Source organism: Deltaproteobacteria bacterium (genome assembly GCA_019912665.1).
GTDB lineage: Bacteria > Desulfobacterota > GWC2-55-46 > GWC2-55-46 > GWC2-55-46 > UBA5799.
Window position 1 is genome coordinate 401768 of sequence record JAIOIE010000018.1, and the last position, 56841, is coordinate 458608.

General features: G+C 56.6%; 56 protein-coding genes and 1 pseudogene (2 of these 57 only partly in view). 39 read left to right on the top strand and 18 right to left on the bottom strand.

The window, feature by feature from the left end:
* From pabA to K8I01_06400, 9 genes are all read left to right on the top strand, one after another.
* Positions 1 to 274: the 3' end of an aminodeoxychorismate/anthranilate synthase component II gene (gene pabA, locus K8I01_06360; GenBank protein ID MBZ0220037.1), read on the top strand. 314 nt of this gene lie to the left of the window's left edge; the window shows 274 of its 588 coding nt (coding positions 315-588); its start codon lies off the left edge, out of view; it ends in the stop codon at positions 272 to 274.
* Positions 274 to 1281, top strand: coding sequence for an anthranilate phosphoribosyltransferase (gene trpD, locus K8I01_06365; GenBank protein MBZ0220038.1), 1008 nt, complete (start codon positions 274 to 276; stop codon positions 1279 to 1281). Before pabA ends, trpD begins: the two co-directional genes overlap by 1 nt.
* Positions 1278 to 2102 carry an indole-3-glycerol phosphate synthase TrpC gene (gene trpC / locus K8I01_06370; protein ID MBZ0220039.1) on the top strand — a complete coding sequence of 275 codons (825 nt, stop codon included), beginning with the start codon at positions 1278 to 1280 and terminating at the stop codon, positions 2100 to 2102. Before trpD ends, trpC begins: the two co-directional genes overlap by 4 nt.
* On the top strand, positions 2068 to 2679 hold the full coding sequence (locus K8I01_06375; protein ID MBZ0220040.1) for a phosphoribosylanthranilate isomerase: 612 nt from the start codon (positions 2068 to 2070) through the stop codon (positions 2677 to 2679). The genes trpC and K8I01_06375 overlap by 35 nt, the downstream gene beginning before the upstream one ends.
* A complete protein-coding gene (gene trpB, locus K8I01_06380; GenBank protein ID MBZ0220041.1) occupies positions 2676 to 3920 on the top strand; it encodes a tryptophan synthase subunit beta in 1245 nt (414 codons plus the stop codon). The genes K8I01_06375 and trpB overlap by 4 nt, the downstream gene beginning before the upstream one ends.
* A 31-nt stretch (positions 3921 to 3951) precedes the next feature.
* The gene (trpA, locus tag K8I01_06385; protein ID MBZ0220042.1) at positions 3952 to 4770 is read left to right on the top strand and encodes a tryptophan synthase subunit alpha; all 819 of its coding nucleotides are present in this window, start codon (positions 3952 to 3954) and stop codon (positions 4768 to 4770) included.
* Between the two features lie 32 nt (positions 4771 to 4802).
* Positions 4803 to 5645, top strand: coding sequence for an acetyl-CoA carboxylase, carboxyltransferase subunit beta (gene accD, locus K8I01_06390; protein MBZ0220043.1), 843 nt, complete (start codon positions 4803 to 4805; stop codon positions 5643 to 5645).
* 11 nt (positions 5646 to 5656) lie between these two features.
* Complete coding sequence (locus K8I01_06395) at positions 5657 to 6967, top strand: bifunctional folylpolyglutamate synthase/dihydrofolate synthase (GenBank protein ID MBZ0220044.1); 1311 nt, start codon at positions 5657 to 5659, stop codon at positions 6965 to 6967.
* 287 nt (positions 6968 to 7254) lie between these two features.
* A complete protein-coding gene (locus tag K8I01_06400; protein ID MBZ0220045.1) occupies positions 7255 to 7677 on the top strand; it encodes a type II toxin-antitoxin system PemK/MazF family toxin in 423 nt (140 codons plus the stop codon).
* A 158-nt stretch (positions 7678 to 7835) separates the two neighbouring features.
* On the opposite strand, the pseudogene K8I01_06405 reads toward K8I01_06400, so the two are convergent.
* A pseudogene (locus tag K8I01_06405) lies at positions 7836 to 8659 on the bottom strand (IS1 family transposase).
* Positions 8660 to 8827: 168 nt separating this feature from the next.
* On the opposite strand from K8I01_06405, the gene K8I01_06410 reads away from it, so the two are divergent.
* The 3 genes from K8I01_06410 to K8I01_06420 are packed head-to-tail and all read left to right on the top strand — an operon-like array spanning position 8828 to position 10107.
* Positions 8828 to 9211, top strand: coding sequence for a type II toxin-antitoxin system RelE/ParE family toxin (locus K8I01_06410; GenBank protein ID MBZ0220046.1), 384 nt, complete (start codon positions 8828 to 8830; stop codon positions 9209 to 9211).
* A 16-nt stretch (positions 9212 to 9227) separates the two neighbouring features.
* Positions 9228 to 9773 (top strand): helix-turn-helix domain-containing protein, encoded by a 546-nt coding sequence (locus K8I01_06415; protein ID MBZ0220047.1) that lies wholly within the window; start codon positions 9228 to 9230, stop codon positions 9771 to 9773.
* Between the two features lie 13 nt (positions 9774 to 9786).
* Entirely contained in the window at positions 9787 to 10107 is a 321-nt protein-coding gene (locus K8I01_06420; protein MBZ0220048.1) for a hypothetical protein, read from the top strand.
* A gap of 4 nt (positions 10108 to 10111) precedes the next feature.
* On the opposite strand, the gene K8I01_06425 is transcribed toward K8I01_06420, so the two are convergent.
* Complete coding sequence (locus K8I01_06425; GenBank protein ID MBZ0220049.1) at positions 10112 to 10354, bottom strand: hypothetical protein; 243 nt, start codon at positions 10352 to 10354, stop codon at positions 10112 to 10114.
* A 146-nt stretch (positions 10355 to 10500) separates the two neighbouring features.
* On the opposite strand from K8I01_06425, the gene lptD reads away from it, so the two are divergent.
* On the top strand, positions 10501 to 12666 hold the full coding sequence (lptD, locus tag K8I01_06430) for an LPS assembly protein LptD (protein MBZ0220050.1): 2166 nt from the start codon (positions 10501 to 10503) through the stop codon (positions 12664 to 12666).
* A gap of 145 nt (positions 12667 to 12811) precedes the next feature.
* A complete protein-coding gene (locus K8I01_06435; GenBank protein ID MBZ0220051.1) occupies positions 12812 to 13501 on the top strand; it encodes a response regulator in 690 nt (229 codons plus the stop codon).
* Between the two features lie 205 nt (positions 13502 to 13706).
* Here K8I01_06435 and folE2 read toward each other — a convergent pair whose 3' ends face one another.
* Together folE2 and queD are read right to left on the bottom strand one after the other, a co-directional pair.
* The gene (folE2, locus tag K8I01_06440) at positions 13707 to 14489 is read right to left on the bottom strand and encodes a GTP cyclohydrolase FolE2 (GenBank protein ID MBZ0220052.1); all 783 of its coding nucleotides are present in this window, start codon (positions 14487 to 14489) and stop codon (positions 13707 to 13709) included.
* Between the two features lie 11 nt (positions 14490 to 14500).
* Positions 14501 to 14878, bottom strand: a complete 378-nt coding sequence (queD, locus tag K8I01_06445; protein MBZ0220053.1) for a 6-carboxytetrahydropterin synthase QueD — start codon at positions 14876 to 14878, stop codon at positions 14501 to 14503.
* Positions 14879 to 15020: 142 nt separating this feature from the next.
* On the opposite strand from queD, the gene K8I01_06450 reads away from it, so the two are divergent.
* The 5 genes from K8I01_06450 (at position 15021) to K8I01_06470 (ending at position 19637) form a co-directional block, all read left to right on the top strand.
* Complete coding sequence (locus K8I01_06450; protein ID MBZ0220054.1) at positions 15021 to 15863, top strand: DUF4350 domain-containing protein; 843 nt, start codon at positions 15021 to 15023, stop codon at positions 15861 to 15863.
* A 1-nt stretch (position 15864) separates the two neighbouring features.
* Complete coding sequence (locus tag K8I01_06455) at positions 15865 to 16920, top strand: cytochrome c biogenesis protein ResB (protein MBZ0220055.1); 1056 nt, start codon at positions 15865 to 15867, stop codon at positions 16918 to 16920.
* A complete protein-coding gene (locus K8I01_06460; GenBank protein ID MBZ0220056.1) occupies positions 16917 to 17939 on the top strand; it encodes a sodium:calcium antiporter in 1023 nt (340 codons plus the stop codon). Before K8I01_06455 ends, K8I01_06460 begins: the two co-directional genes overlap by 4 nt.
* A gap of 20 nt (positions 17940 to 17959) precedes the next feature.
* Positions 17960 to 18838, top strand: a complete 879-nt coding sequence (locus tag K8I01_06465; protein ID MBZ0220057.1) for a prenyltransferase — start codon at positions 17960 to 17962, stop codon at positions 18836 to 18838.
* A gap of 319 nt (positions 18839 to 19157) precedes the next feature.
* The gene (locus tag K8I01_06470) at positions 19158 to 19637 is read left to right on the top strand and encodes an Hsp20/alpha crystallin family protein (GenBank protein MBZ0220058.1); all 480 of its coding nucleotides are present in this window, start codon (positions 19158 to 19160) and stop codon (positions 19635 to 19637) included.
* Positions 19638 to 19811: 174 nt separating this feature from the next.
* On the opposite strand, the gene K8I01_06475 is transcribed toward K8I01_06470, so the two are convergent.
* A complete protein-coding gene (locus K8I01_06475) occupies positions 19812 to 20216 on the bottom strand; it encodes a hypothetical protein (GenBank protein ID MBZ0220059.1) in 405 nt (134 codons plus the stop codon).
* A 199-nt stretch (positions 20217 to 20415) separates the two neighbouring features.
* Here K8I01_06475 and K8I01_06480 point away from each other — a divergent pair, with 199 nt between their 5' ends.
* The 5 genes from K8I01_06480 to K8I01_06500 all read left to right on the top strand — a co-directional run bounded on the left by K8I01_06480 (position 20416) and on the right by K8I01_06500 (position 26726).
* On the top strand, positions 20416 to 21783 hold the full coding sequence (locus tag K8I01_06480; GenBank protein MBZ0220060.1) for an MmgE/PrpD family protein: 1368 nt from the start codon (positions 20416 to 20418) through the stop codon (positions 21781 to 21783).
* 87 nt (positions 21784 to 21870) lie between these two features.
* The gene (locus K8I01_06485) at positions 21871 to 22065 is read left to right on the top strand and encodes a uracil-DNA glycosylase (protein ID MBZ0220061.1); all 195 of its coding nucleotides are present in this window, start codon (positions 21871 to 21873) and stop codon (positions 22063 to 22065) included.
* Positions 22066 to 22096: 31 nt separating this feature from the next.
* Entirely contained in the window at positions 22097 to 23488 is a 1392-nt protein-coding gene (locus K8I01_06490; protein MBZ0220062.1) for a TldD/PmbA family protein, read from the top strand.
* A gap of 590 nt (positions 23489 to 24078) precedes the next feature.
* A complete protein-coding gene (locus K8I01_06495) occupies positions 24079 to 25989 on the top strand; it encodes a carbon starvation protein A (protein MBZ0220063.1) in 1911 nt (636 codons plus the stop codon).
* Between the two features lie 65 nt (positions 25990 to 26054).
* Entirely contained in the window at positions 26055 to 26726 is a 672-nt protein-coding gene (locus tag K8I01_06500; protein ID MBZ0220064.1) for a phosphoribosyltransferase, read from the top strand.
* Positions 26727 to 26891: 165 nt separating this feature from the next.
* On the opposite strand, the gene K8I01_06505 is transcribed toward K8I01_06500, so the two are convergent.
* Positions 26892 to 27590, bottom strand: coding sequence for a PilZ domain-containing protein (locus K8I01_06505; GenBank protein MBZ0220065.1), 699 nt, complete (start codon positions 27588 to 27590; stop codon positions 26892 to 26894).
* The gene (locus K8I01_06510) at positions 27587 to 28846 is read right to left on the bottom strand and encodes a P-loop NTPase (GenBank protein ID MBZ0220066.1); all 1260 of its coding nucleotides are present in this window, start codon (positions 28844 to 28846) and stop codon (positions 27587 to 27589) included. The genes K8I01_06505 and K8I01_06510 overlap by 4 nt, the downstream gene beginning before the upstream one ends.
* 150 nt (positions 28847 to 28996) lie before the next feature.
* On the opposite strand from K8I01_06510, the gene K8I01_06515 reads away from it, so the two are divergent.
* From K8I01_06515 to K8I01_06560, 10 genes are all read left to right on the top strand, one after another.
* Positions 28997 to 29617 carry a cytochrome c3 family protein gene (locus tag K8I01_06515; protein ID MBZ0220067.1) on the top strand — a complete coding sequence of 207 codons (621 nt, stop codon included), beginning with the start codon at positions 28997 to 28999 and terminating at the stop codon, positions 29615 to 29617.
* A 338-nt stretch (positions 29618 to 29955) separates the two neighbouring features.
* Positions 29956 to 31014: a 6-bladed beta-propeller gene (locus K8I01_06520; GenBank protein MBZ0220068.1), complete on the top strand. Its 1059-nt coding sequence runs from the start codon at positions 29956 to 29958 to the stop codon at positions 31012 to 31014.
* Between the two features lie 311 nt (positions 31015 to 31325).
* Positions 31326 to 32381 carry a hypothetical protein gene (locus K8I01_06525; GenBank protein ID MBZ0220069.1) on the top strand — a complete coding sequence of 352 codons (1056 nt, stop codon included), beginning with the start codon at positions 31326 to 31328 and terminating at the stop codon, positions 32379 to 32381.
* A gap of 505 nt (positions 32382 to 32886) precedes the next feature.
* Positions 32887 to 33912 carry a peptidylprolyl isomerase gene (locus K8I01_06530; GenBank protein MBZ0220070.1) on the top strand — a complete coding sequence of 342 codons (1026 nt, stop codon included), beginning with the start codon at positions 32887 to 32889 and terminating at the stop codon, positions 33910 to 33912.
* 153 nt (positions 33913 to 34065) lie between these two features.
* Positions 34066 to 34566 (top strand): cytochrome c, encoded by a 501-nt coding sequence (locus tag K8I01_06535; GenBank protein ID MBZ0220071.1) that lies wholly within the window; start codon positions 34066 to 34068, stop codon positions 34564 to 34566.
* Positions 34556 to 35572, top strand: coding sequence for a formylglycine-generating enzyme family protein (locus K8I01_06540; protein MBZ0220072.1), 1017 nt, complete (start codon positions 34556 to 34558; stop codon positions 35570 to 35572). The genes K8I01_06535 and K8I01_06540 overlap by 11 nt, the downstream gene beginning before the upstream one ends.
* Positions 35541 to 37163 (top strand): fused MFS/spermidine synthase, encoded by a 1623-nt coding sequence (locus tag K8I01_06545; GenBank protein MBZ0220073.1) that lies wholly within the window; start codon positions 35541 to 35543, stop codon positions 37161 to 37163. Before K8I01_06540 ends, K8I01_06545 begins: the two co-directional genes overlap by 32 nt.
* Before the next feature lie 53 nt (positions 37164 to 37216).
* A complete protein-coding gene (locus tag K8I01_06550) occupies positions 37217 to 38014 on the top strand; it encodes a formylglycine-generating enzyme family protein (GenBank protein ID MBZ0220074.1) in 798 nt (265 codons plus the stop codon).
* 101 nt (positions 38015 to 38115) lie between these two features.
* The gene (locus tag K8I01_06555) at positions 38116 to 40149 is read left to right on the top strand and encodes a hypothetical protein (GenBank protein ID MBZ0220075.1); all 2034 of its coding nucleotides are present in this window, start codon (positions 38116 to 38118) and stop codon (positions 40147 to 40149) included.
* Between the two features lie 4 nt (positions 40150 to 40153).
* Positions 40154 to 40963 (top strand): tetratricopeptide repeat protein, encoded by an 810-nt coding sequence (locus K8I01_06560; protein ID MBZ0220076.1) that lies wholly within the window; start codon positions 40154 to 40156, stop codon positions 40961 to 40963.
* Here K8I01_06560 and K8I01_06565 read toward each other — a convergent pair.
* The gene (locus K8I01_06565; protein MBZ0220077.1) at positions 40960 to 41751 is read right to left on the bottom strand and encodes a HEAT repeat domain-containing protein; all 792 of its coding nucleotides are present in this window, start codon (positions 41749 to 41751) and stop codon (positions 40960 to 40962) included. The genes K8I01_06560 and K8I01_06565 overlap by 4 nt on opposite strands.
* Before the next feature lie 419 nt (positions 41752 to 42170).
* Between K8I01_06565 and K8I01_06570 the strand changes: the two genes are divergently transcribed.
* On the top strand, positions 42171 to 44888 hold the full coding sequence (locus K8I01_06570) for a hypothetical protein (protein ID MBZ0220078.1): 2718 nt from the start codon (positions 42171 to 42173) through the stop codon (positions 44886 to 44888).
* On the opposite strand, the gene larE is transcribed toward K8I01_06570, so the two are convergent.
* The gene (gene larE, locus K8I01_06575; GenBank protein MBZ0220079.1) at positions 44889 to 45749 is read right to left on the bottom strand and encodes an ATP-dependent sacrificial sulfur transferase LarE; all 861 of its coding nucleotides are present in this window, start codon (positions 45747 to 45749) and stop codon (positions 44889 to 44891) included. It lies immediately after the preceding gene.
* Positions 45743 to 46753, bottom strand: a complete 1011-nt coding sequence (locus K8I01_06580) for a 7-cyano-7-deazaguanine synthase (protein MBZ0220080.1) — start codon at positions 46751 to 46753, stop codon at positions 45743 to 45745. Before K8I01_06580 ends, larE begins: the two co-directional genes overlap by 7 nt.
* 165 nt (positions 46754 to 46918) lie before the next feature.
* On the opposite strand from K8I01_06580, the gene K8I01_06585 reads away from it, so the two are divergent.
* From K8I01_06585 to K8I01_06600, 4 genes are read left to right on the top strand one after another with little or no spacing between them, the layout of a single operon-like run.
* Positions 46919 to 47974: an AI-2E family transporter gene (locus tag K8I01_06585; protein MBZ0220081.1), complete on the top strand. Its 1056-nt coding sequence runs from the start codon at positions 46919 to 46921 to the stop codon at positions 47972 to 47974.
* Complete coding sequence (locus tag K8I01_06590; protein MBZ0220082.1) at positions 47975 to 48856, top strand: site-2 protease family protein; 882 nt, start codon at positions 47975 to 47977, stop codon at positions 48854 to 48856.
* A gap of 2 nt (positions 48857 to 48858) precedes the next feature.
* Positions 48859 to 49092 (top strand): cytochrome b5, encoded by a 234-nt coding sequence (locus K8I01_06595; GenBank protein MBZ0220083.1) that lies wholly within the window; start codon positions 48859 to 48861, stop codon positions 49090 to 49092.
* Between the two features lie 23 nt (positions 49093 to 49115).
* Positions 49116 to 49877: a GPMC system MBL fold metallohydrolase gene (locus K8I01_06600; protein MBZ0220084.1), complete on the top strand. Its 762-nt coding sequence runs from the start codon at positions 49116 to 49118 to the stop codon at positions 49875 to 49877.
* Between the two features lie 332 nt (positions 49878 to 50209).
* Here K8I01_06600 and K8I01_06605 read toward each other — a convergent pair whose 3' ends face one another.
* From K8I01_06605 to K8I01_06640, 8 genes are all read right to left on the bottom strand, one after another.
* Positions 50210 to 51289, bottom strand: a complete 1080-nt coding sequence (locus K8I01_06605; protein ID MBZ0220085.1) for an alcohol dehydrogenase catalytic domain-containing protein — start codon at positions 51287 to 51289, stop codon at positions 50210 to 50212.
* Positions 51290 to 51336: 47 nt separating this feature from the next.
* Positions 51337 to 51696, bottom strand: a complete 360-nt coding sequence (locus tag K8I01_06610; protein ID MBZ0220086.1) for a hypothetical protein — start codon at positions 51694 to 51696, stop codon at positions 51337 to 51339.
* Between the two features lie 152 nt (positions 51697 to 51848).
* Positions 51849 to 52694: an ion transporter gene (locus tag K8I01_06615; GenBank protein MBZ0220087.1), complete on the bottom strand. Its 846-nt coding sequence runs from the start codon at positions 52692 to 52694 to the stop codon at positions 51849 to 51851.
* A 1-nt stretch (position 52695) separates the two neighbouring features.
* Positions 52696 to 52962: a hypothetical protein gene (locus tag K8I01_06620; GenBank protein MBZ0220088.1), complete on the bottom strand. Its 267-nt coding sequence runs from the start codon at positions 52960 to 52962 to the stop codon at positions 52696 to 52698.
* Between the two features lie 49 nt (positions 52963 to 53011).
* Positions 53012 to 54256 (bottom strand): DUF2130 domain-containing protein, encoded by a 1245-nt coding sequence (locus tag K8I01_06625; protein MBZ0220089.1) that lies wholly within the window; start codon positions 54254 to 54256, stop codon positions 53012 to 53014.
* Positions 54257 to 54598: 342 nt separating this feature from the next.
* Positions 54599 to 55522: a thioredoxin-disulfide reductase gene (trxB, locus tag K8I01_06630; GenBank protein MBZ0220090.1), complete on the bottom strand. Its 924-nt coding sequence runs from the start codon at positions 55520 to 55522 to the stop codon at positions 54599 to 54601.
* A gap of 75 nt (positions 55523 to 55597) precedes the next feature.
* Positions 55598 to 56446 carry a deoxyribonuclease IV gene (locus tag K8I01_06635; protein ID MBZ0220091.1) on the bottom strand — a complete coding sequence of 283 codons (849 nt, stop codon included), beginning with the start codon at positions 56444 to 56446 and terminating at the stop codon, positions 55598 to 55600.
* Positions 56446 to 56841 carry the 3' end of a hypothetical protein gene (locus K8I01_06640; GenBank protein MBZ0220092.1) on the bottom strand. The gene runs 585 nt beyond the window's last position, so only the last 396 of its 981 coding nucleotides appear in the window; its start codon lies off the right edge, out of view; it ends in the stop codon at positions 56446 to 56448. The genes K8I01_06635 and K8I01_06640 overlap by 1 nt, the downstream gene beginning before the upstream one ends.

Sequence of the window (56841 nt, forward strand, 5' to 3'; positions counted from 1 at the left end):
GATGATATACCACGACGGGAAGACCGTATTCGAAGGGATACCGAATCCCTTCGAGGCGAACCGCTATCACTCGCTCATCGTAAGGAAGGAAAGCCTCCCCGAGTGCCTCGAGATAAGCGCCTGGACCGAGATGGACGAGATAATGGGCCTCCGGCACAGGGAGCTTCCGGTAGAAGGCGTCCAGTTCCACCCGGAGTCGATACTCACGAAGGCCGGGAAGGACATTCTCCGGAACTTCCTCCGGACATACCAGGCCAGGGAGACTGGGAAGTAATGATCAAAGAAGCCCTCTCGAAGGTCATAAAGGGAACGGACTTAAGCGAGTCCGAGATGACAGGGGTCATGGACGAGGTCATGACCGGGGGGGCGAGCCCCGCCCAGATAGGGGCGCTCCTGACGGCGCTCCGGATGAAGGGCGAAACCGTCGAGGAGATAACGGGCGCTGCCAGGGTCATGCGCGAGAAGGCTACGAGGATAGACGCGCCCGAGGGCGCTGTCGATACCTGCGGGACCGGCGGTGACGAGTCCATGACCTTCAATATATCGACGGCTGCGGCGCTCGTAGCCTCTGCGGCCGGGGTCACAATAGCCAAGCACGGCAACCGCTCCGTTTCATCCAGATGCGGGAGCGCGGACGTTCTCCGGGCCCTTGGCGTCAACATAGAGGCCGAGTGCGCGAGGGTCGAGGAGTGCATACGGGAAGCCGGAATAGGCTTCCTCTTCGCGCCCATGCTCCATGGAGCCATGAAATACGCGGCGCCGGTAAGGAGGGAAATCGGCATAAGGAGCGTATTCAATATACTCGGCCCCCTCACGAATCCGGCGGGCTCTAAAAGGCAGGTAATCGGCGTCTACGACCCGGCGCTTACCGATACTCTCGCGAAGGTGCTCTTTAACCTCGGCTCAATCCGCGCCTTTATCGTCCGGGGCGAGGACGGCCTGGACGAGATAACGCTTGCCGCGGAGACGAAGATAACGGAGCTTAAGGACGGCTCCATCCATACCTATCACCTCAAGCCCGAGGACCTGGGCTTTGAGAGGTGCGCGCCTGGTGACCTTAAGGGCGGCGGGCCGGACGAGAACGCGGACATAATACTCAATGTCCTCCGGGGAGGAAAAGGCCCTGCAAGGGACGTCGTAATACTGAACGCGGCCGCCGCGATAACCGCGGCAGGCTCGGTACCGGGCTTTAAAGAGGGAGTTGCCGCCGCAAGGGGCGCCATAGATTCTGGCAAGGCCCTTGAGAAGCTCGAAAAGCTAAAGGAAATATCGAACAGATGATACTCGACGAGATACTTCAAAACAAAAGACTGGAAATAGAGAAGGCAAAGGCCGAGTTCCCCATTGACGGCATAATGGATAAGCTCCCCAAGGTGCCCAGGCCCAAGGACTTCGAGAGGGCCATCGCCTACAGGGGCGGCGCGGACCGCATACGGATAATAGCCGAGATAAAAAGGGGCTCCCCCTCGAAGGGGATGATAAGGGAATACTTCGTGCCCGCGGAGATAGCCCGCGGCTACATCGAGGGAGGGGCCGCGGCCATCTCGGTCATAACCGACGAGAAGTTCTTCATGGGTAAGCTCGAGTATCTCACGGCCTTGAGAGGCAACATAAGGCTACCGCTCCTACGAAAGGACTTCATAATAGACGAGTACCAGGTCTATGAATCGAGGGTATCCGGAGCTGACGCGCTCCTCCTTATTGTCGCGGCACTTCCGAAGGACGAGCTTAAAAAACTCCTCGACCTCACCTGTTCGCTCGGCATGTCCGCACTTGTCGAGGTGCACGATGAGACAGAGCTTGAAACGGCTTTGGACGTAGGGGCCAGGATAATCGGCGTCAACAACAGGGACTTGAAGACCTTCAAGACCGACCTTGAGACGACGATAAGGCTCGCCCCGTACGTGCCGAAGGACAGGGTCCTAGTAAGCGAGAGCGGCATAAACACGCACGAGGACATACTGAGGCTCAGGGAATGCGGGGTCGAGGCCTTCCTCATAGGAGAGGCGCTCATGAGGGAGGAGAACTTCAGAAAGAAGCTGAGGGAACTTAGAGGTGTCAAAGAGTATACGGGTAAAGATATGTGGAATCACAAACCTTGAGGATGCGCTCAAGGCCGCGGAGCTCGGGGCTGATTCGCTTGGTTTCATCTTCTATAAAAAGAGCCCCAGGTACATAAGCCCTAGGACGGCCGGGCTCATAATAAGGGAGCTCCCGCCGTTCATAACTCCTGTGGGCGTCTTCGTGGACGAGGAGCTTACAAAGGTCGCCGCCACGGCCGCTGAGACAGGAATATGCACCGCGCAGCTCCACGGGAGCGAGTCGCCGGAGTACTGCGAACGTCTCGGCATCAAGGTCATAAAGGCCATAAGGGTCAGGGATATGGCCGATATAAACAGGCTCAGGCCCTATAACGTCTCGGCCTACCTCCTCGACACCTTCAAAGAGGGGGTCCACGGCGGCACAGGCGAGACGTTCGACTGGGACATAGCCGTGGAGGCAAAGGCGCTCGGGCGCATCATACTATCCGGCGGCCTGAACCCGGAGAACGTTAAAGAGGCCGTGGAGAAGGTCAGGCCATACGCGGTGGACGCCTGCTCCGGTGTAGAGATTAAGGACAGGCCGGGCAGGAAGGACCACACAAAGCTTAAGGAATTCATGGAGCGGGTAAGAGGATGAAGAAAACCGGCAAGGGCCGCAAGGCTTCGGCGCAAAACGCTTCACGACTCGGCGGGGTACCGGACAGGCTCGGCCACTTCGGCATCTACGGCGGGAGATACATCTCCGAGACCCTGATGCCAGCGGTCATGGAGCTCGAGGAGGCCTATCTCAAGTGGAAGAACGACCCCGGCTTCAAAAAGGAATTCGCCTATTACCTAGGCGAGTACGTCGGAAGGCCCACTCCACTCTACTACGCCGAGAGGCTTACGAAGAAGGCCGGGGGCGCGGAAATATTCCTCAAGAGGGAAGACCTCTGCCACACCGGCGCGCACAAGATCAATAACACTATCGGCCAGATACTACTCGCGAAGAGGATGGGGAAGAAACGCGTCATCGCGGAGACGGGCGCGGGCCAGCACGGGGTTGCGACCGCCACTGTCGCTGCCATGTTCGGCCTCGAATGCGAGATATACATGGGAGAGGACGATATCAAGAGGCAGCTCCCTAACGTCTTCAGGATGAAGCTCCTCGGCGCGAAGGTAACTCCCGTAACCTCCGGCAGCAGGACCTTAAAAGACGCAATGAACGAGGCGCTCCGTGATTGGGTCACGAACGTCTACAACACCTTCTACATAATCGGCACGGTCGCAGGCCCGCACCCCTACCCCATGCTCGTAAGGGACTTCCAGTCGATAATAGGCGCTGAGGCGAGGAGGCAGATACAGGCGATGACCGGGGGTCTACCGGACCTCCTTGTAGCCTGCGTAGGCGGCGGCAGTAACGCTATCGGCCTCTTCCACACCTTCCTCGACGACAAAAAGGTCCGTATGGCAGGGGTCGAAGCCGGGGGCGAGGGCCTAAAAACCGGCAAGCACGCGGCATCTATAAACGGCGGACGGGTCGGCGTCCTCCACGGCAACAAGACCTATCTCCTGCAGGACAAACACGGACAGATTATAGACACCCACTCCATATCAGCCGGGCTCGATTACCCCGGCGTGGGCCCCGAGCACGCGTATCTTAACGACATCGGCAGGGTCGCGTATACTACAATTACGGACAAAGAGGCGCTCGATGGCTTCAAGGCGCTTACGCTCGCGGAAGGCATCATCCCGGCGCTCGAAAGCTCCCACGCGGTCGCGTACGCCATGAAAGCCGCCCGGGAGATGAAGAAAGGCGCGAAGATTATAGTCTGCCTCTCAGGCAGGGGCGATAAGGACCTGAATACCGTCTCCAAGGCGTTCAATTTCGAGATATGATATGCCTAGGCATACACCAAAAGGGGTCGAGATGGCCGTAAAGGGAAAAAACAGGATAGAATCATTATTCGAGAGGCTCAGGGCGGACGGGAAAAAGGCGCTCATCACCTTTGTTACAGCCGGGGACCCGGACCTCCCGACATCCAAACGGATAGTCCGCGAGCTTGAGAGATCCGGGGCCGATCTTATAGAGCTCGGCATTCCGTTCTCGGACCCAATGGCGGACGGCCCGACCATACAGGCCTCGTCGGAGCGCGCGCTCAAGAAGGATGTCCATATCAGGGAAGTACTGGGGCTCGTAAGAGAAATAAGAAAAAATAGCGAGATACCCATCGTCCTCTTCGGCTACTATAACCCAATCTTCAACTACGGCCTTAAGAGGTTCGCGAAGGAAATCCGCGCCGCCGGGGCCGACGGGGTCCTCATAGTGGACCTCCCGGCAGAGGAGGCCGACGAGCTTAAAACCGAGCTCGACAGGAACTCAGTTGATCTCATATTCCTCCTTACGCCCACGAGTGACGATAATAGGATGCGCCTTGTGGCCTCGAAGGCATCCGGGTTCATATACTTCGTTAGCGTAACAGGCGTGACCGGCGCGAGGAAGAACCTCTCAACGGACATCCCGGCCTATATGAGGCGCCTCCGGAAATTCACAAACATTCCCATCGGCGTGGGCTTCGGCATATCGACGCCAAAGCAGGCGCGCGAGGTCTGCAAAAGCGCGGACGCGGCGGTAGTAGGGAGCGCGATCGTAAACATAATAGCAGGGATGCAAGGTTCAGCAAAATCCATGCGCGTGCTCGGCAGTTTCGTCTCAGGTCTTAAGCAGGGCATCAGCAGGCCCAGATAGAATTTGAGTACCGAAATCAAACCGGAGGGTATATGATCTGGTTTAAGAAAGACCTCTTCACGAACGGGGAAGAGAGTAAAAGCGTCAAGGTCCCTTTCGGGCTGTGGGTCAAGTGCGATCATTGCGGCGAGATAATCTACAAAAAAGAGGTCGAGCGGAACCTCGACGTCTGCCCCAAGTGCAACTACCACTTCCGCATCTCAGCCCGGGCCAGGATAGAAATAACCTTCGACGAGGGGACCTTCCGCGAGTTCGACCAGTCCATGGAGCCAATGGACGCGCTGGACTTCAGGGACGTAAAGAAATACAAGGACAGGCTCAAGGCCGCGCAGAGGGAGACCGGGCTCAAGGACGCGATGGTCTCCGGCGAGGGCCTCATAGGCGGCGAGCGGGCGGCAGCCGCGGTCTTCGAGTTCTCGTACATGGGCGGCTCAATGGGCTCGGTAGTCGGAGAAAAAATAGCCCGCGCCGTTGAAAGAGCGATCGAAAGCCGTTCCGGCGTCGTCATATTCTCGTCGTCAGGAGGGGCCAGGATGCAGGAGTCGATACTATCGCTCATGCAGATGGCCAAGACCTCGGCGGCGCTTGCCAAGCTCCGCGAGGCCGGGCTCCCCTATATTTCAGTCCTCACCGACCCCACGATGGGCGGCGTCTCCGCAAGCTTCGCCATGCTCGGGGACGTGATAGTCGCCGAGCCCCGGGCGCTAATCGGGTTCGCCGGCCCAAGGGTAATAGCCGAGACCATAAGGCAGAAGCTCCCGGAAGGCTTCCAGAGATCCGAATACCTGTTGGAGCACGGCATAATAGACATGATCGTCGAAAGGAAGCTCATGAAAGAGACGATCTCAAAGCTCCTTTCCATGCTCAAGGGCTGAACCAACTCCTCATGCAACGGCAGGACCCGGCTCTCGGATACCTCTACGGCCTCGAGAAGCACGGCATAAGGCCGGGGCTTAAGAGGATAAGAGAGATAGTCTCGCTCCTCGGAGTCCCCCAGAAGAGCTTCCCGGTTATCCATGTAGCCGGGACCAACGGCAAGGGCTCCACCTCTGCCATCATAGCTTCCATCCTTCAAGAAGCCGGCCTCCGGACAGGCCTCTACACTTCCCCCCACCTCGAAAAGTTCAATGAAAGGATACGCGTCTCCGGGAAGATGATTGCAGGGCCGGAGATCGTCCGCGCAGTTAAAATCGTCAGGGCGGCCTCGAAAAAGATGGCCGGGGGCTCCCCACTCACCTTCTTTGAGTTCACGACTGCCATGGCGCTCTTACATTTCAGGCTCAAGAAAGTCGATATCGCGGTAATCGAGACGGGCATGGGAGGGAGGTTTGACGCAACGAACGTAGTCACGCCGGAAGTGTCCGTCATAACGAATATAGGCATGGACCATATGCGTTTTCTGGGCAAAACCCTTGATGAAATAGCCTTCGAGAAGGCTGGGATTATCAAGCCCGGCAGGCCTGTCGTAACAGGAGAGGTCAAAAGAGGCCCGCTCTCGGTAATAAGGAAAACGGCAAAAAAAATGTCTTCGCCGCTCCATGTAATCAAGAATGACTTCAGCGCCACAGGCGAGCCCAGCTCATTCGCTTACCAGGGCGGCAAGCGCCGCCTTGAAAACCTGAAGCTCGGCCTCCTGGGCCCCCACCAGGTAAGGAACGCCGCATGCGCGCTCGCGGCCATAGAAGTGCTCAAGGGGAAGGGCTTCGAAATCCCGGTAAAGGCATTAAGGGAGGGGCTTAAGAACGCCGCATGGCCCGGCAGGTTCGAGGTAATATCACGGAAGCCCTTCGTGGTGCTCGACGGCGCGCACAACTCGGCAGGCGCAAGAACGCTCGCCCTTGCCCTTGAGGGTCTTAAGAAAAAACCCGTGCTTGTGCTGGGCGTCATGGCCGACAAGGACATAGACGGGATACTCAAGGAAATCCTGCCCTCATGCCGGACGGTCATAGCGGCGAGCCCGAAAAACGAGCGCTCAGAGAGCGCACTGGCGCTTTCTGAAAGGGTAAAGCGGTTCGGCAAGGAGGCCGTAATAAGGGAAAGCGTCCGGGACGCACTGAAAGAGGCCCTCCTGAGGGCCGGGCCTCAGGGAGCGGTCTGCGTGACAGGCTCGCTCTTTACGGTCGGAGAGGCAAGGGGTTATTTGAGGAGAGCGCAATTCAAGAGAAGCCAACGGAAATCCATCATTCGTAAAGGTTAGTGATCCACTCATCGCAAAAGGCCTTTTAGCGCGCTGCCGCACTTTTCGGCATAAGGCTCCGCTCTCTTTCCGCCTCCTTCCTCCGGGCTCGGCCCTTATGTCGCTCGGCCCCTACGGGGCCTTGCTCCTGCTGCCCCGCCTCGCCCGGCCTTCCCCCATCCCTATGTTCGCTCCGCCTTATGCCCGGGGTTGTTTAAATGCAAAAAGAAAAAGTACTGCAAGTCAAGAGGGTAGTGGGTCAGTTTGGATTTAGTTGTTTTGTGTGTCGGAAATGATATTATTACGCCATGTCCTTACCATACCACCCGCCCACAGGAACTATTGTTATATGTGATTTTCACGGGCTTGTTGTCCCAGAGATGGTAAAACGAAGGCCCTCGATAGTTATTTCTCCGCGCCTACGCAAGCGAGATGGCTTATGTACAGTCGTACCGCTCAGTAAGACGGAACCTAACCCTATAATGCCATACCATTATAGGCTACATCTATCACCAGCGCTCCCACCTCCATATGATAGTACTCCGAGTTGGGTAAAGGGAGATATGCTTTATACTGTTTCCCTAAAGAGGCTTTCCTTGCCTCATAAAGGCAAGGACCCAAATGGAAAACGGCAATATGATATTCGCACTCTTGATGAAGCTGACTTGATTAAAATTAAGGAGTGTATTCTGCATGCTTTGGGTATGGCAAATCTGATGAGCTATTCCTGATTGACAAAACATGTAAACTATGTTAACAATTAATCGTACCCGCTCTGCTTCGGCATCGGGCTTAAGTCCACTTCGGTGGCCGCCGTATGTGGAGACGGCAATCTCTATACGGTGTCAGTTAAATAGCCCTATAGGTTACCTAAAGGCTGCCTATAGGGCTATTTAATTAGCTCCAAAACATCCTCAATCTCCCAAAGCTTACCTGTTACACCAGCCGCCATTGCCGGAGTCACCCTCAAGCTCTGATGGATACGACAAAAATTGTAGTACATAAAATGCAGGGCTACGGCGTGTTCTAAATTCTCAATCTTCTTTGAAAAGGCGTTTGTAAGCCTTGTAAAACGCCGCATGCTCATACGCATGGTTAGGTTCTGGCGTTCTACATAGCTTGTAGATACATGGTTAGGATCAGGGTTGCCCTGTACGCGCTCCTTAACCGCTCCCGTACAAATAGCTGGACTGTATTTAACCTCTCGCTCCCTTTCATTTCCGTACAGCTTAACCAATTGACTGTAATCAATCTCAGAGCCAAAAGCCGCCTCTACTGCGCTTAGATAAGCCCTATGCCCGTCTGTGGTCAACTGTACCCTGCTCTTTAGGCGTTTCGCCAGGTCGTCTATAAATACATGGGCTGATACCGCATCGCGCTTTCCGACATACCAAGAAAGAACGAGCTTGGAATCAGCACATATAGCAATCCAGGTGTAAACATCGCCATAGCCCAATACGCCTTCTTTTCGTCCGGCACATTCTTTTCTTTGGCATAGCAAAAAGACCAGATTTCATCACACTGAATCCGCTTACACTCCAAATCCCTCAAGACCTTATCCTGATACTCTGAACAAGCCCTGCCTATATCCGCAAGGAGCTTCAATACGGTACCCTTTGCCGCTCCTGTCATACGGCAAGTGGCCCTGATAGAGTTCCCCTCTACAAGAGCCGCTATTATCTGAGCTTGTTTTTTAACATCTAATCTGTTCATAGCTGGATTATACTTGACCGCTCAAGCATTGTCAAGGAGTATTTTCTTGTATTTTCTGCAAGATCGTACTAGTATTTAACAACTTGACTGCAAGCAAACAAATATAATAATTTTATTATAAACTAAAGTCAAGAAATACCTTGACATTTATAATAATAATATTATAATATGGATAAGTATTGGACATTCAGGGTTTATATAGCTAAGCGGGGCGAGGATGAATTTTCCAAGTGGTTGGATAATTTGCCTAAAAAGGCAAGGGCAAAAATAGTCAGAACATTAAAATATTTAGAAGTGACTCAGTATTGGGAAAGACCGAGTTTTTCAAAGCTCACTGGCTACAAAGATTTGTATGAAATAAGAGTAAAACATAATAATAACGAATATAGACCAATTGGATGTTATGGCCCCGGCAGAGGAGATTTCACGATACTCATTTGCGCAATCGAAAAAGGTGATAAATTTATACCAAGGGAAGCTCCGCAAATAGCAGTTAGGCGAAGTAAATTAATAAATGAGCCAAAGCATACTGCAGAATTTATTGATTCATAAAATGGAGCCGCAAGTAATGAGCAAAGTGGAACGCAAGAAAAAATTGATAAGTAGATTGAAAGATAAAGAGTATAGGGACGCTTTTGTTTCTGAACATATTGACACTGGGGTTCCCTTTCAAATTAAAGCATTGCGCAATCAAAGACACTGGACTCAGCATGATTTGGCAGAGCGCACTGGAATGGCACAGACAAGAATATCAGTGCTTGAAGACCCGAATTATAATCGCATCACCCTAAAAACCCTTAAAAAACTAGCATCAGCTTTTGATGTTGGACTGATAGTAAGATTTGTTTCGCTTGGCGAATTGGTGGAGTGGGAGCTTAATCTTTCGCCGGATTCATTAAAGGCATTCAGCTTCGAGCAGGATCAATATTTTAGTGAAGAGATGCAAGATATTAATGTGGTAGGGCAAGAGAATGAGGCCATATCTGCTTCAACAGCAGAGGTATCTCCACCAGAAGCACCGGAAAAAGATTTCGAACTTCGACCATCACACATACCACCAGCATTTTTCTACGATATAACTCCTGATTGCACAACTCTTAGACTACCATTATAAGAAAGGCAAAAATATGGCGAGAAAAAAACATATAGTCAGCCAGGCAGATGTATCGACAAAACAAATCGCAAAATCAGTGCCAATCAAATGGAATATACCAGAAAATATAATCAGTAGATTCACAAACAATATTATTGTTCAGAATATAGATAATGAATTCAAAATCTTTTTTTTCGAAACAAAACCTCCAATCAACTTGTCTAATGAACCTATAGAAGAAGTTCGCGCTGATTGTGTGGCCAGCGTTATCATTCCAGCTAAAAAACTGCCAGGCTTCATCGAAGCCCTGCAAAAACAAGTGGAAAAATACAACGAGAGAAAAAACAAGAACTAAATTCTTAAGTTTTTTTGCCCCATCTGGCCTTGGCAGCTTTCTTAGCTATTTCTGCACGCTTCTTTGCGGATAACTTCTCAGCCCTTGCCTTGCCGCCCTTCAACCCTCCGAGCCTTCCGAGGGCTACGGCGGCAGGGTTCTTTTCGGGCTTCTTCTGCTTTGCCCCTTCCTGCTCATCCTTAGTTACCTCAGAGACAATAAAGGCGGCGAGCTTGTTTATATCAGTTATCTTCTTTTTCTTTTCCATGCCCTAAGCTTACCATAAGCGGTCAAGCATGGAAAGTAGAAAGGAAATTCAAACTGACCCACTACCGTCAAGAGCTTTGCCTTGTAAAAACCCCGTGCATGTGCTAATTTTTTCCGCTAATCCGCAATTCCACTCTCCAAGGCGAAATGACTGTGGCGCCCGTTGGCAAATCCGTACTCATAGCCCTTTTCCTCCTTCTTTTTTTCGCGCCCGTAATGGTCGCGCATTCGGAGGAGAAGCCCCATGGCGAGCTCTTCAGCCCCGAGATGCCTGTCGAGATAACTGCAGACTCCATAACCTACGACAGGGCCGCGGACAGGTACCACGCATCGGGTAACGTCGAAATAGCCCAGGAAGGCATCTCCGTCAGGGCGGATACCGCGATACTCGACATGGCGGCAGGGGTCGGGACCGTCTCAGGCAACATAAGGGCGGTCGACGAGGGCGGGAGCACCCTTACGGGCAATACCCTCCAGTTCAATATAAAGGACAAGACCGCCGTGCTCGCGAACGGCAGGCTCTTTTACCGAGAGGGTAACGTCCACCTTACCGCGGACTCGATAAGGAAGACCGGCCCGGAGTCATATGCCGCGGAGCGAGTGACCTACACCACCTGCGACTGCCCTCCGGATGAAGACCCGGACTGGAGCTTCGCGGCCACCTCGGCGCGTGTAACGGTGGGGCAGTACCTTTCGGGCTGGAACGCGAGGTTCTACATAAAGGGCGTCCCTGTCCTCTACTCGCCCTATATATCCATCCCGATAAAGCGCGAACGGCAGTCGGGCTTTCTCCAGCCCAGGCCTGGCTACTCGGAACTAAGGGGCTTTATCCTCGACACCTCCTATTTCTGGGCCATAGCAAGGAACCAGGACGCCACCTTCTACCTCGACGTCGAGTCGAGGCGCGGCCTCGGCAAAGGGGCGGAGTACAGGTATATCCACACCCGGAAGAGTGCAGGGGAGATATTCTTCTACCAGTTCCAGGAGAAGAGCATAGAAAGGGTCAGGGAATTCAGGCAGGACGTTGACAACCTTTCGAGGCCCGAAGAGGCGACCGACAACAGGTGGAGGTTGAGGCTCATACACCGGGAGCTGTTCGAAAGCGGCCTGAACCTCCGGGCCGACCTGAACCTCGTAAGCGACGACGAATATTTCATAGACTTCGGAAGGGGCCAGGAGGAGCGCTCTCTTGAGGCGCTGGAGACTAACCTGTCCGCGAGCTTTAACCGGGGCAACTGGAGCCTTGTGGGCCAGATGAGGTTTTTCGACAACCTCCTTGACGCGGACGACGACGAAACGCTCCAGAGGCTTCCGGAGATAACGCTCACGAGCACGGCAGAGCGCATATCCGGCACACCCTTCTACTTCTCCAGCCAGTCCTCGTACGTGAACTTCTGGAGGGAAGAAGGGCTCCGGGGTCAGAGGCTCGACTTCCGGCCCAGGCTCTCCATGCCTGTAAGGCCAGGCGGCTACTTCGATTTCCTGCTCTCTACAGGACCGGCAGCGACATTCTGGTTCGTGGAGCGGCACCCCGAAAGGGACCATTTCGACAGGTTCTCGTATGACGTGACAGCCGAACTGACCACCACTTTCGTCCGGGTATTCAGGATTGAACGGCCCGGCCTTACAGCCCTCAGGCATACGCTGAGGCCGGGTTTTGCATACGTCTACGCGCCTCAAATCCATCAGGACGATCTCCCTGATTTCGACGACCTTGACAGGCTGACTGCCGCGAACAGCGTAAGCTATTCCCTCAATTCCACTCTCACCGGAAAGAGCGGAGAAGGCGATGGGGCGGCCTATTTCGAATATCTCTACCTCGACCTCAGGCAGAGCTACAACTTCCATGAGGCGGGAAGGGAGCTTACAGGGCCGGACGACGAAAGGAGGCCCTTTTCCGACATCACAGGCGAGCTGATCGTGAGGCCTCTCCCGCTCGTGACCGGCGTGGCAAAAGGCACGCTCGACGTATACGAGAGCCATTTCACCACATACGAGGTCTCTTTGGCGGCATCGGATAAAAGAGGCGACAGCCTTGCGGTTTCCCACAGGTTCGTAAAGGACGGGGCCAACTACCTTGAGGGCTCGCTCAGGGCGCGCCTCCCAAAAGGGGTAGACCTCACCTTTTTGAAGAGGTTCTCCTTCGATGAGCGGAGGTCGCTTGAGACCTCCTATGGGATAGAGTACTTTCAGCAGTGCTGGAGCGCGACCCTCACATACACGGAACGACTCGAGGAAAAAATGGTGTATCTCACCTTCAACCTCCTGGGCCTCGGCAGGGTCGCGGGCGTGCAGGGAAGACTGGAGCATTAACGAGAACCATTGACACCCGGAGTCCTGTTGGGTTAAACTGCATTTTCAAATCAGTGCTATCCCCTTGGAATTCAAGCCCTTCTGCAAAGTCCGGCTTTCGAGTACCTTGCGGGCGGCAATAGAATAAAAGAGATTTATGCCTGATATGCAAGTCAACAAAACAGTCGCGGGGAAAGAACCCGTTGAGGTCGCCTGCGCCGGGTGCGGTTCGAGGTTCAGGCTATGGGTCCCGGTGGAATCGTTCCCTGAATGGGAAAAAGGCGTTAACATAAACTGCGTAAGGTGCGGGGCGCGGTTCCTTGTGAAAAGGGAGGCCGAGGCCTTCGCCATAACGCCCGTTGCAGCCGAGAAGCCCCTGCCCAAAGCGCCCGAGGTACAAAAGGAGGGGGCTTACGATGCCCCTGAGGAAAACGCCGAGCCACAGGCAGAGGCGGGTGTCGAGACGATCCTTCTTATCGATGACGACCGTATCGCAAGGGATATGGTCGAGTCGGCGCTTTCGGACATAGGCTTCCGGATTGTGAAGGCCAAAAACGCCTCGGAAGCCATTACGGCCGCCCAAAAAGAGCGGCCGGACCTTATCGTGTCCGACCTCTATCTCAAGAACGTGGCCGACCCCTCATCCGATATGGACGGCGGCGAGCTCCTCCAAAAGATGCACGATGAGGGGACAGTGGCGCCGGCCATAATAACGACCGGCAAGGAGATACTTGACGACCTGCTCCTCGACCCCAGGTGGTTCGACCTCAAGGTAAAGGGCTTCATCCAGAAGGGGAACCCGTTCTGGGTGGAGGAGCTTAAGCTTAAGGTAAAAGAAGTCCTCTACAAGGGATAGGCAAGGATTACATCGAGACGAGAACGGCCCGGGGATGACCCGGGCCGTTTTTTTAGGAGTTACCGTGAAGAACTAAAGGCTCTCGAAAAGCTCCGGATGCGGGCCCCCCATTGGAACGGGGGCGGGAATTAGGCATACTTTTATAGTACGCCGGAGTGTCCAACTTTGAAGACGACACGGAAGATTGGGCTTTTTCAGCAGCCTGCTAGAGCTTCTTTTCGAGGAAGGCATAGGCGCTGTGGTTGTGGATGGATTCCCAGTTCTCGGCCTCCACCCTGAACCACTTTAGCTTCTTTATCCTGCCGAGATTTATGGCCACCTCCCTCACGACGTCCTCGACGAACATGGGATTATCGTAGGCCCTCTCGGTCACGTACTTCTCATCCGGCCTCTTCAAGAGCGAGTAGACCGGGCTCGATGCCGACCTTTCTACGGCCGCTATTATGTCCTCCAGCCAGACGAACCCCTTGAAGCGGACCCCCACTTTGACCTTGCCCCTCTGGTTGTGCGCGCCCCTCTCGCTTATCTCCTTTGAGCACGGGCAAAGAGTCGAGACCGGCACCTCGACCTCGAGCATGAAATCCCTTTCAGCCCCGAGCACCCCGAGATATCTGCACCTGTACTCCATCATGCCCTTGGACTTTGAGACAGGCGCGCTCTTCTCGATGAAATAGGGGAACTCGACCTCCAGATGGGCGGTAGAGGCCGTGAGCTTCACCTTCATCTTTTCCAGTATCTGGGGGAAGTTCTTCACGGTGAGCTCGCCCCTGTGCTCGTTCAGTATCTCGACGAACCTGGACATGTGCGTGCCCTTGAACTGATGAGGGAGGTCAACATACATGCTGATCGAAGCCACTGTGTGCTGGAATTTGTTCTTCCTGTCGAGCACCACTATGGGATAGCGGATGTCCTTGACCCCGACCTTGTCGATGGGTATCTGCCTGTAGTCCGGCTCGGCCTGGACGTCTCTCAGCTTTTTAACCGGCATCCGGCCCCCTCCTATTCATAATAACTGGCAGCCGCGCTCTCGGACTCCCAGACCCTGACCCTTGATACCTTGACGTCGCCGAAGCCGCCGCGTTCAAAGGCCGTAGAAACTTCCCTGAAAACGTGCCTTGCGAGGTTCTCGGCGGTAGCGTTCTCTTTGTCGAATGGGGGTACCTCGTTCAGGTACTTGTGGTCGAGCCGGTCGATTACGCTCCTCGCCTTTTCCTTCAGCGACTTGAAATCGACAACCATGCCGAGGCTGTCAAGGCCCCCGGAGCGGACCTCCACCTCCACCTTCCAGTTGTGGCCGTGGAGGTTTTCGCAGGCCCCCTGGTATCCCCTCAGGTTGTGCGCGGATGAAAAATATGAGATTATCATTAGCTCGTACATCTATTAAGTTTATCATATCCTGATGGCAGAAAATCAAGTGGAATTCCAGCCCCCTTTCTTTTCCTTGACATGCCCATGCCGCAACCGATATCCTGAACCGGTGAGACCGATGACGGCCTTTTACAACGCTTTAGGAGCACTCATGGCAGCCCGCCCGCCAAGGTCCGTCCTGGCCCTGGCCGCCGCCATAGCCATTACGCTCTTTTCAGCGGATGCCGCTCAAGCCAAAGCCGGGGGAGCCCTTTTTGACAATGCGGGCCAATCCGCCGGGCCGGGCCTCATGGTCAAGGCCAGAAAAGCGGTCTTCGACCTTTCACATTCAGAGATATTCTCGCCTGTAAAGGCCGGCGAGCTGGATTATTCCTCTTTCTATTCGCTCATAAGGGACAGCGGCACAGGGACCGAAGTCGGGGTGAACGAAGGGCCGGTAACCAGCGCGGCCCTCGAAGGTGTCGGGACGTATATAATAGCCGGTCCGGCCCGCGGTTTTTCGCCTGACGAGTCAGCGGCGCTAAAGGGATTTGTCGAAAGGGGCGGGAACCTCCTGGTCCTCCTCCATATCTCCCCTCCGGTTGCGTCGCTTACGCACGAGTTCGGCATCATCGTCTCGAATTTCGTGATATGCGAGAGGACCGGCCTCATCGGGGGAAAGCCGCAGGATTTCCTGGTCACCAAATTCGCAGCGCACCCGGTTACATCCGGGCTTAAGGGGATAGCCGTATACGGGACATGGGGGCTTCTGCCGGTTGAGGGGGCCTCGCCGGTCGCGATGACCTCCGGGGCCGCGTGGGCCGACCTTGACAGGGACCGGGAATTCAAGGAAGGCGAGCCTGTTGAGGAGTTCGCGGTCATAGCGGTCCGCGAGCTCGGGGCCGGCAAGGTCGTGGTCGTGGCAGATGACGCACCCTTCCAGAACCGCTTCATAAACGAAGCTGACAACAGGAAGCTTGCCGAAAACATAATCAGGTGGTTCAAGCAGCGTTAGTATGAGAAGCGTCTGGAAGTTTTTCTCATCCGTTTACCTTACGATAGTCCTTGCCGTGCTTATCTGTGTCATTTCGGCCTGGGGCTCCATTGTCGTCGTAAGGAACCAGCGCTTCTTCGGCGCGCTCGACCACGAGGTGCTTTTCCCCTTCCTCCTCTCCCTCAAAACCGAATACATCGGGCTTACGCTCTGGGTCTGGGCCCTCATACTCCTTACAGCCGTCTTCGCCGTGAACACGGTCGTGTGCACCATTGACAAGGCCTGGTCGGTCGTTCAGAACAGGAGGCCCTGGCAGGCCCTTTTCCCTCATATAGTGCACGTCGGCTTCCTTATCGCGCTCCTCGGGCACCTGGTGGGGAGCGTCTGGGGCTTCAGGAGCTACGGCCATGTGCTCTATAAGGGCGAATCCATTCCGGTCCCATACCAGGGCGGGATTCAGGTCAGGCTAGACGAGACCGAGATGAGGGCTGGCACGAGGGGCGACCTGGACTACCTCCGGACCAGGCTTACGCTTGTAAACGATGACGGGAGCGAGGTCGTCACCAAGGACATAGGCCTCAATAACCCCCTCATATGGAAAGGCATAGCATTCTATCATTTCGACCAGGGGCAGAGCCCGACCGGGCTTGTGATAGACGCGGGCGGCAGCTCCTCGGAGGTCCTTCTCGACGGCTCCTTCAGCGCCCCGGACGGGAGCACATACAGGCTCGGGAGCGTGTACCCGGATTTCGCGCTCGACGAGAGCGGGAAGCCCTTCAGCCGCTCAGGCCTCTTCGCCAATCCCCATATCGAGATAATATCGGCTGACGGAAGCGTCTACTTCCTCAATATCTCTGAGCCCGGCACGTCCGTAAAGGGCCCGGGACATTCCATAACGCTCAAGGGATACGTATTCACCCCGTACGTAGTACTCACCATCAACAAGGACCCTGGCATAATTTTCATAATCGCGGGCTCGATAGTGCTGGTTGTCGGAATGGTGCTCCTCCTCTTTTTCAGGGGCGAAAGGGCCGAGCTCGTAAGGCCCAGGCCGGGCATGGAAGAGAGGGGCGCTTGATACAGGAGATACTTCTGCTCGTCTTCTGGCTCGTGGTGATAGTCATCGCGGCCGAGGTATTCACAAACGCGATAGAGTCGCTCGGGGCCAGGCTCAAGTTCTCCGAAGGCGTTACCGGGAGCATATTCGCCGCGGTCGGTACGGCGCTGCCCGAGACCATGGTGCCGCTCGTGGCCATATTCGGCGGCAACAGCGCCCATGTCAGGGAAGAGGTCGGCGTCGGCGCAATACTGGGGGCCCCATTCATGCTCTCGACTCTCGCCATGTTCCTCATCGGGGCGGCCCTCTGGCAATTCCAGGGCACGAGGAAAAAGGCCAACCTCACACCCGAGAGGAGCGGCTTCAGGAGGGACATCGAGTTCTTCCTGTTCGCCTTCACACTGGCTTTTCTTGTCGCCTTCACCCCCCAGGAGTACAGGCTTTTAAGGGTTTTCATAGCCGCGGTCCTGGTCATAACGTATTTCTACTACATACTCGAGACCGTAAAGGCCAGCGCCGCCCTAGTCGAGGACGGCCACGCAACCGAGAACTCAAAGCCCCTCTACCTCGGGGTCGTCCTAAAGGACCGGATGTACGTTATCGTCCTTCAGCTCCTTATCGCGCTCGGGCTCATAATAGCAGGGGCAAAGGGTTTCGTGCACGGGGTCGAGTATCTTTCAGAGGCGCTCCGCCTGCCTGTCATGGCGCTCTCTCTACTCATAATCCCTGTAGCGACCGAGCTCCCGGAGAAGGTCAACAGCATAATCTGGGTAAGAAAGGGCAAGGACACCATGGCCCTCGGGAATATAACCGGGGCCATGGTCTTCCAGGGGACGCTCTTGCCCGCGATCGGAATATTCCTCACGCCCTGGACCGTCAACCTTACGGTCGTCGCGAGCAGCGCCCTCACCATCACGGCGGGCATATGGCTCTACTTCATTGCAATGAGAGTCAAAAGGATAGCCCCCTGGCTCTTCATAGTCAACGGCGCATTGTACATGGCCTTCGTCTACATAGTCCTCGTCACAGCGAGATCGTGAAAAAACCGGCGATCCTTTTCATGGCGACAAGGCCGCAGTTCCTCCCGGCGACCGCGGTCGCGGTCGGGCTCGGCGCATCTGCCGCCTGGCACGAGGCGCGCTCGTTCGATATGGCGGCTTTCGCCCTTTCCATGCTAGCCGCTCTCCTCTGCCACTCGGGCATGAACACCCTGAACGACTACTACGATTCGAAAAACGGGGCTGACGACCTCAACAGAAACGCCCTCACCCCTTTTACCGGCGGGAGCAGGTTAATACAAAGGGGCCTCATGACCCAAGGGGAGACTTTGGCGCTTGGGACGGCACTCGTCGCGGCCGGAGGCCTGACCGGCGCATATCTGGCGCTCACGGTAAGCCCGGTCCTCTTTGTAATAGGGCTCTTGGGTGTAGCCTCCGGGTACTTCTATTCGGCCCCTCCCCTCTTCCTGGCCGGACGGGGTCTGGGAGAGCTTACGGTGGGCCTGACCTTCGGCCTGCTTACCGTGCTCGGCGCTTTCGTTGCGCAGACCGGGTCAATCGGTCTCGGCCCGGTAATAGCCTCGCTTCCCCTTTCCTTCCTCATAGCGGCAATACTATTCGTAAACGAGTTCCCGGATTTCGAGGCCGACAGGGCGGCCGGGAAAAGGACGCTCGTCGTCCGTCTTGAGCCTCAAAGGGCCAGGTGGGGGCTCGTGTTCCTACTCGCGATGGCTTACGCTAGCATCGTTGCCGGGGTCTTCCTAGGCCCCCTGCCCTCCTGGTCGCTCTCTGCCCTCATTACCGCTCTCATCGCCATACCCGGCGCGTTATGCCTCCTTAAAAATTATGACCGGGCGCGCGCGCTTACCCCTGCCGTCAAGGCCATGATAGCCATACACCTCTTTACAGGCCTCCTCCAGATAGCCTCGAACCTCGTCTGAGCACTCCCGCTCGCGCCCCGGTCCTTACAGTCCTCTTTTTCCAATTCCCTCAACCTCCGTGCCTTGACATACAGCGACCCCGTACCTATCCTTTAAGCAATGTACGGCAAGCAACGGACGGCCCTCATAAGGAGGCGCTCCGGACTGAACCCTGGCAACCTCTATAAATCGGAGATTTTCAACGCAATCAGGAAGGGGCGGGAATAAAAAGCGGAGCATATATGTAATATGTGAGCATTTTTATTCACGCCCTGACGAAGAATCCGGGGAAAGACCAATTTCTAGAGGTTGCCATAACGGAAGGCGAAAGGAGGACGGCATGCCGCTTGAAAAATGGAACCCGTTAAGGGAGCTTGAGACGATGAGGAGGGAGATGGACAGGATATGGGACGACGTCTTCCCGTCCAGGAAAATGGGCGCGCCCTGGAAAAGGCAGACCGGTGCGCAGGCCGAGACCGGAGCCGCTACACCGGCCATAGACGTCATAGACAAGAACGAGTCGGTGGTGGTGAAAGCCGAGATGCCGGGCGTCTCAAAGGAATCGATAGACGTGACCCTCGAAGACAACGTCCTTACGCTCAGGGGCGAATTGAAGGAAGAATCGGACCTCAAGGAAGGGAACTACGCCTACTCGGAGAGGAACTACAGGTACTTTCTCCGGGCCATAAGCATACCTTTCAAGATACGCCGGGACGGCATAAAGGCGTCGCTTAAGGACGGTGTCCTGAGTGTCGTTCTCCCCAAGGCCGTCGAGGAGCAGACAAAGAAGATAACGGTCGAGGTCTCCGAGCCGTCATAGCTGTGCGCCTGCAGTTACGCCATAAACCGCCGCGCGGTCGCGCCTTAGGGCGCGGCTGCGCGGGACGCCGCTTACGCCCCTATTCTGTATCCCGCCCACTTTTATTGTACGCCGGAGTGTCCAATTTCGAAGACGACGCGGCAGATTGGGGTTTTTGAGCAGCCTGCTAAACACTCATTCGATCCGGGCCTGAAAGGAAGGCCCCCCGCCTGCTTTCATGTCTACAGAAGAGGCGGTCCAGACAGTTATGCCGAGCCCTGCCGATGCCCTGAAAAGCCTCTCAAGATACCTTGTGTCCCCCTCGTCCCGCATTATCAGGAGTATGCCGGGCTTTTTCCCGGTCACCGCGGCATAGTAAAGGGACTGGCCTATGGCCTCGGCCCATTTGGGCGCGAAATCCACCTCGACCGCGTGCTCATCCGTAAGGCAGTCCACCCTGGCCCTGTCAGGCAGCACGAATTCCGCGGTACCGCCCGCCAGGCCGCACCAATAAGATTGATAATCCCGCTCGGGATGGCGCTCCCCTGCCAGGAGAGCGGACGGCGTAATCAGCAGGAGCGCCAAGAATGCGTTCTTCATCCCTTTTCCCGTCCCTTCCGCCGGGCCCCTTGCCGGGGCGGCGGTTGTGGGCTATATTCATCAAGTCGCGGACGATTTCATTACAATGCTTGCAAACGGATTCGACGCAGACGTGCTGATGGGGTGCGAACGCGGCTTGTCGCATTATAGCAGACGAAAGCGGTTCTGTCCGAATGAGCCCGGCTCAAAAGGAGAACGAGTGGGAAAGGGCTTCCTTGCCGAAAGGATAGCTGATTACGCGCTTGGCCAGAAGTTCGCTGACCTGCCGCAAACGGTAGTGCACGAGGCCAAAAAACGTGTCGTGGATTCCTTTGCCTGCATGCTCGGCGGCTTGGAGTCCCCTCCGGCAAGGGCCTCGATAGCAGCCTCGCCCGAATTATCGCGCGGGCTCTCGGCAACCGTCCTCGGCACAGCCTCCCGCACGACGCCGGAGCACGCCGCGTTCTCTAACGGCATACTGGTCCGGTATCTCGACTTTAACGACACATATCTCTCGAAGGAGCCCTCGCACCCGTCGGACAATATCGCCGCCGCGCTCTCAGCGGCTGAAGCATCCGGGGCAGGCGGCGCGGACTTCTTGACCGCGCTCGTTACGGCCTACGAGGTGCAGATGAGGCTCTGCGACGCGGCAAGGCTGAGGGACCGAGGATGGGACCACGTGGCCTACGGCGCTTTCTCGGCAACTACCGCCGCGGCCATGCTTCTTGGCCTCGGAAGGGACGAGTTCGTGAACGCCATCAACATAGCCGGCACCATCTCCCCGGCGCTCCGGCAGTCGCGCGCGGGGGAGCTATCAATGTGGAAGGGGTGCGCCTTCGCCAATACCTCTAAAGACGCGCTCTTTTCGGCAATCATGGCGAAGAACGGCATGACCGGCCCGGCCCCGGTATTCGAGGGCGAGTTCGGTTTTGAAAGGGTCGTCTCCGGCCCCCTCGCGCTCTCTCCCTCCTTCGGCGGCGAAGGGGGCGAGCCGTTCAAGATATCCGATAGCTCGTTGAAGTTCTATCCCGCCGAGCACCATTCACAGAGCGCGATAGCCGCCGCCATCGAGCTTGTCCCCGAAATAGAGGACCTTCGGGAGATAGAGTATGTCCGCGTAAGCACCTTCGGCGCCGGATACGAGATAATCGGCTCAGGCCCGGAGAAGTGGCGGCCCGCTACGAGGGAGGCGGCGGACCACAGCCTCCCCTTCCTCGTCTCTGCCGCGCTCATCGATGGGAACGTGAACCTCGCGACCTATTCCGAGAGGATGAACGACCCTGATTTGAAAGAGCTTATCCGAAAGGTAAGCGTCCTCAAAGACCCGGTGCTTGACAGTATGTACCCGGAGGCGGTGCCGAACAGGGTCGAGGTCAGGCTCTCATCCGGAAAGATACTTTCAAGCGAGGTCATCTACCCCAGGGGCCACCCCAAGAACCCAATGACCGAAAAGGAGATAGAGGACAAGTTCAGGTACCTGAGCGGATGGTACCTCGGGGACGGCCTTGCTGACAGGGTGCTCTCGTCACTATGGGATTTGGACAGCGCCGAAAGCATGGGCGAGGTCATGGCCCTCTTCATAAGGTGATATCAAAACCAGAACAGGCTGGATGAACGTGGCGAAATGGGTTATGCTTTTAGCTCCGCCCGGCAATCTTCGAGGCGGCCTTTAGGTATGGCGGTAGATGAAGACCACATAAATTGCTACCAATGCAGGCACTTCTATGTGACCTGGGACGAGTTCTTCCCGAGGGGGTGCAAAGCCCTGAGCTTCAAGAGCCGGGAGATGCCCTCTGCCGTGGTAAAGAGGTCCTCGGGGATGGATTGCCAGATGTTCGAAAAGAAAGAACGGGGAAGACGAAGCGAGTGAAAAGCTCTCTCGTAAGGAGGTTTAAGGATCGATGGGACTCATTGATGCTTTCGACCCTTTCAGGGTCCTTAAAGCCGCGCTCGCAAACGGCGGCGAGTACGCGGACATCTACGTCGAGGACACCGCCAATACCTCGATAGTCGCCGAGGAAAAAAGGATAGAGCGAGTCGTCACCGGCAGGGACAGGGGCGCGGGCATAAGGGTAATAGCAGGGCTAAAGACCTACTACGCGTACACGAACGACCTTACGGAAAAGGGGCTCCTTGAAGTGGCGGGCGCTGTTGCCAAGGGGGTGCGCGAAGGTAAGGAAGCAGGCGACCTGAACCTCACAAGGAAGGAATCCGCACCGGGATTCGATATAAAGCGCCTACCTTATAAGGCGGCGCTGGATGAGAAGGTCGGGCTCGTAAAGAGGGGCGAGAAGACGGCCTGGGCATTCGATAAGAGGATACGGCAGGTCAGGGTCGTCTACGGCGACGGCCTCCGGAGGACCGCCATCGTCAACTCCCTCGGCGAGTGGGTCGAGGAGGAGAGGAACGCGCTCCTTTTCCTCTGTAACGCCGTCTCCGCAGAGGGCGATGTCATGCAGACCGGATACGAGCCGCTCGGGGGCATAATGGGCCTCGAGGCATTCGACGAGACCCCGCCAGAGGCCATTGCCGAAGCAGCCGCCCGGAGGGCGGTAATGATGCTCGGCGCAAGGAGGGCTCCCGGCGGGAGCATGGCCGTCGTCCTCTCAAGCGATGCCGGAGGCACCATGATACACGAGGCCGTGGGCCACGGCCTTGAGGCCGACCTTGCCCTACAGAATCTTTCCGTCTATTCCGGAAAGCTCGGAGAGAAGGTCGCGAACGAATCCATAACCGTGCTAGACGATGCAACCATTCCCTATAAGCGCGGCTCGTTCTTCTTCGACGACGAGGGCACGCCTGCGGAGAGGACAGTGCTCGTCGAGAACGGCATACTCCGCTCATACATGTGCGACAGGCTCAATTCAATGAAGTCGGGCCTCCGGTCCACAGGGAACGGCAGGCGGGAATCCTATCACCACAGGCCCATACCGAGGATGACGAATACCATCATCGCGCCGGGAAAGGAGAGCCCCGAGGCCATAATAAGCTCCCTCGAAAAAGGGCTGTTCGTCAAAAAGATGGGCGGCGGCCAGGTGAATACCGTTAACGGCGATTTCGTCTTCGAGGTGACCGAAGGCTACCTTATCGAGAAGGGCAAGGTCGGCGAGCCTGTGCGCGGCGCGACGCTCACCGGGAACGGCCCGGACGTGCTCATGAAGATTGACATGGTCGGCACAGACCTGGGCTTCGGCATCGGCACCTGCGGAAAGGACAGCCAGGGCGTGCCGGTCTCGGACGCCCAGCCTACATTGAGGATTCCCGAGATAACTGTCGGGGGAGAGGCGAAGTAGAGCTGTCGAGTAATGTGATATATCCGGACATTATGGTTTTCAGAAATGGTGGGCTACGCCCACCATTTCTTTTTTACTCTGCCCTTATGCCGTCGAAACCGTTAACGCCTCCGCCCCAACCTGACTGACACACGCCATCATCGACATATTTTTTCCATTCTATCGGCGAATTGACAACCCATGTTTTACCGTGCCCATTATTCTATTCAGAAGGTGGGCATATCCCACCCTTGACTAAAAAATCAAAAAAAATAAGACCTCTTTTTGTCTCTCAAAACAATCCAGGGCATAAGGCGGAGTGAGCATAGGGGTGGAGAAGGGGCGGGCGAGGCGGGGTAGCAGGAGCGAGGCAAATGCCGAGCGACTTAAGGGCCGAGCCCCGAGGAAGGAGGCGGAAAGCGAACTGAGCCTTATGCCCGAAAGCGCGGCAGCGCGTTAAAAGGCATTTTGCAAGAACGCTCGAAAATTCTACGGCATTTGGAGCTTATAAACAGAGTGAATTATTGAGCCCATCTTCCCTCCCTTGACACCCCCATGCCGCCTGCCTTAAAATAGCCCATCTGCAATCTCCGTAAAAGGCATAAGCCCCCATGAAGCTTTCAAGCATCGTGATAGCCGCCCTCGCCATCGCCTTCGCGGTGTCCTTCGGTGTCACAACCCGCATCATAAACCCATCGGAGGGCGTGAACGCCCTCTGGCTCGTAATAGCTGCCGCGTGCTTCTTCATAATCGCCTACCGCCTTTACGGGGCCTTTATCGCCGCGAAGGTACTGGCCCTTGACGACCGAAGACCCACCCCTGCGGTTCGCCTGAACGACGGGTCTGACTACCACCCTACCCATCCGCTTGTCCTCTTCGGTCATCACTTCGCGTCGATCGCCGGGGCGGGCCCCCTCATCGGGCCGGTGCTGGCGGCGCAGTTCGGATACCTTCCGGGGTTTCTCTGGATACTCGTGGGCGCGGTCTTCGGCGGAGCGGTCCACGACATGGTAATACTCTTCGCCTCGGTAAGGAGGAACGGCTGCTCGCTCGCGGAGATAGCCCGGAAGGAGATCGGGCCGGTTGCGGGCTTCACGGCGGCGCTTGCCGTCCTTTTCATCATAATAGTGGCGCTCGCGGGGCTCGGGCTCGCGGTAGTGAACGCGCTTTACAAGAGCCCCTGGGGCACGTTCACAATAGCCGCCACAATCCCCATAGCCCTTTTCATGGGCATATACCTCCAGAAGCTCCGGCCCGGAAAGGTCGGGGAAGTGAGCGTCATCGGGATAGCCCTCCTCATAGCGGCCGTCGTCGGTGGCAGCTACATCCAGGGCACATTTCTCGAGCCCATATTCAACAGAGACAGGGAGTTCCTCATCTGGTCAATCGCCATGTACGGCTTTTTCGCTTCGGTCCTCCCCATATGGCTCCTCCTTGCGCCGAGGGACTACCTCTCCACCTTCATGAAAATAGGGACGGTAATAATACTCGCGGCCGGGGTCATCTTCCTTGCGCCCGAGATACGGATGCCGGCGGTCACGCGCTTTATCGAGGGCGGCGGGCCCATAATCCCCGGCACCGTGTTCCCGTTCATGTTCATAACCATAGCGTGCGGGGCCATCTCGGGCTTCCATTCCCTCATAGCCTCGGGCACGACCCCCAAGATGATAATAAGGGAGCGGGATATAAAGCCTATCGGCTTCGGCGCCATGCTCGCGGAAGGGTTCGTGGCGGTCATCGCACTCATAGCCGCGACCGTACTCATTCCGGGCGACTACTTCGCAATAAACACCACCCTTTCATTTGACGCGCTCTCGGCAATGGGCTTTGCCCCCGAGAAGATAAAGGAGCTCTCCGCAACCGTGGGCACCGAGGTGGCCGGAAGGCCCGGCGGCGCGGTTTCGCTCGCGGTCGGTATGGCTTACATCTTCAGCGCCCTTCCCGGCATGAAGGGGCTCATGCCGTACTGGTATAACTTCGCGCTCATGTTCGAGGCCCTTTTCATACTCACCACCATAGACGGCGGCACAAGGGTGGCAAGGTTCATACTGCAGGAGTTCGGGGCCACCTTTTACAACCCCTTGGGGAAGACCGGCTCCATGCCTGCAATCGTCGTCCTAACGGCGCTAGTCGTCGCGGCGTGGGGCTATCTCATAAGCTCTGGAAGTGTAGCCACCATCTGGCCCATGTTCGGAGTCGCGAACCAGCTCCTTGCCGCGATAGCGCTCTCGGTGGGGACTACCATACTCATCAAGATGGGCAAAACCAGATACGCATGGGTAACGCTTGCCCCCATGGTCTTCATGGTGGTCATGACGCTCGTGGCCGCCTGGAAGCTCTTCTGGATCTTCTCGGCCAAGGCAGCGGCGGCAATAGACCCCTCGCAGGCCTTCACCTTCCGCCTCGATTCAGTGCTCGTGGCGGTGATGGCCGTGCTCGCAGTCATAGCCGTCGCTGACGCGGCGCTAAAATGGATGGGACTCGTAAGCCAAAGGTCCATTCCCTCCGCTGAAACGGAATAAGCGCCTTATCCCCCACTTCTTGACAAGAGTTCATTAAAAGATAAGATTTAGGCAGGAGGCAACGAATGGACAGGCCTGCCCCTTACCAGGACAGGACGCACGCCGGACGGGCCCTTGCGGAGGTCTTAAGGAAGTACGCGGGCGAAGGGCCGGTGATTGTCGGGCTCCCGAGGGGCGGTGTGGTGGTGGCCGCCGAGATAGCCAGGGCAATCGGGGCCGAGCTCGACGTCATACTCGCGGGAAAGCTCAGGGCCCCGTACAACCCCGAACTGGCCATAGGAGCTGTCTCCGAGGACGGGCATGTTTACCTTAACCGCCTCGCGATAAGGGGCCTGCGCATCAAGGATAGCTACATCGAGGAGGAGACTCGATCAAGGCTCCGCACAATGCGGGAGCGCCTTAACCTTTACAGGTCGGTAAAGGAAAAGGTGCCGCTAAAGGGCAGGACTGTCATTATAGTCGACGACGGCCTCGCTACCGGCTCTACCATGATCTCCGCCATACAGGCGGCCCACGCCTCGGGCGCGAAAAAGATAATCGCCGCCGTTCCCGGCGGGCCCGCGGACACCGTGGACCGCATACGCGAGATGAAAGAGGTCTCGGAGGTCTTATGCCCGCACATACCCGACCTCTTCTTCGCGGTAAGCCAGCTCTATATCGATTTCAGCCAGGTCGAGGACAGCGAAGTGGCGGAGATACTACGGGCATCGAGCGAAGAAGAAAGGAAGCGCGCCTGAGGTCAAAAAAAATGGATGGACGGCGCTCTAAATAATTGAAAAACTCAACTCAAAATTATGCAGGCTGCAGGAGTCGAAAAATGAGGAATGAGGCGTACTTTTATCGTACGCCGGGGTGTCCAATTTTGAAGACGACGCAGCAGATTGGGCTTTTTCAGCAGCCTGCTAAAAAACCGTCTCTATGTAACTCTCTATCAGCTCCCTGTCCTTCTCCGGCATGTCGGTAAAGAGAAGCGCCATCCCCGGGTGCGACACGAGCCTTTTGAAGGGGTCACCGGGACTCGATATGATGTTCAGGTCCCTGTTCACGCTTATCTGGTAAAGGACACGGGCGCCGGTCGCAAGCTCTTTCCGGATTCCGGGCAAGTTGAACCGTAGCGTGCAGACCGAGTTCACGGGCGGCGGGTTGAGGCTCACGACGAATATGCCGTCCCTGCTCAAAAGAGTCGCGAACGAGCTTACCTCCCTTGTGCCGAACGATAGCGCAATTGGTATGTTTACCGGCGCCCTCGGATTCCGGCGGAGCATCTTCTCATAGAAAAAGGCCTTTTTAAAAAGGAACGCAAGGTCCTCGGGCGGAGTCTCCGCGCAAATGACCCCGAGGAGGCCGGCCTCCTTGAGCCTCCGCATCTCGGGCTCCGGAAGAGCGAGCCCGGTATAGACGAGAAATGGCCTTGGAGTCTCAAAATCCGCAGCCTTAAGCCCCTGCGTGCCGGAGACGCCTATTACAGGCAGGTCGTCGGCTGACGGAGAGACGTCCCGGCCTCCTGTAAAGACCGCAAAGCCGCATTCAGCGACGAGGTCTTTGAACGCGGGATGGAAGGCGTCAAGGTCCCCCGTGAGAAATACCCTGCCCGAGCTCATGTCTTTATCGTTATCCTGTTAGTTTTTATGGCCGCGACCGCGGCCCTGTGCTGCCTTGCGGCGAACTCTTTGAAGCCGGCCTGGGCCGCTTCCGGAGGCGCTTCCTTCCAGCGGGTCCTTTTGGAAAAGAATATCCTGCCGCCGTTATAGATGATGGTCTCGATGAAGGCGTCTGCGCCGCCCTGGGCCTCTGTCTGCACGTGGAAGACGGCCCCTTCATGGCTTATGTTCTCATTGAAGCCGAAGACCTCCTCTCCGGCAGGCTCCCCGGCATGGGCCGCGGGGTGGGCGGGCTCCGGGACTTTTTCCCGGCAACCGTCTTGTCCCTTTGCCTGAGGCGCTTCTTTCGCCAGCTCCTCGGATTTAAGGAGGTTCTGTATTACCCTTTTCATGTCTTCGTTAGCGTCCACAGCCGATTCCTCCAGCATAAAGGGCCTCATCTTCCGCGCGGCGTCTTTTATGGAGCGCCTTGACGGGATAGCGCCGACAAAATCGGTTTCAAGGCCGAGAAAAGTAGAGGCCGCGCCCTTGAAGGCCTCGGCCACCCTGACGTCTTCCATGGAAGACGCCATGTTCAGTAGGAGCCTGGGCCTGAAGCCCTTGACCTCCGTAACGGCGCGGGATGCCGCGTCCCTGTCCTCGGCCGCTATCCTTTCGCAGAGGTCCGGGAAGGACTTGACCGCGCCCCGGCTTCTCGGGTCAGTCGCGTCCTGTATTATCTCCGTAAGCCTCTGGTTCCCCGAGAAGAGCCTCTGAAGCCTCCTGTAGACGAAGCTCTTCAGGAATATGTAGGCGTTCTGTATGGCGGCAGGCTCGGGCGCCAGGACCACTATCCCCTGGCTTGAGAGCGAGAAGAAATCAAGGGTGTTGTAGGAAGAGCCCGCGCCGAGATCCACGATAATGTAATCCGCGCCGAGCTTCCTTATGCCGCTCATGAGCTTCTGTTTTCTGGCATGGGCCGGGTTTGCGATGCCGAGGAACTCTCCTGCCCCGCATATGAGCCGGAGATTGGGCTGGGCCGTCTCTATCATCGCCTCGTCGAGCTCGGCTATCCGGCCCTTGAGGAAGTCGTCGAGGCCGGTCGGAGGATATTTGATCCCGAAATATGTATGGAGGTTGGCCCCTCCGAGGTCCGCGTCCACAAGGACCACTTTCTTTCCGAGCCTGGCGAGCGCGCATCCTATATTGGCGGTCATGACGCTCTTGCCTATGCCGCCCTTTCCCCCGCCAATGGACCATATGGCCTTGCTTTCCATGCGTCCTAAATTATATCTTTGGGCAAGAATTGTCAAATATATTCAAGATATGCGCGGCATAATGCTTGACAAGCTCTAGTCGCGTCTGGTACAAACTTATATGGACGGGAAAATGTAAAAATCGCAACCTGTCCGGTATAAGGCCGGCAATTGAAACCTCTCCCCTCGAAAAAGCGCCACTTCGCCCTTTTCGCCATTCTCATTGCCCTTGCAATCGCGGGCTGCGGCGAAACACTCGACAGTCTTATCGACCCACGGGCGCAAAAGGTCAGCGCAAAACCCCCCCGCGAAGCTGAGACGGATTACTACGAGAAGTTCTATAAAGAGCTCGCTAAAAGGGCGGCAATCCGGAGGGGGACAAGCGAAATAGAGGCCTTGGACAGCCTGCCAAAGGACCCATCCGGGGAGGTCAACTGGACCGCCGCGGTCATGGGAGGATACATAACCCCAAGGGGCTCCATCGACCCCGAGGCGGAGGAGGAACCGATACTCGACCTGAATATATTCATAGAGGCGAAGGTCCCCCTCATGTTCAACGTCCTATTTCCCCATTCCATACACACTTACTGGCTGAGCTGCAACAACTGCCATCCCAAGATATTCATCCCCGAGGTCGGCGCAAACCCCATAACGATGGACGAGATATTCCAAGGCCAATGGTGCGGGAGGTGCCACGGCAAGGTCGCCTTCACCTTCTGGCCCAGGGACAACTGCGTAAGGTGCCATATAGTTAAAAAAGGCGAATCCCTTGAAAGGGAAAGGTGGAGGTAGTCACAACCTGAATCGCGAGCGCGAAGAGGCCTAAACAGCTTGACTCATCGGATTCAGCTGTGTAATATATCCCCTGCGGGCGGCATCGCAAAACACTTGAATATCTGCCGTATCTTTCAACTGGAGGCAACCTTTAGAAATTAGAGATCTTTTCCGCAATCAAGGAAGCCGGGAATAAATAGCGGAGCATATATGATAATATGTGAGCTTTTTATTCCCGTGATTACCCAGAGTCCGCGGAAAAGATCACTTTTTAGAGGTTGCCTTGAACCGCCGCGGTCCTTGCGGCTACGGGCTATAGCAACCCATAATCCTTTGAAAAGGAACGAGGAAGGCAAATGAGCAGATTCGCAAGGAAGCTTCTTTTCGTTTTGGCCGGCGCAATAATCCTCTACGGGTGCGCGCCGAAAAACCCACATAGCGACATCGTCTGGCCCGAACCGCCGGACCAGCCCCGCATAAAATACGTAAAAACCCACAGGGGCACCGCGGATTTCTCCAAGGGCGGGGTCGCGGCCAGCCTGATCCTCGGAGAGGCCTCAGGGACGAACCTCAGCAAGCCCATGGGCGTGCACGTGGACAGGCACGGCAAAGTCTTCGTGACGGATACCGCCAGGTCGGACGTCTTCGTCTTCGATACCAAGAACTCGAAGGTGTACACCCTGGGAGACATGGGTATCAAGATGTTCTACAAGCCCATAAGCATAGTGACCGACGACTCCGACAGGATGTTCGTATCCGACTCCCAGCTGGACACCGTGACCGCTCTCGCGCCCGACGGAAAGGTCATCCAGACGCTCAGGCCTGAAGTGCCTTTCCAGCAGCCTACGGGGCTTGCGGTCGACAACAACAAAAAAAGGCTCTACGTAATCGATACGCATACGCATGATATAAGGGTATTTGATCTCGAGACACTCAAGCACATCGACACCATCGGAAAACGGGGCAAAGAGGAAGGCGAATTCAATTTCCCCTCCTACATAGCCGTGGACCAGACGACGAGCAATATATACGTCGTCGACACCATGAACGGCAGGGTGCAGATATTCGATTCGGAAGGGAAGTTCATCAGGGCGTTCGGCCAGTTCGGGGACTCGCCAGGCATGTTCGCACGGCCGAGGGGAGTGGCGGTCAGCAGCGAGGGGCACCTGTATGTGGTGGACGCGGCCTTCAATAACGTCCAGATATTCAATACCGAGGGCAGGATCCTTCTGGGCTTTTCGGGATACGGAAGCGGCAGGGGCGCGATGATACTCCCTGCCGGCATAGCCATCGACAACGAGGACTATATATATGTCGTCGACTCATGGAACTCAAGGGTAACCGTATTCGAGTTCCTGGGTGAGAAATCAAAGGCAAGGGAAGCGGCTGCGGCGCAGTCAAAAAAGAAAAAGTAATACAACCTCTCCGAAAGCCGCCCCAAATCGGGGCGGCTTTTTTTCAACTAGCTGATTTACCACGGAAAACCAAGGTACACCACCAAGCCTTCCTCGGATTAAATTCAGATTAATTTTCCCTTGACAGCTTTTAATTTCGGGGTATAATGGAGCTAACCTGAGTAGACCGGAGGCTCACGGAGGGCCTCCAAAAGTTTTGCCGGCGACGATGCCGCAATACTGCCGATGACGGCGGACAGTATTGGCGGCCTTTTTTTTGGCTGCCACGGACGAGCTCAAAACTAACGAAAAACAATCAAAGGAGTAAGATTATGAAAAGGTTCACTCTCAGAAAAGCGCTCCTTACAGCCGCCGTCTTCACAGCCGCCGTCTGTACCGGAAGCATCGTCAGCGCGACCGACTTCACCACCGACTTCCAGGCCGGCACCGCCGCAAACGGTATCGGTAAGTCCAGGCACAACATGGGAGCCTTGGGCGGTCCGATAGCCACCAGGCAGACGACCGAGATATGCGTATTCTGTCACACCCCTCACCATGCCAACGTTGACGGCTTCGCGGCTGGCGAGAAGGCTCCTCTCTGGAACAGGACCAACGCCGCTGCCGCCGAGACCTTCACTCCTTATGGCACGACGGCTGCCGGCACCTCGATCGGCCAGCCCGGCGGCGCCTCGCTGGCCTGCCTTAGCTGCCACGACGGCGTAACCACCTTCGACAACCTCGTGAACGCGCCCGGCAAGGGTCTTGGCACCAACAAGGCTGCCTGGGGCTTCGGCATGGGTGTCTTCGACCAGGGCAACTTCAGGGGTGAGTCCACCGACCGCAACAACCTCGGTTGTACCTACGGCTGCCACGGCAACACGACCAACGAATATGCGGCAGTTGCCAAGAGCCAGATCGGCAGGCTCAACATCAGCACTGACCTCAGCAACGACCACCCGGTCTCCGTCGTATACTACGGCGCCGACCACGTCGATGGCGGAAGGGCGAGCCTCAGGGCCACCACCACTGACATAGCCTCTATCGACCTCTACTCCGACGTATGGTCGACCACGAACGCGGCTGTCCAGGCCGGCGGCAACCTCCGCCAGAACAAGTGGGCGGTAGGCGGTTTCGTATCTGACACCGCGACCATCGGCGACCTCCTCAGGAACGACAAGGTCGAGTGCGTCAGCTGCCACGACCCGCACTTCAAGAACACCAGCTGGGACGAGGTCAAGTCGACCTACCTCGAAGGCTACGAGGGTACCCAGAACTCCTGGTCCAACTGGTGCGGCAACAGCGGCGAAACCTGCACCGACGGTATGTTCCTCAGAAGGGTCGGCGGCAACACGGGTTCCGGCGTTTGCAAGACCTGCCACGAGAAGTAAGACAGCCCGCGTCTGAAAAGACGCTCTGTTGAGTATTGAAAAAAGGGCCGGCATATTGCCGGCCCTTTTTTTTCAGCCTGTTCGCCCTCCCCGCCTGACATCCCGCCAGAATCAATCCTCTCCGCTCAAGTAAAGCCTTTAGGCACACGGTACTGGTAAGAGAGCGCCGAGTGCAGAATTGCGAGTAAGAATGGCCAGAGGCGGATGAAAGCGACTGAGGCGCCTGCAAAAAATCCGTAAAAGATTGCCTCGCTCGCCGCTATGATGCCCGAGTTCCTCGTTAAAAATTTTTAATATCCCGATAACCCCGGTTTTAAGCAAAAAAGGCTAAAATAGCCCTGCTCTATGCCATGCCGACCCGGGAGAAATATCGCGCCCGCATTCTCCGATTCCAAGTAGGGGCTTAAGGAGGCACCCGGAGGAAAATACGGCAGAACGCCTGAAAAATGTTTTATATTCCCGAGCTTTGTATTATAATGCAACCCAACAAAACGGAGGTTTTTATATGACGCGTCCATTCATGGGTTTTCTATTAGCCTCAGTCTCCGCCGTACTTATCGCCTTCTCGCCGGCCGGAGCCCAACCCCAACAGAACTATCAGCTGCTCGGCCCTAACGACGCGGTGGCCAAGGTGAACGGAGTGTCAATCACCAAGGGGCAGCTCGAAGGGACCATGAACAACCTGCTCCCCTTTATGACCTATCACCAGTCGGTGTCAGACGAGCGCTACCTGAAGATCCAGAGGAAAGCGCTTAACACTTTGATCGAGACCGAGCTGATATACGATTTCGCGAAGAAGAACAAGCTGGACAAGATCGACAAGAAGGAGCTCGACAAGGCTGTCAACGATGCGAAAAAGAACGTGCCCAAGGGCGATAGCTTCGAAAAAGTGCTTAAAAGAAGCAACATGACCGTGAACGATCTGCGCGAAATGCTCAAAAAGGAGCGCGTGGTCACCAAGGTTTCGGCCGAAAAGAGGGACGAGTTCGGGAAGAAGGCGTCTGAAGCGGTTACCGAGGAGTTCCTGAGGGACTACTACAACAAGAACAAAGAAAAATTCATGGAGCCAGAAAGGTTCCATTTAAGATCTATCCTCGTCAAGGCCGACCCCGGCGGCGGGGCGGTCGTCTGGAACGAGTCCAAGAGGAAGGCCGAGGAGATACTGAAACAAGCGAGGTCGGGCAAGGACTTTGCCAAGCTGGCCGAAGAGTTCTCCGAGGACCCTTACGCCAAATCCGGCGGGGACATGGGCTGGGCCCACGTGGGCAGCGTATTCGAGGAGATAGAGGAAGCGGTAGCGAGCGCGGAAGTTGGCAAGATAGTCGGCCCCGTGATGACCATCCACGGATATCACCTTGTAAAGGTCGAGGGCCGCAAGCCCCCGGTCCAGAAAAAATTCGAAGATCTCGACCTTGACAAGCTGAATCATGAGCTGCGGGAAAAAGAGTACAAAAAGTACTGGAGCGAATGGATGAAAGGCGTCAAGGACGCCGCGAAGATCGAGTACGTGCTCGAATCCCTGAAAGAATAGCTTGGGCCTCCAAGAGGCGCGGGTTACTTTTTACGAGAACTTAATCAAAACAGGGAGCGGCTTCGTTGCCGTCGGGTACGGTTCATCCGGTTCGACTCGAAGCTCTCTTTTGCTTCTTTCATTACCACCATCTGCATCGAAGGAACAGGACTTATGAACGGGCTGGTAAACAGGAAATCCCGAGCTGGCGCGGGCTTTGCCGCGGCTGCGCTGGCAGTAGTTATCGCCGTGCTGGCCGGCTGCTCAGGTGGGGGAAGCCCCGCGCCTGAGGCCGATCTCAAAAAGCCCGCCAGGGCAAATCTCGCCCAGGGCAAGGATATCTATTTCAGGTATTGCCATTTCTGCCATGGCCGCACAGGCTACGGAGACGGCCCGGTCGGGATAGCGCTATCCCCGCATCCCGCGAACTTCGTCGAGGACCGGAAGCGTATGGCCAAGACCGATGATGAGATGTTCAAGTCCATAACCGAAGGCGTCCACAAGGACATCGGCGGAGAGGCCATGTCGATGCCGAGATGGCAGGAGATACTCACCGAAGAGGAAAGGTGGAACGTGCTCGCCTATATCAGGCACCTCGAAAAAGAGGGCCTCAAGGCCATGGAGGCAGAGGGCCGGGGCGCGTCCGCCGTTACGGAGGGCTCTGATGAGAAATAGCTCCAAGGGTATCATAGCGGCGCTATTCCTGGTTTCCGCCACCGCAGGCGTGAACGGGCTCGCCGGGCAGTCTGGCGATTACGACCCTGTCACGGGCGAGCCTGACTGCACGAAATGCCATACGCCCGACAGGCGGTATTCGATAGACTACACCAGGGACGATTCCTGCGCCGAGTGCCACGGCCCCGGCCTGAGCGAAAGCTATATCGAGATGAACGAGAGGTACGGCTCGCCCCACGGCGCAGCCGAGGCGGACAAGTACGCCAGGGCCGCGACGAAAGCGGAAAAGGAGAAGAAAGCCGCCGCTAAGGGCGCCTCGCCTGCGCCTGAGGGCATGGTCCTGGTGCCCGCAGGCGAGTTCACAATGGGCTCGAACGACTGGTGGCCGAAGAGCCAGCCCGAGCACAAGGTCCGGATGGACTCGTTCTATATCGACAGATACGAGGTCACCAACAAGCGGTTCAAGCGGTTTGTGGACGCAACGGGCCGCCCGCATCCGGAGCACTGGACCGGCGGACGCATACCCGAGGAAAAAGAAAACCACCCGGTCGTGTACGTCAGCTGGGCCGATGCCGACGCCTTCTGCAAATGGGAGGGCAAAAGGCTCCCGACCGAGCAGGAATGGGAAAAGGCCGCAAGGGGCACGGACGGCAGGACCTTCCCCTGGGGGGACAAATTCGACAGGAACAAGGGCAACACCCCACAGTACGGGAACGAGGACACCCTGCCTGTAGGAAGCTTCGAGGAGGGCAAGAGCCCGTACGGGATATACGACATGGCCGGCAACGCCTTTGAATGGACCGACAGCTGGTTCAAGCCCCATCCCGGCAACACGCACCCTGACGAGAACTACGGGGAGATATACAAGGTGCTGAAAGGCGGCTCATGGTACGACTGCACCTATTACAAGTGCGGCATCAGCGCCCCGGCCTTCAACAGGATATTTTTTCATACTCTGACGAGGAACAACAACTTTGGCTTCAGGTGCGCAAAAGACGCAAGATAGCGCCGGGGCATGGAGGGGTGCTGAGCGGAGCAGGGCTGCAATAGGGGCATACCTGGTCTTCACCGCCTTTTTAAGCGGCGCCATCGTGATGGTCATCGAGCTTCTCGGCTCCCGGATCATCGGCCCGCCGTTCGGAGTAAGCCTTTTCGTATGGACGTCCCTCATAACCGTGGCCCTCGTCTCCCTGGCCATAGGATACTGGTTCGGCGGCAGGCTCGCAGACAGGAGGGCCAGCTGCGGTTCCCTCTTTGCGATAATACTGATTGCCGGCGTCTTCGTGCTCTCGATCCCGCTCATCAAGGGTCTCGTCATAGGAAAGGCCGTCTACCTCGGTCTCCGGGCCGGGTCGCTGGCGAGCTCAGCCATCCTTTTCGGCCCCCCCCTCTTTCTCCTCGGTATGGTAAGCCCGTATACCGTGAAGCTTTACATGCGCGAGGGCATGGGGGTCGGAAGGACGGTCGGCTGGCTCTATGCCGTTTCAACCTTCGGAAGCGTCACGGGAACGGTCCTTACGGGCTTTCTCCTCATCCCGAATCTCGGGGTCAATAACATTATTTATCTTTCCGCCTTCATCCTCTTCGGGATTTCCGCCGCCTACTGGGCGGTCTTCATGAGGAAACCGCTTGCGGTCGCCCTCATGGCCCTCCCGGCGGTCCTTTTTTTTGTCCCGGATGAGCTCCCTTCCGTCACGAGGCCGGACGGCACCAACGTCTCGGTCGTCATGAGCAAGGACAGCCCCTACGGGCAGATAAAGGTCGTGGACTACTTCTACGGAGATACCAGGTACAGGGAGTTCCTGCTTGAGAATATAATCCAGGGCGCAATCGACGTCAAAACCGGCCTGCCGATATCGAAATACACCTATTACGCCGAGCAGCTCGCGATTGCCTACCGGCCCGGCTCCGAACGGGCACTCGTGATAGGGCTGGGGAGCGGCATACTCCCCAAGAGGTTCAGCCGCTATGGCATCTCCACGGACGTGGTCGAGATAGACCAGGCCGTCATAGACACTGCCTCGAAGTACTTTTCATTCGACCCGGGAAAGCACAGGATATTCATCCAGGACGGGCGGTACTTCCTCAAATCTCCGGGAGATGATTACGACATCATCTTTCTCGATGCGTTCTCCGGGGACACCCCGCCAAGCCACCTCGTGAGCATTGAATCATTCGAACTCATGAAAAAAAGACTCGCCGAGAACGGCGTGCTTCTTATCAATTTCATCGGTGAAAGCCGGACAGGGACGCACGAGGTCCCGTCCATGCTGAAGAGCACGCTCAAGCGCGTCTTTTCGCACGTGGACGTATATGCGTCCGCAGGATATTTTTCCGATACTCCGCAGATAGTCAATCTCCTTTTCGCGGCTTACGACGGGAAAAGGGACATTGCCGGGTTCGTGCCCGAGGACGTCTTCCCGCCGTTCATGGAAGACCTGAAAGGCCTTTATTCCAGGAAAATACGGCTTGAAGATTCAAGCGGCATGCTTTTTACCGACGACCACAACCCTATCGATTTTTACGATCTGAATACAAGGGAGCGGTTTAGAGAGTCGATAATTTCAAGCACAGACAGTGCCGTTTTTATTTATTGATATTAAAACTCAGGGGGCCCAGAGCCGCCCTGTTTAACGCAAGGAGGCCATTGATGCTCGGGATTGTATTGAGGAAATTCGCGCTAGTTTCCGCGCTCGCTGCTTTGACTGCCTGCTCGTCCTCCACGCCACCCGAAGGCATGGTTCGCGTCCCTAAAGGAAAGTTCACGATGGGAAGCAACGAGGTGGATAAGGAAGCCAAGGCGGTCCAGTACGGCGACAGGAGGCCCTGGTACGCCAACGAACGGCCGGAAAGAACGGAGAAGCTCAAGGAGTTCTACATCGATACCGCGGAGGTGACCAACCGCCAATTCAGGGAATTCCTGGCGGCTACCGGACTGCCCGCGCCTCCGCACTGGATGGGCGGCAACTACCCATCCGGCCTCGACGACCACCCGGTGACCATGGTTACCTGGCCAGAAGCCGACGAGTTCTGCAAATGGAAGGGGAAAAGACTTCCCACGGAGGCCGAGTGGGAGAAGGCCGCCCGCGGCACCGACGGAAGGCGTTTCCCCTGGGGAGACGACTTTGACCTTAAAAAAGTGAACACGCTCGGGGCTTACAATGGCACCCTGCCGGTCGGCTCGCTCAAGGACGGGGCAAGCCCGTACGGCGCAATGGACATGGCCGGAAACGCACAGGAATGGACAGCCGACTGGTACCAGCCCTATCCGGGAAACGACTTCAATGACAAGGACTACGGCGAGCGCTTCAAGGTAGTGCGCGGCGGCGGGTGGGGAGGAATGGGCCATTACAGCCTCCAGGTCTACGTCAGGGCGGCCTTCAGGAACGCCGCTCCGCCTCAGGGCCGGTTTGACGACGTTGGGTTCAGGTGCGCCTGGCAGGGGTAGCCCGTCTCCGTCTGCCGGGGGCATATTTACCGGCGCGATAACGGCTGAACTGATGGAAAGGACCGTTCTTGATGTTTATTGGCAGCAAAAAGGCGATATGGTTGACCCTGTTCCTGACTACGACAGGGGTTCTATTGCCGGCTGCCGGGCTCTGCGCTGACGACCCCAGGGACCCGTATATCTACAGGCTCCTCTACGGGAGCGTTCAGTTCGATTTCAAGCACCATACATCCGAGGACAAGATCCGCACAAGAGAGAGCGATTCTTTCAAGCAGACCTACAGGCTGGACACCCTGGGCAACATCTATTCGCGATACCTCATGACTTACAACGCCGGGGTGAGATACGTAACAAGCGACACCAGCTATTCCTATACCGCCGACCGCGAAAGGGACGGCCTGGGTTATTACCTGAAGACCTCGTTCCTCCCGAAGTCGACTACACCGCTGGACCTCTCGGTAAGCCGGTCCACGAACACGACCTCCTTCTCGGAAATGGAGAACGAAGACACCATCACGAAATACACTCTAAGGTGGGCCTTGAAGAGGGACGACCTCCCCAAGACTATCCTTACGGCTTCGCAGACCGAGTCCGAGCACAACGGCGACAGCTCGACCGCCTCGCATTACAGGCTTGAGATGCAAAAGGCGCTCGGGCGCACGCATAACAGCTTCTTTTACAACTACACGACCGCCGACAACTCGGATAGCGTTACGGGCCTAAACTTCATAAACCGGACCATCCTCTCGAGGGACACGACCCTGCGGTTCGGGTACGCGAGAACCCAGACAGACCCGCGCTCCGAGGGGTCTTCCGAGGACACCACCCAGGGGATAACCATCAACCTGAGGTCCAGGCCCGGCCGGGAGTTCAACCAGTCTCACAACTACAGCTACTACCTGAGCGAGACTGAATCCCGAAAACTCCACGGGCAGTCATACAGCGGCGCGGTCAACTACAGGTTTTCGAGCAACCTGAGCACGAACATGAGCCTCTATACGAGCGATTCGGTGACCGAATCCGCGACATCGACGCTGGAAAGCTCGGCCCTCGACCTCAACCTCGGCGCGAACTACATCCTAAGCCGGAATGTTGCACTCGGGCAGACGCTCACTTATGAATATGACAAGCTCACGAACGGCAGGATCAGGGAGAGTATCCTCACCCAGACCTCGGTCACGTATGGAAAAAACATAGGATGGGCTGACCTCTCCACCTCTTACGGGCTCGGCTACAGGGAAAATTCCCTTGACGAGGATAGGACCAATACGAATACGGAGCTTACCGGCCTCGACCAGAACGTTTCCGCAAGCCTCAGCAATATCGACCTGACCAGGTTCGCGTTCTTCAACGCCTCCGCAAGCTACAACAATTTTTCAGACGGGTCCGGGACTCTCAGCAGCGGCCACTCGTATTCCCTGGGCGCATCGAGCAGGGAATGGCAGAAATACGCGTCAGTCTCGGCTAATTATTTCTATTTCACGAACTCCTCCCAAATATCATTCGACAACAGGGATGAGGAGCGCCTGAACATCAACGCAAACTCGAGCTATTTCAAATATGTCGACCTGGGCTTATCCTACGAGGCTGCCTCGCTATCCCACGAGTTTATCGAAATCGACAACAAGGACGAGGAGCGGTTCAAGTTTACGGCGGATTCCACTTATTTCAAGAACACAACCCTGACCTTCTCGTACGACTTCTACAAGATCACTGACCCGGTGAACGGCACGTCAAAAACGACGAACACCAACTTCGGAGCGGGGCACCTCCTCACGCACAGGAGGACCCTCATGGGAGGCGATCTGGTCCTGCGCCTCGGGCTAACCCGGAGAAAGAACGATTTTTATGTGGAAAGCGAGACGGTAACGGCGCTGAACCTCTCTGCGGCTTACAGAAGACGCCTACTCCGAAACTCGGAATGGAACGCGATTGCCGACAGGTCGACCACCTGGAGGAATGACGAGTTCATAGAGGTCACCACCATCACCAATTCCATCAATACCGCCCTGAGGCATTGGACCTTGTTCTTCGAGCACCGGTTCCTGATCCACGAAGAGAACAGGAACGAGCGGACGGAGAACACCTTCTACCTGAGGGCTTCAAGGGGCTTCTTCAGGATGCTGCCTTTTTAGCTCAATGGACGGGACCCGCACGATAGCGGCCTCGCTCGCGTCAGGCCTCCTGCTAGCCGCGGCGATAGCCCTCTCCTTTGCGACCCACGCAAGAAACGCGGCCTGGTCGGACCCGCTCGCAATGTGGCTTGACGTGGCCGGGAAGTCCCCCATGAAGGCCAGGGCCCATTACAATTACGCCATCGCGCTCGCGAAGGCCGGCCAGATCGAAAAGGCCCTGGACGAGAACCTCAAGGCGATAGCGCTGAGTCCCGGCCTTGCAAGGGCCCACTTCAACATCGGCGCAATCTATCACGCCCGGGGCAGGGTGGATGAGGCAATAGAAAAATACCGGCTCGCCCTGTCGCTTGATCCGCAGATAGCGCAGGCCCGGAATAATCTCGGATACGCGTATTACACGAAAGGCCTCCTGGAAGAGGCCATGAAGGAATACAGGCTCGCCCTCGAAATAAAGCCCGCCAACACCAACACGCATATCAATATCGGGGATATCCGCGCGGACAGTGGGGAGCTTGAAGAGGCGCTGGCGGCGTACAGGAAGGCCCTTTTTTATGAACCCGGGAACCTTATGGCGGGCTTGAAGGCCGGTAACACCCTCCTTGCCCTTGGGAGGTACGGAGAAGCCGAGTTCGCGCTCAGGGAGACTGAAAAGCGGGGCCCCGGCTCAGCTGAAGCACACTACGCACTCGGGAACGTCCTTATGAAATCCGGAAAGATGGATGAGGCGAGGGCCGAGTTCCTCATGGCTCTGGGACTGGACCCGGCTCATGAAAAAGCGAGGGAATCCCTCTCTGGGATGGATCTCGCGCGTTAGGGCCTTATCTTCCGGAGCGCGCTCGTTGCCTCGGACCTTACCTGCTCGAAGGGTGAATCCGCGAAGGCCTGTATGAACCCCTCGAACCCCCTTGCCTTGTCCCTGAGCGACGCGGCAACCCTGAGGAGCCCTATTATCGAAGCGTTGTCTTCCCTGTCGCCGGCATTCGTAAGCGCCTCGAAGATTTTTTGCACGTCAGCAGCGCCCAGCTCCTCCGCGGAATCCGCCAGCGCCTCTGCGGTGACATCCAGCCCCTCCGGACTCCCGGAGCCGAGTAACGCAAGGAGAGCCTCGATACCTTTCCGGCCGGATTCAACGAGGGCCTGGGCCGACGAGGACCTTAGCTCAGACTCCCGTTCACCGAGCACGTGACGCCTGACTATATCCAGCCCTTCAGGGAAACCCTGAATTAGCGCGAGAGCCGACGCTTTCCTCACATGCTGACTATCGTGGTTCAGATGTTCCGTAAGGAGATTTCTGGCCTCGAAGGACCTTATCCGCGCAAGCTCCTGGGCCGACATCATTGAAATCTCCTCGTCCCTGCTCACAAGCCCTGAGGCCATGATCTCGTAAAAGACCTTGTTCCTGGCCAGCGCCACCATGTGCAGTATGGTCTTTGGGTAGACCCCCTGCGGAGGCGTATCGACAAGGTTCGAGAGCTCTTCAGCCGTCCCGGAGGGGTCCTCTTTCGCCAGGTGGTTGAGCAGCATCGCCCCCTCCTCCCTCGTGACGGTCCCGGCCACTACCTTGAGGAACATGTTATTAAGCTTTTCTTTTATGGAGCTCATCTGCATTAAATCCTTGATTGGATTCGGCCTGGATGGCTGACGCCCCCGGGCTGGATTCTGCCTGTAGCCGATGAGAAGAACGACTCCCGGGGATTTATACCACAAAAAAGGCCAGGGGAAAACAGGTTTAATGCGTTCCCGGTCAGGTTATGCAACCCGCCGGGAAATACGGATTTCAGGGAATATTGAAGCTGATTCCCGTTTTTTTATCGTAAACCATGGAACAAATCTCTTCAGTGACCGTGCGCACGGAGCGCCCCGGAGGGTGTGACTTAAGCCCTTGATTTAAAGCCCTTTTAACTGATAAGCTTAGGAAAGAGCAGATGTTCTATCCGGGTCTTATTGCAAATTGAAGGTTCCAGAGGGGGCCAGGCGAGCCTGCAGAGCATCGGGCCAGCACTGAACTAAAAGGACTGCAGATGAGCGGCTATAACGGCAGGAGGCTTGAGCTTCTAAACCGGCTCGCCTCAGGGAATATAGACTTCACCGGGGGCAGGCCGTGGACGCTGGACCCGAGGGAGCTGCGCTTCAAGCACGGCGAGACGATAACGGAGTTGAAGCTCCCCTATCACATGGGGGGCGATGATGAAGCCTGCGTTGAAGAAGCAGTCTTCGGTCTGGCATCCAACCTCTGCAAGCGTTACGACCCGAAGATGGAGGGCGCGGACCCTGCCCCCATGCTCCTCCTTACCGGCCAACTTAAGCCCAAGTCCTTCAGGACCGACCTCTTCATATCGGGCTCGCTCGAAAAAGAAACCGCCTCCCTGGCGCTCGCCGGGGTGCCTTATATCGACAGCGCCATTCTCGCAAACTGGCTGGGCTCAGAGGGCCACGGCCGGAAGTTCGTAAAATGGGTCTCCGGATACTTCGAAAAGATGCTAAAGGAAGAGGCCCGGTCCGGAGGAGAGGAACGGACCGCCTATATAGCGCTTCTGGCCCTCATAAACACGATAAGGAAAAAGAAGGAGAAGGCAAAAGGGCTCAGGATAAAGGGCATCCCTTACGAGAAAGCAGACCTGGCCACAGGACTCGTAATGTTCCTGACGCTCAGCGGGGCGCTAAACTCGTTCCTTGAAAAGCTCAGGGGGTCGGGTGCGTCATATTTAAGCGAGGACACCCGGTTTCTCCTCATTTCGGCCCTGTCCCCGAAATCATTTCTCTCGATACCGGCCGCGCTCGTTTCGACCGCGCTCAACCCCTACGGTATAAACGAGGAGACATTCGCCGCCCTCTCGAAAGTGGCGGCCGGCCTGGACGAGGGCCTCTCGATCGAAGATATGGTCAAGGCCACACTTAAGGCTGCCGGCAAGGACCCTGAAGTGAGCGAGGCCGTTCGCGCGCAGGCGTACATAAACACATTCCGGCGCGAATCGCTCGCCTTTCTTTCCGAGTTCGATCAGCCCACGGAGGCGCAATCGGCCCTTTTTGAGATATACAATGAAGACAGGCTGATAAAGAACTTCCTCTCGGACCAGAAACAGATCTCCGACCTATGGGCCGGGCTCGAAGAGATACGGAAAAGATATGCGCTCGACCGGCAGAGGAACGAGACGGTGCTGTCCTTCCAGAAATTCATCGAGGGTTTCAGGAAATCGAGGTTCGGAAGCCTCCTTAAGCGCCCGAAGAGGCCCGGGGAGGACGCCGCAGGGGTCGTAGAAGGGTATTACGCCTGCGTCTTCGACGACCTCGTTGAAAGCTTTACCGGACCTATGAGGAACTGCCTCGCTGACAGGCGCGAGGAGTTCAAGCCCGGCCTGCTTGTCGAGGAGTACGGGAGGGGCCGCCTTTACCGCTTCTCACTGGACGACAGGGCTGTCATCAAGGGGCTCACTGTCGAGGAGGAGGGCCAGCTCTTCATTGACATGAAGGACTTCTCGAGGAGGACCTTGAAGGTTAGGGAAATAGCAATGGCGGACTTCATGCGGGAGCACTTCTACAAGCCCATACTGGACGCGGCCAGCAAGTACGGGATGGGGAGAGGGATTTCCGCCGACGAGCGCGGCATAAGGCTTACGAACCTTCCGGGGGACGCGGCGATATTTTCTGGCGGGGTATCATACCTTGTAGCCCTGGCCAGGGACATCCAGCAGATAATACGGAAGTACCGGGAAGAACTCATGAAGAAGCTCCCGCCCAGAAGGGAGGAAGAGCTCCTTGAAGAGGTGCACAGGAGGTTCGCTGCAAGGAAGGAGGACCTCAAGCGCAAAAGGGCCGAAATAAACGCGGCGCTTGCAAATAATGAACCAGGCGTGGAGGAAAGGCTCGCCTCTCTCGGAGAGGAGGAGCACAGGGTCGAGGCCACCTACAGGGAGGAGCTTGAGACTGCCATAAAAGGCGAGCTCGAGGCCGGGCTCTACATAGCCTACGGAGCAAAGGCCGAGACCCTCATAATAGAGACAAGGCAGGGTTTCTCAGAGCCGGTTAGCGTCTCCATAGGCGGCAAGATAAACGAGGCATCCAGGGGCACGTTCAGGAACCCGCTCGTAAGGGCAAAGCTCGAGCGCTCGCTCGAAAACGAAAGGGCAAAGCGCGGCAATAAGGGGCTCAGGTATCCCTTTAACGCGTACATAGACAGGGTCTGCTCGGTTAAGCTCCCGCCCGAGCTAGACAAGGCCTTCGAAAAGCTCGTATACTCGAGGGAAGCCGCGAACTCGAAGGCGATGGCGCAGGTGCTGGCGAACGAGTTCCTGAACGACGTAAACCGCATAATCTCCGGCGAGCCGTTCTCGAACCTCAAGGTCATCTCGCCGGCAGCCGACATCTACAACAAGGGCGAGGTGCTGAGCCTCAATGCGCTCGAGGCGTATATCAAGGAAGGAAAGGGCTCGAAATGGTTCTTCAGGAAGGCTGTCAAAACCGATGAGCTGCACCCGTCCATCCGGGAAGAGTTCTTCTTCCCATTCGAGCCGCTTGACTTCTGGTTCAGCCACGAGCAGGTGAAAGGGGCGGATAAGGTCGAGGCCTTCTGCAGAATAGGAGAGGTAATCTTCAAGGGCTTCGAGGAAGCGACCCCCATGCCCGTTTACGAGATAGTAAACTCAGAGGGGGACTTCTTCAAGGACCTCATCAAGCACCACTTCAGGCAGTGGCGCGAGGAGGCGCGTAAAGAGAGCCTGTCACAAGGGGTTTTGACCTGACTATGCTTTTTTAAGCGCCTCGTTCATGCTTCCGGTCCTGTAACCCTGCAGATCGAGCGTGACATATACGAAGCCTGCCGACTTAAGCCCCTGAACGACCTTCTTCCTCAAGCCGTCATCGAGAAAACGCCTGAGGTCCCCTTCATCCACCTCTATCCGCACGGTCTCGCCGTGGTAGCGCACCCTGAACTGCCTGAAACCGAGAGACCTCAAGAGCTCCTCGCCGAGCGCGACCTTTTCAATGCGCTCCTCGGTTATCCTGGTCCCGTACGGGAAGCGGGAAGAAAGGCAGGCCTGGCTTGGCTTATCCCAGGTCGGGAGATCGAGCTCTTTGCTTAAAAGCCTTATTTCCGCCTTTGTCAGTCCGGCTTCCTGAAGAGGGCTCCTGACATCGAGCTCGGAAGCGGCGGTCCTCCCCGGCCTGTAATCGAGGGCGTCGTCGGTGTTCGATCCGTCCGCTACGCTTTTAAAGCCCAGGGACTCGGCCTTTTCCCGGCTAATGGCGAAAAGCTCGCTCTTGCAGTAATAACACCGCTTTTCGGTGTTCTCGGCGAAGTTCGGTATCTCGAGCTCGTTCGAGTCCACTACGATGTGCCTGGCCCCGATAAGCCGGGCAAGCGAGCTGGCCTCCTTAAGCTCGCTCGCGGGATAGGTGGGAGACACCGCGGTAATGGCGGCGGCCTTTTCCCCGAGCGTATCCACGGCCACCTTCAAGAGGAAGGTCGAATCGACCCCGCCTGAGAACGCCACGAGCACTGAGTCCATGCCGAGGAGTATGCCCTTGAGTTTCGCAAGCTTAAGTGATGCCGATTCCCTCTCCGCGTCTCCCCACGGCTCGCCGGAAGCCGGACCGCTCAGCATACCCTAGTCTCCTCGATTACCGGCTCTGGAGCCGGGCCTTCCACCTCAAAATCCATTGACCAATCGCCTCGCGTGGCCTTGATGCTTCTCTGCCCCCCTGCCTTGTCAAGGGCGTATTTCAGGATGAGGCTCCCCGCGAACCGGAGGGCCTCTTCCCCGCCCTCGCCCGAGAGGACCGCGACCGGGCCCGGGAACCCGCCCGGCTCTATGAGGGTATCGCCTTCCTGGAGCATGAGGCGGAGCCTCGTGTTATCAGCCTCGTTCCTCCCGACTATGACCTTCGATTTCTTGTACCTGAAGTGCCTGCCGGTCTTAAGGAGCTCAAGGTCCCTCTTGGTGACGTCGGCCTTGTTCTGGAGGAGGTCCCTCACCTTTTTCGAGAAGATCTTGTCCGTAAGGAGGCAGCCTCCGGAAGGGCACGGGTAGTCATTTATATCGAGGTCCTCGGCAAGGTCCATCTGCTTCCGCCTCGACCTGCCGAGGACGTCAAGGAGCTTTTCCCTGTCCACCAACCCCTCTTTTTCGGGTATCGTGGGCTCGAGCTGCTTGGCGCTTAAGGGCCGGAGTATCAGTCCTTCGAGACCGCTCTCCCTCTCGATGACCCTCATGGCGTCCTTCCTCTGGCTCATGGGGCGCTGGCCGAGCACCTCTCCGGTTATGATGAACGAGGCGCCGATCTCGCGCATGTACTCCCCGGCCCGCTTGAACATGTAGACCCTGCAGTCCACACAGGGGTTCATGCCCTTGCCGTAGCCGTGCCTGGGGTTACGCACGATCTCGATATAGTCCATGCCCTTGGGGAGCACCTTTATGGGAATGCCGAACTCCTCGGCGACCCTCTTTGCCTCGCTCTTGCAGCCGCCCCCTCCGCCGCCGTGGTTGCAGGTGCAGAAACCTGAGGTGAAGTTGAGAGCGTGGACCTCTATGCCCTGGTCGAGCATGAGCTTGACGGCGAGCGTTGAATCCAGGCCGCCCGAAAGGAGCGCTACAGCCTTTATAGCCAATTTGTGATCTCCATTATTTGGATTATTGTATTTCGGTTCATTGCGGGGCGCCAAGAACTCTCAGAAGCCCGTCCGGAAAACGATAAATCCTTGTATTTCCGCAAAATATAATTATACTGAGAAGGTGCGGGGAAATCAAAAAGATTCTCCTTCGCCTCTTTTGCCATGAAATGGGAATACCTCCTTACCCTTGTACTATCCGTAATAATCGGCTACCTGATGTACCTGGTCATGGCGCCGTTCCTCATCCCGATTTTCTGGGCCATAATTTTCGTAATCCTTTTCTATCCCTATTACATATGGCTCACAAGTCGGTTTCGCGGGCGAAGGTCCCTTGCCTCGCTTGCCGCTTGCACCAGCATAGCCCTTTTCCTCATAGTGCCCATGGCCCTCCTTGGGTCGGCGCTTGCAGCCGAACTAGTTAACCTTTATGCCTGGGCCGAGGACTACATCAGGGATATATCTGCACGCGCCGCCACCCCGGGCTTTTTCTTAACATGGGCCGAAAAATACCTTGGCGGCTATGTCGACCTGGAAACGCTTGACATAAGGGGCATGCTCGCTACTGTAGTAAGGGAAGCCGCAGGCTTCGCGGGCCAAGGCATACGCGGTTTCGTCAGAAGCTTCGCGGGGTTCGTACTAAACCTCTTCCTTGCATTCTTCACCATGTATTTTCTTTTCAAGGACGGAGACAAGCTCTTCAAAATCGTAAAGGACCTCGTGCCGGTCTCTCCGGAGCACAAGGAAGAGATAATACGAAAGAACAGGGGGGTAATATACGCGACCATATACGGAGGCGTGCTTGTCGGGATCATACAGGCCATCCTCGGCGGCATAGCCCTCTGGTATCTGGGCATACCCGCGGCCCTGGTCCTGACCTTCGTCATGTTCCTTACCACGTTCATCCCGAACATCGGGGCATCGCTCGTATGGGCGCCCGTCGCCGTTTACCTGGCGGTGAACGGGGACTACGTCGGGGCCGTCGGGCTTTCGGTCTGGGGCATATTCGTAATAGGCCTCGTTGATAATTTCATGAGGCCGTATCTCGTAAGCGGCAGGACGAACCTCCATCCGCTCCTTCTTTTCTTCAGCATACTCGGCGCCATGAACGCGTTCGGGCTCATCGGCATAATAGCCGGACCGCTGATAGTATCCATAGGACAGGCGATGATAGAGTTCTACCACGAGTATGTCACCAAAAAGAACGAGTGGGCAGGATAAATGGACGGCAATAACGGATACCCCATCGCATACAGGCCGGAAAGGCCCAGGGTTCTTCTGCCGCTGGCCCTGTTCATAGTAACGGTCGTAACTACCGTTGCTTCGGGGGCCATGCAGCAGGGAGTAGACATATTCTCTAACCCACACGGGCTTACGCAAGGGGTCCCCTTCTCGGCCTCGCTGCTGCTCATACTCGGAACACATGAGCTCGGCCATTTCATCGCGTCGAGGAGGCACGGAGTGCTTACGACGCTTCCGACCTTCATACCGGCGCCGCCCTTCCCGCCCATGATAGGCACCTTCGGGGCGCTCATAAAGATAAAGTCGCCCATAACGACCAAGGCCGCGCTCGTGGATATCGGAGCGGCCGGGCCGCTTGCAGGTTTCGTCGCGGCCATTTTCGTTACGGTCTGGGGGCTCGGTGAGTCGGTGATAGTCCCGAAGGGCGCGGCCGCCGGCTCGCTAGGCCTCGGCTCGTCGATAATATTCCACGCCCTTTCATACCTTGTCATGGGTCCGCTCCCGGAAACGCACGACGTGCTCTTGAGCCCCGTGGCCTTCGCCGGCTGGATAGGCATGTTCGTCACGGCCATGAACCTTTTGCCCATAGGCCAGCTCGACGGCGGCCACCTTGTTTACGCGCTTCTCGGCCCGGTGCACAGGGCCTTTTCCATCGGCATGATAGCGGTCCTCATAGTCCTCGGGTTCGCCGCCTGGCCCGGCTGGTTCATATGGGCCGCCCTCATAGCGATAATCGGCACGTTCCACCCGCCGGTCGAGGACCAGCACGAGCCCATGGACGGAAGGCGAAGGCTCATAACCGCCGCTACAACAGCCGTATTTGTATTGACTTTCATACCCGCGCCATTTTATATTGCATGATTATGAAGATATTCGACGAAAAAGAGCTCAAGCAGTTCGACGGCAGCGACCCCTCCAGGCCCGTCTACATAGCATATAACGGCAAAGTCTATGACGTGACCGGAAACCCGCTCTTTATCGACGGCATGCATTTCGAGCACTATTCAGGGGAGGACCTTACGGACTTCATGGCCGATGCCCCCCACGGCGAGGACGTCTTCGAGAAGCTCACGATCGTCGGAGAGCTTAAAAAGTAAAGCTCCAAAGAGAAGCCGACCGGATGAAAATCGTAATACTCGGCTGCGGCACGTCCACCGGCGTGCCGGTCATAGGCTGCCATTGCGAGATCTGCTCTTCACCGAACCCGCTCGATAAGCGCACCAGGTCATCCCTCTTAATACACTCAAACGGCAGAAACGTCCTCATAGACACATCGACCGATTTAAGGGCCCAGGCCCTCGCGAACGGGATCGAAAGGATCGACGCGGTCCTCTATACCCATCCGCACGCGGACCACATCCACGGAATAGACGACCTTAGGGCTTTCAACCTCTCCAACGGCAACGCCGCAATCCCCTGTTACGGGAGCGCGAGGACCGTTAGCCGCATAATGTCCACTTTCGAATATATCTTCAGGGACGACGGCATGGACGGCTGGAAGCCGAACCTATCGATCCAGGCAGTCGAGGGGCCTTTCGAGCTATTCGGCGAGAATGTGACTCCCGTGCCGGTCATGCACGGCCAGGCGGCGATATTCGGGTGGAGGGTCGGGAAGCTCGCTTACGTGACAGATTGCAGCGAGATACCCGAAAGCTCTTTCAAGGCCCTCCGGGGCGCTGAACTCCTTATCCTCGGCGCCTTGAGGCAGAAGCCGCACCCCACTCACTTCACCATATCCCAGGCGCTGGAGGCAGCAAAAAAAATAGGCGCGCAGAGGACTATCTTCACCCACCTGAGCCACAATGTCCTCTACGAAAGGGACAGCAAAACCCTCCCCCCAGGTGTCGAATTCGCCCACGACGGGCTTACAGCAGAGATTTAGCAGGTTGCTGAAAAGGCTTGAGAGATTTTTATAAAAAGGTTCTATAGCCGTTGGATGCACAAAGGGCTCAGGAACTAATTGCCTCATTAATCACATTCGCGTCTATCGGACCTAACACTCTCTCCAAAAACTTTCAGTTCTTCCTGAGAAAACCCCCATAAGGTGGTTTTTCTCAGGAACCAAAAGTCTTTGAAGGGGGTCAACTGAGATTGCAAACCAAAGTAATTGATTTTGCCGCACCAGAAGCAAAAACCACTTTGGCTCGCAATCCCAGCTAAAACCTTTCCATAAAAAGTTTCCCCAAAGTTTTCAATAAATCTGCTAAATCAATCCTATGCCGCCCATTTCAGGACAGCCTTTATTTCGTCCTCGGGATGTTTCGTTATGGCCTCTCTGTATTCCGTAAAGTCGAGTTCCCGGTTTATCATCCTGGCGGTATGCCCTCTCCACCTGTACTCGGCCATTGCGAAGTCGTCGAGGGCCATCCTGAAGTGCCCCTCGGCGGAGCTTACCGTGCCGAAGACGAGCTGGTTTTTCCTTACGAGCTGGTCCATCAATTGCGCCCCGGGTATGCGGATGGTCCTTTCATGGATTGCCTCGGAGGGTATGCCCGCAACGACATAGACGGCGTTCCTCGCCAGGGCGTCTATGAGATTAAACATGAGACCTGGCACGCCGGCGGACTCGAAGACCAGGTCCATGGCCCCCAATTCCTCGTCGACCTTCTCGGGCTTGACCTTCCTGCCGTCTATGTAGGTTCCCTTTATGCCGGAAAGCCATTTTGGCCTCGGAGAATCCTCGTCCAGGATATCGATGCCGTATACCGATGCTCCCCTGAGCCTCAGGGCAAGGCAGGCCAGGAGGCCTATCGTGCCTATCCCGGCGACGAGCACCCTTTTACCCCGGAACCAATCGCTGCCGATATTCGCTTCAGGCAGCCTCGCCGACTGGAACTTCACGACTTCATCAAGGGCCTTTTCGACGACCGACATGGGCTCGAGGAGGACCCCAACCGGAGCGAGCTCAACAGGGACGGGTATGATGTGCTTCTGGCTGTCCACGACGTACTCGGAATTGAAACCGTCTATATCGGAAAGGCCCCTGTCCTTGTATTTCCCCGTCCTGCACATGTCCGGGCGGCCCATGCGGCAGGGAGCGCACTCGTCGCAGCCCCGCCTTATCGTAAAAACGGCGTAGTCGCCGGGGCTGACAGCATCCACCTCTTTCCCTGTCTCCACCACTCTTCCGAAGCTCTCGTGCCCGATGACCAGGTCGTCGTAGCCCTCGGGCGGAGGGGCCTTGCCCTCGGCTATGCGCTCGCGGTCGGTGCCGCAGACGCCGACCCTCATGACCATTAATTTGACCTGGTCCCTGGCCCTTATGGCAGGCTCGGGCCGCTCTACTATCCTCAACTCCCTTTTACCTGGAGAGCCTTCATCCGCTCACCTCCTCGGGCTTCCTACACCTCCAGGCCGTACATGGCCCGGTTGTTCTTGAGGTAAAAGGCCCCTTTTACGATCCTGTAGATGACCCATACGGCCACGGCCAGGAGTATGAAATAACCTATTATGAGGAGATAGGTCAGGGCGCCTATGACGGCCCATAGTATGCTGAACCAGAACGTCCGTATCTGCCACCTGAAGTGCGACTCTATCCAGGTGCCTTTTACGTCCGAAGCCTTGACGTAATTGATTATGACGGCGATTATGTATGTTATGCCTATGAAGAGGCCGATGGCCTGCAGGACATATACGGTTGCGGCTATCTTTTTGCCTGCGACCACGGTATCTTCGTATGTATCGACCGTTGTCCTTGGCATGGCAGGACTCCTTTCCCCCGATTCATTTTTAAATGGCTAGACCCTTACTGGATGGAGGGCCGCTTACCGTCCATATTAAAGTATAGCCCGTATTGAGCGTAGATGGCCCGTAATCGTGAAAACGGCGTTGAAAGGGAATTTGGCGGAAAGGCTTAGTTGAGTTTCGAGCCGCAGCGCTTGCAGAAGACCGCGTCCGTGTCATGGTCTTCGGCTACGCACGAGGGGCAGGCCTGGGTCGATTTCCTTGAGGCCGCGGCCTGTTGGACCATCTCGACGGTGACTATTCCCGTAGGAATGGCGATAATCCCGTACCCAATTATCATGACCGCAGTGGCAAGCCCCATCCCGAGCGTGGTCTGGGGCGCTATGTCGCCGTAGCCCACGGTCGTGAGGGTGACGACGCACCAGTATACGCTCCTCGGGATGCTGGTGAATCCGTTCTCCTCGCCCTCTATGAGGTACATGAGTGAGCCGAGGACGACTACGAGGTTAAGTACCGTGAAAAGGAATACGGATATCTTCTTCCTGCTGGCCTTCAAGGCCCGCAATATATAGGCGCCCTCGTCCAGGTACTCGAACAGTTTGAATGTGCGGAATATGCGAAGCACCCTGAGCACCCGGACCGCCATGAGGTAGCGGCCGCCCGGAAGGAGGAGGTCGATATAGGTCGGGATGACGGCAAGGAGGTCTATTATGCCGAAGGTGCTTGCAGCGTACTTAACCGGCCTTGCAACGCAGCTGAGCCTCAAGGCGTATTCGACCGTGAATAGGATGGTGAAGAACCACTCGGCTACGTAGAGCGCGGTCCCGTATTCCTCGGAAATCCAGGACACGCTGTCGAGCATCACGACAAGGACGCTGAGGAGTATGGCCCCTATGAGGGCAGCGTCGAAAAGCCTGCCCGCTGGCGTGTCGGCCTCGTATATTATCCGGTGAAGGACGGCCCTCCAGCCCGTAAGCACGCTTTTTCCGCGTATCGCGCCAGCTCTTCCGTCCATCTCAGAATTCTATGAACTCGTGTCCGCACCTCGGGCAGTGGGCGGCCGATATGTTCACCTTCATTCTGCAGAAGCCGCAGGTCCTTGTGCCTCCGCCCACTATCCTCAGGCCTCTGTCCAGGAAAAGCGCGTGAGGCATGGCGATCACGAACGCCAGCGTGCCGTATACCCACCATTTAAAAAAGCTCCGCCCCTTCTTCATTGCCACAAAGGCCGGCATTATCCCTAGCGAGACCGCTATTATGATCACGAGCACTACCGTATGCATATCATCACTTCTCCCGGTCCGGTTTCCCGGACCATTTGCGTTCCTGTCCTCACTCTTCTTCCTCTTCCCCGGAGCCGAGCTCCAGGGACTTAAGCTCCGGAAGCGTAGAGCCTATTATGCCCTGCATGTCACCGTACATGCCCGCCGTGTTGGTGACGGCCCTTTCGAGCTGTTTTTCCCTTCGCGCCCACACCTTGGTCATGGCCCTTTTCTCGGCCTCGAGCTCCTCCTTCAATTCCTTGAAGGACTCCACTATTCCCTCTACCCTCTGTCTGAAGCCCTGGCCGGAAAGGTAGGCGTATATCGCCTCCATCTTTTCGTTCTTCCCGATCGACGAAAGCCTTGCGAGGGATAGCTGTATGAGCCCGGCCCGGAGCACTCCCGCGAGGCCGCCCGCAAGGCTGACGACCGATACCCAAACGCCGTCTATCTGGGCGAAGGACGAGACCCCTTTTGGAAGGGCCTCGGTCACGAGGACCGCGACCTCGGCCTTTATGTCCCTCTGGTCGTCCTTGAGCTTTGCTATCCACTCATCGTTCCAGGCCTTGGTCCTCTTGGACTCCCACACGATAGAGCCGCAGTGCTGGCCGGTCCGTGTATAGACCTTCTGGATTATGTCCGCGCCCCGTATGCCCTTGGGCACGGGCTCGATTACGTCCACCGGGAACATGGACCTAAGGAGAGCTTCGAGGTCGAGCTCCAGGACCTCGCCCTGGGACTGCATGGAGCCCTGCTCGCCCTTCCTCTTAAGCTCTTCTATGGTCCTGAGCATGTCGCTTATCTTCTTGTCCTTCTCAAGGTCCTTGAGCCTGTGCTCCTCGGAGAAGATCTCGAGGGTCGACTGGCGTATCTTCTCCCTCTCGGAGTCTATCTTCCGGGCCACCTCCAGGTCGAGCGCCTTCTTCTCCTCCTCGAGCTCTCTCGCCTTTTTCCTTAGCTCAAGCTCCTTTTTCCGGGCGTCTTGAAGGAGCTCGTCCTTCCGCGCCTGCTCCTCCTTCATGTCCCTGAGCTCGGTCTCGAACCGTTCAAGGGCCTTTTTCCGGGCCTCCTCCACGAGCCTCGCCTTCTCGGCGGAAAGCCTCGACGCGACCGTATCCTCGACAGCTTTTCTCGCCTCCTCAAGCTCGGAAAGCTTTTTCTTAAGTTCCTCTTCCCTTTTCCGGACCTCCAGCTCCTTCCGGACGGACTTCTCCTCGTACTCGGCCCGGAGCCCCTCCTTGATGCGGTTCGAAAGCGCCTCGGTGAGCGGAAACTCGATATGGCAGTTGGGACATTTTACGGTCTGGTCGGACATCGAGAAATCAAGGGCGCCTGGAGACTGCTGAAAGCCCAGGGGGAAACTTTCTGTAGAAAGGTTTTAGCTGGGATTACGAGCCAAAGTGGTTTTTGCTTCTGGTGCGGCAAAATCAATTACTTTGGTTTGCAATCTCAGTTGACCCCCTTCAAAGACTTTTAGTTCCTGAGAAAACCCCCGATAGGGGGTTTTCTCAGGAAGAGCTGAAAGTTTTTGGAGAGAGTGTTAGGCCCGATGGACGAATGTGATACTTGAGGCTGTAAGCCCCCCGCGTCATTCAAGCCTCCAACGGCTCAGAACCTTTTTACAAAAAGGTTCTCTCAAGAGTCTTTCAGCAGCCTGCTAAGCCCTTGCCTCCGTTTCGAATTGTTCGATATAGTCTATGGCGGACGCCGCGGCAATTGCCCCGTCGCCAACGGCTGTCGCGACCTGCAGTAACGGTGTAGTACGGCAATCGCCTGCCGCGAATACGCCCGGCATGCTCGTCTGGAGCCTTGCGTCGGTCTTTATAAAGCCCATGTCGTCCTTATCAACGTCCGCGAAGTCGGTCGTCGGGTTTATGCCGACGAATATGAAGACCCCCTCCACGTCTATGGACTTCTTCTCGCCTGTCTTGATGTCGTCAAGGAGAGCGCTCTTTACGAGCCCCGCTTCCTCTTTTATATGCGTAAGGATGTGGCTCTTCAATATCTCTATATTTGGCGTGCTCTCGAGCTTTTCCTGATGCATCTTCTCGGCCCTGAACCTGTCCCGCCTGTGCGAGATGTATACCTTGGAGGCTATCCGTGAAAGGTAGACGGCCTCCTTCACGGCGGTATCGCCGCCGCCCACGACCAGCACCTTCAGGTTCCTGAAGAACGGGCCGTCGCAGGTTGCGCAATAGGAGACTCCCTTACCGGTAAGCTCTTTCTCTCCAGGCACGCCAAGCCTCTTGGGTTTTGCCCCAGTAGCTATTATCACGGCCTTGGCCCTTATCTCGCCCTCGGTGGTCTTAAGGACCTTGACGCCGCCTTCGAGCGCGATGTCGTGGACGCCCGCGAGTTTTATCTCAAGGCCTAGTCCGCGCGCGTGCTCCTCGAACTTCTCCATGAGCCCGGCACCGCTTATAGACGGGAAACCGGGGTAGTTCTCGATTACGTCGCTTACGGCTATCTGGCCGCCCACCATCTGCTTCTCAAGGAGGACCGTCTTAAGCCTCGCCCTCTGCGCGTATATGCCCGCCGTAAGGCCTGCGGGCCCGCCCCCGATTATGACAAGATCGTACATCGCGTGAAAGCCTCCTTGTGAACGTCTTAAGAACAATCCTAAACCAGATAAGGGGTACAATTCAAGGCAATCTATCTATGCTCCGAGTATCCGCCTTACCTCTGCGAGGTTCCTAAGATCGTCCTCGTCCGAGTCCTTCGGGGTCTCGAGTATCATGGGCACCTTTTTTATCTTCGGGTGGTTGAGGAAATGCCTGAACGCTTCGCTCCCTATCGCCCCCTTGCCGATATCCGCGTGTCGGTCGAGCTTCGAGCCAAATCCGCCGCGCGAGTCGTTAAGGTGTATGACCCTGAGGCTCCCGCGCCCGGCCTCCGCTTCTATCCTCTTTACGAGTGAATCGGCCTCCTGGGGGGTCGAAAAGGAATACCCGGCGGCGAACGCATGGCATGTGTCGAAGCAGAGGCCCGTATCGAGCCCGCTCTCTTTCGCGCCCCTTATTATACGTCCGATGTCGTCGAGTTTGCTCCCGAAGCCAGTCCCTGAGCCTGAAGTGTTCTCAAGGAGGACGCGAGTAGTCCTGCCGAGCCCGCTTCTTGCCACCTCCAGAAGGGCGAGGGAGACCCTTTTGAGCGCGAACGCCGGCCCCATTTCCTGTGGGCTTCCGAGGTGTGTAACGAGATAATCCGCGCCTAGGGCCTCGGCTATCCCCAGCTCCTTTTTGAACATGTCAATCGACTTATGGAAGATGCCGTCGTCAGGCGCGGTGAGGTTTATGAGGTAGTTCGTGTGGACGACCACTGGGAAGAGGCCGGCCTCCTTCCTCTTGTGCCTAAAGAGCCTGGCCTCGGCTTCGGGGAGCGGCGTGTATATCCAGCTCCTCGGGTTTCTGCCGAATATCTGCATGGCGTCGCACCCGAGCCGCTGGGCCCTTTCCACCGACTTCGACACCCCTCCGGCGATGGAGACGTGAACTCCGAGCGGCATCAGCCCCTGCCCGCCTTGGCCTCGAGCCTCCTCCGGGCGGCGGAGGCGAGCGCGGAGGAGACGTTCTTGCTCTTGGCTATCGTCTGCAGGTCCTTCTCGAATACCGTATCGAGGAGCTTTAAGGAAATGGCGAGCGGCGTCTTGGGGTTTGACAGCATCCCGACCCTTATCGTATGGCTCTTCATCCATTCCTTGTTCCGGGATATCTGGCGAAGGAGGTCGTCACTCGTCCCTTTTGAGGCCGTGACCTTCTGCACCTCTTCCTCGGTTACCCTCGGGTTCTTTAGCACGGCTACCGCGATTATCTTGTTCGGGTCTTTTACAAGGAGCTCCCTCGCGGCCTTGTTTCCGCAAAGCGCGAGCTTCAACTTCTGGCCCATGGTCATGTTGGAAAC

What these genes read in the sequence shown, in the direction of transcription:
- K8I01_06470 (MBZ0220058.1), top strand. Translation starts at nt 19,158, where the DNA reads ATGCCGCTTGAAAAATGGAACCCGTTAAGGGAGCTTGAGACGATGAGG.
- larE (MBZ0220079.1), bottom strand. Translation starts at nt 45,749, where the DNA reads ATGCTGAGCGGTCCGGCTTCCGGCGAGCCGTGGGGAGACGCGGAGAGG.
- K8I01_06600 (MBZ0220084.1), top strand. Translation starts at nt 49,116, where the DNA reads ATGAAAATCGTAATACTCGGCTGCGGCACGTCCACCGGCGTGCCGGTC.
- trxB (MBZ0220090.1), bottom strand. Translation starts at nt 55,522, where the DNA reads ATGTACGATCTTGTCATAATCGGGGGCGGGCCCGCAGGCCTTACGGCG.
- K8I01_06455 (MBZ0220055.1), top strand. Translation starts at nt 15,865, where the DNA reads ATGAGAAGCGTCTGGAAGTTTTTCTCATCCGTTTACCTTACGATAGTC.
- K8I01_06400 (MBZ0220045.1), top strand. Translation starts at nt 7,255, where the DNA reads ATGTCCTTACCATACCACCCGCCCACAGGAACTATTGTTATATGTGAT.
- queD (MBZ0220053.1), bottom strand. Translation starts at nt 14,878, where the DNA reads ATGTACGAGCTAATGATAATCTCATATTTTTCATCCGCGCACAACCTG.
- K8I01_06595 (MBZ0220083.1), top strand. Translation starts at nt 48,859, where the DNA reads ATGAAGATATTCGACGAAAAAGAGCTCAAGCAGTTCGACGGCAGCGAC.
- K8I01_06510 (MBZ0220066.1), bottom strand. Translation starts at nt 28,846, where the DNA reads ATGGAAAGCAAGGCCATATGGTCCATTGGCGGGGGAAAGGGCGGCATA.
- accD (MBZ0220043.1), top strand. Translation starts at nt 4,803, where the DNA reads ATGATCTGGTTTAAGAAAGACCTCTTCACGAACGGGGAAGAGAGTAAA.
- trpA (MBZ0220042.1), top strand. Translation starts at nt 3,952, where the DNA reads ATGGCCGTAAAGGGAAAAAACAGGATAGAATCATTATTCGAGAGGCTC.
- K8I01_06395 (MBZ0220044.1), top strand. Translation starts at nt 5,657, where the DNA reads ATGCAACGGCAGGACCCGGCTCTCGGATACCTCTACGGCCTCGAGAAG.
- lptD (MBZ0220050.1), top strand. Translation starts at nt 10,501, where the DNA reads ATGACTGTGGCGCCCGTTGGCAAATCCGTACTCATAGCCCTTTTCCTC.
- folE2 (MBZ0220052.1), bottom strand. Translation starts at nt 14,489, where the DNA reads ATGCCGGTTAAAAAGCTGAGAGACGTCCAGGCCGAGCCGGACTACAGG.
- K8I01_06540 (MBZ0220072.1), top strand. Translation starts at nt 34,556, where the DNA reads ATGAGAAATAGCTCCAAGGGTATCATAGCGGCGCTATTCCTGGTTTCC.
- K8I01_06500 (MBZ0220064.1), top strand. Translation starts at nt 26,055, where the DNA reads ATGGACAGGCCTGCCCCTTACCAGGACAGGACGCACGCCGGACGGGCC.
- trpB (MBZ0220041.1), top strand. Translation starts at nt 2,676, where the DNA reads ATGAAGAAAACCGGCAAGGGCCGCAAGGCTTCGGCGCAAAACGCTTCA.
- K8I01_06475 (MBZ0220059.1), bottom strand. Translation starts at nt 20,216, where the DNA reads ATGAAGAACGCATTCTTGGCGCTCCTGCTGATTACGCCGTCCGCTCTC.
- K8I01_06620 (MBZ0220088.1), bottom strand. Translation starts at nt 52,962, where the DNA reads ATGCATACGGTAGTGCTCGTGATCATAATAGCGGTCTCGCTAGGGATA.
- K8I01_06570 (MBZ0220078.1), top strand. Translation starts at nt 42,171, where the DNA reads ATGAGCGGCTATAACGGCAGGAGGCTTGAGCTTCTAAACCGGCTCGCC.
- K8I01_06495 (MBZ0220063.1), top strand. Translation starts at nt 24,079, where the DNA reads ATGAAGCTTTCAAGCATCGTGATAGCCGCCCTCGCCATCGCCTTCGCG.
- K8I01_06520 (MBZ0220068.1), top strand. Translation starts at nt 29,956, where the DNA reads ATGAGCAGATTCGCAAGGAAGCTTCTTTTCGTTTTGGCCGGCGCAATA.
- K8I01_06485 (MBZ0220061.1), top strand. Translation starts at nt 21,871, where the DNA reads ATGGCGGTAGATGAAGACCACATAAATTGCTACCAATGCAGGCACTTC.
- K8I01_06535 (MBZ0220071.1), top strand. Translation starts at nt 34,066, where the DNA reads ATGAACGGGCTGGTAAACAGGAAATCCCGAGCTGGCGCGGGCTTTGCC.
- K8I01_06590 (MBZ0220082.1), top strand. Translation starts at nt 47,975, where the DNA reads ATGGACGGCAATAACGGATACCCCATCGCATACAGGCCGGAAAGGCCC.
- K8I01_06615 (MBZ0220087.1), bottom strand. Translation starts at nt 52,694, where the DNA reads ATGGACGGAAGAGCTGGCGCGATACGCGGAAAAAGCGTGCTTACGGGC.
- K8I01_06560 (MBZ0220076.1), top strand. Translation starts at nt 40,154, where the DNA reads ATGGACGGGACCCGCACGATAGCGGCCTCGCTCGCGTCAGGCCTCCTG.
- K8I01_06450 (MBZ0220054.1), top strand. Translation starts at nt 15,021, where the DNA reads ATGGCAGCCCGCCCGCCAAGGTCCGTCCTGGCCCTGGCCGCCGCCATA.
- K8I01_06525 (MBZ0220069.1), top strand. Translation starts at nt 31,326, where the DNA reads ATGAAAAGGTTCACTCTCAGAAAAGCGCTCCTTACAGCCGCCGTCTTC.
- K8I01_06415 (MBZ0220047.1), top strand. Translation starts at nt 9,228, where the DNA reads ATGAGCAAAGTGGAACGCAAGAAAAAATTGATAAGTAGATTGAAAGAT.
- K8I01_06490 (MBZ0220062.1), top strand. Translation starts at nt 22,097, where the DNA reads ATGGGACTCATTGATGCTTTCGACCCTTTCAGGGTCCTTAAAGCCGCG.
- K8I01_06625 (MBZ0220089.1), bottom strand. Translation starts at nt 54,256, where the DNA reads ATGTCCGACCAGACCGTAAAATGTCCCAACTGCCATATCGAGTTTCCG.
- K8I01_06425 (MBZ0220049.1), bottom strand. Translation starts at nt 10,354, where the DNA reads ATGGAAAAGAAAAAGAAGATAACTGATATAAACAAGCTCGCCGCCTTT.
- K8I01_06585 (MBZ0220081.1), top strand. Translation starts at nt 46,919, where the DNA reads ATGAAATGGGAATACCTCCTTACCCTTGTACTATCCGTAATAATCGGC.
- K8I01_06435 (MBZ0220051.1), top strand. Translation starts at nt 12,812, where the DNA reads ATGCAAGTCAACAAAACAGTCGCGGGGAAAGAACCCGTTGAGGTCGCC.
- K8I01_06635 (MBZ0220091.1), bottom strand. Translation starts at nt 56,446, where the DNA reads ATGCCGCTCGGAGTTCACGTCTCCATCGCCGGAGGGGTGTCGAAGTCG.
- K8I01_06530 (MBZ0220070.1), top strand. Translation starts at nt 32,887, where the DNA reads ATGACGCGTCCATTCATGGGTTTTCTATTAGCCTCAGTCTCCGCCGTA.
- K8I01_06565 (MBZ0220077.1), bottom strand. Translation starts at nt 41,751, where the DNA reads ATGAGCTCCATAAAAGAAAAGCTTAATAACATGTTCCTCAAGGTAGTG.
- K8I01_06420 (MBZ0220048.1), top strand. Translation starts at nt 9,787, where the DNA reads ATGGCGAGAAAAAAACATATAGTCAGCCAGGCAGATGTATCGACAAAA.
- K8I01_06550 (MBZ0220074.1), top strand. Translation starts at nt 37,217, where the DNA reads ATGCTCGGGATTGTATTGAGGAAATTCGCGCTAGTTTCCGCGCTCGCT.
- trpC (MBZ0220039.1), top strand. Translation starts at nt 1,278, where the DNA reads ATGATACTCGACGAGATACTTCAAAACAAAAGACTGGAAATAGAGAAG.
- K8I01_06410 (MBZ0220046.1), top strand. Translation starts at nt 8,828, where the DNA reads ATGGATAAGTATTGGACATTCAGGGTTTATATAGCTAAGCGGGGCGAG.
- K8I01_06610 (MBZ0220086.1), bottom strand. Translation starts at nt 51,696, where the DNA reads ATGCCAAGGACAACGGTCGATACATACGAAGATACCGTGGTCGCAGGC.
- trpD (MBZ0220038.1), top strand. Translation starts at nt 274, where the DNA reads ATGATCAAAGAAGCCCTCTCGAAGGTCATAAAGGGAACGGACTTAAGC.
- K8I01_06505 (MBZ0220065.1), bottom strand. Translation starts at nt 27,590, where the DNA reads ATGAGCTCGGGCAGGGTATTTCTCACGGGGGACCTTGACGCCTTCCAT.
- K8I01_06465 (MBZ0220057.1), top strand. Translation starts at nt 17,960, where the DNA reads ATGGCGACAAGGCCGCAGTTCCTCCCGGCGACCGCGGTCGCGGTCGGG.